Here is a 53,163-nt window from a genome sequence, read left to right as displayed (position 1 = left end):
ATCAGCCCCGTGGAGCCCCGTTCACCGGCTCAGCCTGCCCGCCCTCAGTCCAGCCTCTCGGGCCGTCTTCTTGGCGTGGCATCGATCAGGGCCCGAGCAAAGCAGCTGCAGGTTGTTCATGGCCATGGGGTCGCCCCCTTGCTCCAGCGGCACGATGTGGTCGACGTCGTGGTCATCCCGCACCAGGCCGCAGTTCGCACAGGTGAAGCAGTCTCGCACCTGCACTGCTGCTTTCCTGGCCATCCAGGCAGAGCCCCGCACCCGCTCCGATGCGCCGGCCTTCGTGTGCAGCACCCGGACAGGAGCAGCGTTCAGGGTGGCCAGCCGGGGCCCGATGGTCTTCAGGCGGCCCATGGCTGTCCTTCGTGTTCTGGCGTCATCGGACCTACGGGGCTTGGTCTGGCCCTGCTGACGCCTGCCGTTCGCTTCCAGCACCGAGCTTCCGGTGGAAAACCGCCTCGCCTTGCGGCGGCCGACGCTGGCTGTCGGCGCTTCTGGTCGGGGAATGGTTGCGATGGGCCGATTCGAACGGCCGACCAGCGGGGTATGAACCCGACGCTCTACCAGCTGAGCTACATCGCGGAAACGAAACGCCCTCCCAGCTTTACGATGGAGTTCTCACACAACCATCGCCAGGAGGGCGGAAATGACACCACAAGAACGGAAAGAGTTTGACGATCTGCGCCAAGCTGTCGTCAGCCTTATTTCGACAGTTGATGCGCTGAGCCGTGACTTGAAAGCCAAAGAGGAGAACCTGTCAGCAAAACAGAAGGCGCTGGACGCGAATATGGCGCAGCTAAATACCCTGACTTATCAGGCAAGCGCCTTCAGCATGGTGCTGATCGGTCTGCAAAACGCATTCAACAGCAGCAACCCTCAGAACCGCGCACTCTACGCGGCGACCCTAGCCCAAGCACGCCGCGACTTTCATGGGCGTCTGCTCTTCACAGCAGTCCCTGACGCAACGGTGGAAAAATTCGATGAAGCGCTGAAACGACTTGTTGACCCTGATTTGCACTCATTTCTGCAATAGCGGCCGCTTCTTCAGCGAGCCGGCAGGCGGCCTCTGCCGCCGCTTTTAGATGTTCGGCCCGTTGCGCGAGCGTCTGCAGGGGTGGGTTTTGCATGGGCACTCCTCGAAATGGGACACGCTACCAGGCTGATCTACATCGCGGAAATGGTTGCAGCGCTGGGATTCGAACCCAGGTAGGAGCGTGTATTGCCTGCGCGCGGCACACGTCCCTGTTGCTTGCATCAGGCTTTCGGCCTGCCTTGGCGCATCACCTTTAGGCCACTCGGGCACGCTGCGGAAACAGAAAAGCCCGCGAGGCGAACCTGGCGGGCGATGGTTACGGGAGCGGGACGAAGTCAGCCGTTCTTTTTTAGCAGCATGAGGTCGTAGCGTCGTTCGCCAGTCATGCTCTCTCGGTGGGGCTTCTGGATGGAGAATCCATCTCCACCCCCTTCGCGCACCCAGTCGCGAGCCACAGCATCGAACTGCTCTTCGGAAAGTGCCAACGTTTGTGGGTCAACGGAGAAAACTTCTCCGGGCTTTTTGCTATCAAGCAGTTGTTTAAAGTTTTGCATGCCTATGACTTTATCGATGCAGAAGCCACCTAGCAAATGCAATTAATTGCACTGTCAAACCCAGCGTCCCAATGAGGAAAAATAAGGGGTCTCAGGGGTCTGGCCGCTAGACTGATCCCCAAACTTCGAACAAAACCCGACTATGGCTGCAGCAAAGCAAGCGAGGGCGAAGCCTTCACCCAAACCAAAGAAGACACCGCAACAGCTTGCCCAATGGGCGGCCTACGAAGCACTCTGCGCTCAGCGAGAGGAAGAAGCAAAGGCTCGGAAAGAGGTGGCCGATGCCCAGGCAGCCAAAGCCAAAGTCGCCGACGACAAGCTCAAAGCTATCGAAAGCCTTCGACTGAACGCTTCAATGTTCCACGAGGCTGAGCAATTGCGGCAGCTTGCACAGGCAGTGTTCTCGCAGCTGGATCCAGGCGCCCCCGCCGAAGTGCTGGAGAAGGCAGTTCGGTGGCGGAGGGAAGTGCTTGGGCTAGCCGCAGGGATCGATCCGACCGCAGAAATACTTGCTAGCTTCGCCTCACCAAAACAACGGGATCTTTGAATGGAACTTCCTCGAATTGGCCCTGACCGCTACACGCTTCATATCCAACGCACAGGCGGCTCATTCGCTGCTTATGTTCTGAGAATTCATCAAGCCGAAAGCGACGATCTGCTCCCGCGCCTGGTTCCAAGATACACCCTTCACACACGCTTTCGGGATGAGCAGGAAGCCTACCGGGCCGGCACCGATATCGCGAGGAAACTCGCCACCGGAGAACTGAGCCCCGATTCGGAATCAATCTCTGAGAAGGTTGGCCACTACCGCATCAAGGCGTCAGCAGCCTTTCGCCTCGACCAGCACAAATGGGAGCCTCAGTTGCTTATCGAGAGCAGAAAGCCAGAGAACAAGGGCTCCGTGCAAGACGTGAGTGCAACGCCAAATGCGCTTCGCCTTAACCTGTTTCCTGAAGCGAGCACCGCCTCGAAATACGCCCTTGAGTACGGTCGTCGAATGGTTCAGAACGCAATCAGCGGCTTGAAGGTTTAACCAGGAACCTCACAACGACAAAACCCGCCGAGGCGGGTTCTTGAGGGCGAGCGAATCCATCGAGCTTTCCCGGTCCCTACTCTCCGCAGGGTGGTGCTTCGTCGGGCTCATGAGCCCCTGGACTGCCACCGATAGACGCCAATATTTCTGGCGTCTGCGCTGACGGTCGCAATGCTACCACATCCCGGCCTATTGCGACACGGGCACCTTCCCTGCGGCCTGCAGCTTCATCCTGTGCACCCCCTTCAGCGCTACGCGCGCGCCGCGCCGGGCGTGGTCCACCTGCTGCTCGATGTGGGCCGAGATCTCCCGGCCGTCCTCCCCGTGAGGGATCAGGCGCCGGCCGGTGCCGTGGCAAGCCTTGCATGGGGTCTTGCTCTGGTAGTTGGTGCCCGGCACAAGCTGCCACATGGTGCCCTGGCAGGCGGTGCAGTTCCGGTCGGCCCACCAGTCCAACACGTCCAGCAGCTTCTCGGCCGGCGGTGCAATGCCCTTAGCCACCACCCAGGGCAGCAGCCCGGCGTGAGGGTCCATCAAGGCGGGAAGACTCTTGAGGCGGCCCAGGATGCGGCGGCGCTCCACGGCCAAGTGCTGCTCGGCCAGGGCCCGGGCGCCGGGGATGTCCAGGCTCTCCACCGGGCGCCCGCCCTTGCGGCCCCTCTTGCCCATCATCACGCGGGGCATGCTCTCGGCCAGCTGCCGAATGTCGTCGGGTGTCATGCGCGGGGGCTTGGCGGTGCCGTCCCATTCGGTCATCAGCTGGTACACCAGCCGGCCCAGGGGCGCGGGCGCCTTGCCGGCGGCGATCAGCAGGTCCACGTCGCCGCGGCGCTCCAGGTTCACGGAAAGATCGCTGCTGCTGGCTGCGCTGGTCAGGCGTTCGTCAAAGGTGGGGATGTGGCTCGTGGTCATGAGGTCCTTGGGTCAAAGGGTTTGCCGGGCCCGGCGCTCGACTTCGGCCCGTTGGTCGCGGTGTGCCTGGCGGCGGTGGTCTCGGCGACGCTCACGCGCGGCACGGTGGCGGGCAAGCACAAAGGCCCCCGCGAGCAGCAGAAGGAGAAGGCAGAGGAAAGGCATCTCGGAAGGCTTTCAGGAAGGCTTCAGGGATGGGTCACGCGATGTCACGCTGTCGGAACGTGACGCAGCGTGACGGTGCGTGACCCTCGCAGGGGTGCAGATGGCGCACCCCTGCGACCGGTCAAGCCCCCTAGATTCGGGGGTCTTGTCAGGGAAAAACGGGGGAGTTTCACCAGCAAGGGCCCCGTTTTCAGGGGTCTTTGGAACCCCGTGGGTTTCGCCTGGGTTCGCGCTAGGTTGCCCAAGGGTTACCCGTGGGTTTTCCATAGGTTCGCCCTGGGTTTCCAGGGGTGCGGCATTTGCACCCCTGACGCCTTCAGGAAGCGCCTTCATCAGAGCGGCCAACAGCTCGTGGTTCGCCATCAGTTGGCACCTCCACCGAACAGGTCGCCGTCCTTCGGCTTCACGCTGGCGCGGGCGGCCTGCGGATTGGCGGCCTGGGCAGCAGGTGCTGGCTTCATGTTGCGCAGCCGCTCGACGTCCTGCTGGGCCGTGGTGGGCGGGTAGATGGACCGGCCGTCGTCCTCGTCGTCCTGCTTGTATTCCTCGCAGTACAGGTCCAGCAGGTCCGACAACGTCGCGGCCTGGCTCGCCTCGACTTCCAGATCCTCGTGCCCCTTGCTGTTCTGCGCCACGATGTTCTGGTACAGCATCTGTGCCATGTCGTTGGCCAGTGCAAGGGCTGAGCCCAGGCGGCGCAGGTCGCGCTCCAGCATCCTGACGCGCACCTGCAGGGCCTCGCGCGCCGCGGCCTCGTCGCCAGTCAGCTCGCGCACCATGCCCAGCTTCTGAGCGATGTACCGCACCTGGCTGGGGTGGATCTCGATGGCCGAGTGCTCGCCGTTGCCGGTGGACTGCCCGATCTCCAGCAGCCCGTTAGGTCTTCCAGTTTCGATCAGTAGGTCAGGCAGGTATTCGCCCGACCATGTGGCATGGGTTGAATTGACTGGTGGGACTGCGGTGGTTGTTCCGGTCATGGTGGTGGTCCTTGGTTGATCAGGTGCTGGCCTTTTTCAGGCCCTGGGATGGCAATCAGTACTTAGTACTTCAAAAAATGAAGTCTGGATGGGGTGTGCTGCTTTTATAGGCAACCCTCCTCAAACCGTTGCTGCATAAGGCTTTACAGACATTGGAGGGCCTTGAGCCGGCTTCATTTTTTGAAGTGGTTCGGCGGGCCACACTTCATTTTTTGAAGTGGTTTTTGGCTCGACCCCTTCAATTTCTGAAGTGGTTCCCTTCATTTTTTGAAGTAGGGTTTTTTTTCTTTCGAGGGCCAGCGCGGCGGCTTGCTCCTCGCCCTTTCGGATGGCCTCGCGGCCCAGCCCCAGGGTCGTGATCAGCTTCCATTCATTCGTGGCCTTGCAGGCGTCTATGTGCTTCGAGGGGTTCTCGTAGACGTCGTAGTCGGTGAAGCGGTAGAGGTTCACCTGGCGGTGCCCTTCCTTCGTGCTTCCACCACGTCGTGAGATGGCAAGGAGGCCTACAGAGCAAAGCTCGCGCAGGGCCTTGGCCAGGGTGGCCTCGCTCTTGATGCCGTACCTGCGCGCCACGGTGATGGGCAGGGACAGGTCGCCGTTATTCGTGCTGCCTTTTTGCAGCAGGAGGGCAAGATAGGCGTCGCGCCCCCCGCTGCTCAGGCATTGCCAAGCGTGCGATTCAAAGACCTCTCGGTAGAGCCGCATGTGCTGGCCCCGAGGGTCTTTCTTCGGTGGGTCGGCTCGTCTGCTCATGCAGCGCAGCCCCCCTGAATTGCGGGCCAGTAGCGGCCCATTCGCGCGTCGTTCATGTCCACCCCATGCACCACAAAGAAACCAGCGGCAGGCGGGTGGTGGAACCGCTTTTCGGGAGCTACCCTAGCCGTGGCATCAACTCATAGCCCCGAGGGGCTGCAGGCCTTCAGACGCAGGCCGGGCACTCCCCTGGCACTGCTTGGCGCACTGCTCCGGGCATGGCCGCACTAGGAGCCTCCGTGCGCATCTCCCGCACCGGCAGCACCAGGTGTTCAGGCTTCGGCTTTCCGGCCTCGTGCATGACCGCCAGGCTTGCGCGCACCCGCTGGGCGCAGCCGATCAACTCTGCGAGCTCGCGGTCGACGTCGGCCAGCTCGTTGGCCGTCACGCGGCCATCGGCCGGGGCCTGGGCGGACACAGCCACGAACTCGGCGAACTCACGCGCCGCGGCGGCCAGGTCCTCCATGGAAGTGCCGCCGGTCTGGTACAGCGCGGGCAGAGGGATCACCATTGCGCCGACGTTCCGGGCGAAGGTGTTCAGGATCTGCAGCGGGTCGGCCACGCCCTGCTCGATGGCGAACTGCGTCATCAGTTCGGCGTCTTCAAGGCCCAGCTTGTAGCCACCGCTGCCGGCGAGCTCGTGGCGCGCAGAGGCGGGGTTCTTGCCCACGCGCAGGGCCCAGGCTTCAATGCCGCCCTGCATGCGGCGGGCAAGGTTGCGAGCGGAATCGCGGAGGTTCATAGCAATGTGGCTCCAGGGTTGCTATACGTGTGGGAACGGATGGGGTCGGTCGGCAAACTGCAGGGCATGAACACCCCACACACCCCAGTCCCAGGCCTGCTGCACAGCTCGGCGCGTAGCAGCGTTTCAGCCCAGATCGACGTCGCCACGGGCATCCGCCGACACGTCGTGCAGACATCACTGATGGAAATTCGGTGGGTCGCTGGTGAGTACCGGGTGCGCTTCGGGGTGCGGGCGGTGCATCCAGATGCCGCACGCTTGGCGGCACACAGGGCGCGCCGCTTGGATTCCCAGCGCAGGCGGCTTTGATCAGACATGCGTTGGCTCATTCCCGCCGGCCTGCTCCACCATCGAAGTCGCACCAACGGTATCGATGCCCTCAAGTGCCTTCGGGCGCGCAAGCTCAAGGAACATCATTCGAGTCCTGGGAATGCCGGTTTTCTTCCAGTTCGTGACGCTTGGCGCAGCGATGCCGAACAGGCGCGCTACAGCGGACGGGCCGCCGAGCGCTTGAATGATTTGGGTGGCTGGAGCGTTCATATGAATCGCATCTTAGCCCAGGCTAAATATCAAAGCAAGCCCAGGCTAATAGCCAACTTGTTAGGCTAGGCTAAATGACTACCTTGCAGAACCGCTTGGCGGAAATGTTTCCCGAGCCCCATCCTCGGGGCTTCAAGACCGGAGTCGCCTCACTGTGCGGGGTGACGCCCGCGAGCGTGTCCAACTGGTTCGGCAACCCGGAAAAGGTGGCCACAATCAGCCGTGAAAATGCGGAAAAGCTGGTTTCGAACTATCGATTGGCCGTGTCGCCGGCATGGCTGGCCGAAGGAAAGGGGCCGAAGTACCCGGTGGAGGCGCCCCGCCCCGTTGGCCCCAATGACACTGGAGCGCCGACCGTAGTGCGGGCCCTTGAAGACGATTTTGTGGCTGTGCGCCGTGCGGACGTGCGCTTCTCCAATGGAGCCGGCGAAATCTTCTACGAGAACGACGACAAGCCGCCGCTGGTGTTCCGGATGGACTTCCTGCGGAAGCTCGGGATCAAGAGTGGCAAGGCTGTTGTGGTGGACAGCAAGGGCATCAGCAACGAACCCAAGATTCGAGACCGCTCTGTGGTGCTGGTGAATGCCGGTGACACCGAACACCTCGATGGGGACTTCTTCGCATTCCGCTATGACGGCGAGCTGCTGATCAAGCGGCTGGAGCGCGTGCCAGGTGTGGGCATTTTGGCCACTGCTGAAAACTCTTCCTTCCGCCCCAAGTCCAGGCTCTACACCGAGCTGAACGACTTCGAAGTGATCGGCCGCTGCGTGTGGGAAGGGGCAGAACTCTAGTACCCAAGCCCGGCCTGGTTCCCGGCGTTGAACCAAGCATCGTCGTAGGGCAAATCGCACGAAACACCAAAAGGGAGTGCGCGTCCAGGGAGCGCTTTTTTCAAGGACTCAATGTTCGCGCAACATTTGCTGTCGCCAGTCACGTAATGGCCAATGCCAAGCAGTTCACATTGGGCGAGCAATTTTGTGTCGTCCTTGATTGCTACCCTGTCATATCCGGCAGCATGTGCCTGACGAAACGGCATGAAAAGAGACGCGGCTGCTATGCCGTGATCGATGTTGAATGGCTGAACGATGAAGTTTTGCAGCCCAAGATCCGTAATGCGCTGTCGAACCTCGTATTCCGCGATTACGATGGTTGACAAATGCATCACCGTGCCGCGGACAAGCATTTCCTTGAAATAGCGCAGCGCCACTGGATGCTGCGCTCTATCGGGGTTGCTTAAGGAAATCAGGAAGCTCGTATCAAGCAGCGCGGCCTTCATTCGCCGCCCCGCATCTGTCGCACCCACGCGGCCGGGTCATCGACATCCCTCCAAGCCTCCCGGCCGTTGGTGGTCAATCGCTCAAACGCTGCTTCATCGAATCCCGGAGCGTACTCAACGAATTCGATCAGCGAAGCATCCCTCAGCTCGCCTGTGACGATGTTGTATTTGGCCCGAATTCTCACGTGGACGTTCCGGTAAACGAGATTCTCTTTTTCGGCGCGAATGAGTCCTCGATCAGTCTTCACTGTGAGGTTCTTCCCGTCTGGCAGTCTTATGTGAGCGTTGGAGCTGGACACTCCTCCTAGATCCATCAATTCGCCCTGGATGTACCGCTCAACATCGACCCACGGCTCAGGATCAATTTGCCTGAAGTCGGTCGTGCTGTCGATGGTGATATTGCCCAGGGCGCCGCAAGCGATCTTCACAGCGCGGGAGGCTATCGCCTTCGCGGCTGACTGCCACTTCAAAACGATGGTGCGACGCTTTGCGTCAATGAGCGAGAGGTCCGAAGACCTGCGCATGAGGTTCACGTCTGTGAACAGACTAGGCGCGATGACGGGTTCGAGCGAGAGCCCAAACGACCCATTCACAACCGCAACCGACAGAGCTTTCGGGTCGATCTCCTTGTCACTACCCTTCAGGAAAGCTTCGACATCGACGGTGAACTCTCTGAGCAGCGACAGCGGGACGCGATCAGGCGATATCGCATATCCCTGCGACTCGTCCTGAATGGCGATGGTGACCGGCTGCGCTTCCATTTGCCGATTGTCGCGCGCATAGGAAGACATCACATGCCGGACAACAACTATTTTTGCCCATCCATCACCCTGAGTCCTCAACAAAAACTTAGCCCAGGCTATTGACTTAATCTTAGCCCAGGCTAAATAATCACCCGTCGCGCCGCATTTCGCGGTGCTCTGACGGAGTGAACAATGTCAGCATCCACCGCCCAACCGGGCACCCCTTGCAAGGCCGGTCCGATGGCCTCCGAGGTGTTCGATCGCGCCTTCTTCGCCGGGCGTGAGCGCCGCAGCGATGCCTACAAAGCAGGCGTGTTGCAGACCCTGCGCAATCGCCTGGAAGGCGTCCCATTCTCCCCAGCCATCTACGCCGCCGGGAGTGCTGAGCGCGATGCGTTCTTCGCCGGGGCCGATGAAGGCCGCATGCTTGCTGCAGCTGCGAAGGAGTCCGCAGCATGAGCGGGATCAAAGAAGAGGCCTTGAGGCGTGCCCGTCTCGATGCGCGCCACGAGCTGGAGCCGCTGGACCTCCAGGAGCTGCAGGCCTACTGCCGCCGAAACGTCGTAAGCGCCGACCAGGTGCGCGAGGCAGAGCGCCAGGGCCGGGACCTACTGGCCAGCGGTGCCCGCTGCATGTGCCCTTCCTGCGAGGTTGACCTGCAGGCACTGGATCACAAAGAGCGTCTGCGCATCCACTACGCCGCCAGGCGCCACACGCAGTTGCAGGCCCAGGGCATCGATGACCACGCCGCGCGCGCGCGAACAATCCAAGCGGAGATCGACGCGGGCGCTGCCCTGCAGTCCGCCCCCATTCAGATCACACGAACGGGAGGAACCCAGTGAAGCAACTTGCCACCTTCTGCCGCCTGGCCGAAATGCGCCGCCGGGCGGGCGCGAGCCCCATTACCGCGATCACCTGGGCCGCCGGCCTGCTGTGGCGCGCCCGCCGGGAGGGTACTCAGTGAAAAAAGGGGCGATCTATCCCCGTTCGGGCGGAATGCACCCCTTGCGCGCCGGGCGTGGTGGGCAGACTGGGTGCATGCAACCCACGTGCTTCAGTTCTGGATCATCCCTCCCCGCCGGTCACCACGAAAGTTTCGTAGTGAAGTCAGGCCTTGGGCTTAGGTTGTGCCGTCTTCAACCCAAGAGACACGTCAGCCGCCTTGTCTGCAGCGATCTGGTGTTGAAGGCGCGTTTCCTGACGTCTAAGGGCGCTTGCCAAAGCCTTTGGCTCCTTGTCATCCAGCGACCTCTGCATGATTCTCGCTGTCGCTTCTTCCAGGCCTATGCCCTCAGCAGTCCCGAGAGCTTTTGCGAAGTCGTAAGCATTTGCGAGGCTTTCAGTTCGGCGGTCTACGGGAATCTGCTCGAACATTCGCACGACGTTGTTCGCGAGCATTTTCCTCACGGTGGCGGTGACGAATTGCTCCGCTTCCAGATTGAGCACTGCGTTGCGGAGGGTCGCCTCGAACTGCTCTTTCGTCACGTAGCCAACTGCGGCTTCGAAGCTACTTTCGAGGCGAGCAACGATCTCCGCATTCAGGCTACGCCCTGCTTCGGCCGCAGCCGCATCTATGCGCGCCTTCACCTCTTCAGGAAGGCGGATCTTCATCTGGGGATCGTCACGGCTCATAGGAAGGATGATAAACCACGGTGGTGCAAAAGCCCTACAACCCAATCAACCTATTGCAGAATGGACCACGGTGGTTTACATTGCAATCAATGGACCACGGTGGTTCAGAAAGGCGCCAAGTGACCGAGTCGAAACCTGAAGCGTGCCAATTCAAGGTACGCCTGCAGCAGCCGCTCAAGGACTGGCTTCAGCAACAAGCCAGCGTGGCAAAGCGCAGCCTCACGGCTGAAATCGAGTTGCGTCTGGAAGAAAGCCGCACGCGGCAAGAGAAAGGGCAACCCCAGTGAGCAACATCATTCCGTTCAAGTTTGGCAAGGCGCCGGTGCGCGTGATCGAAGGTGACAGCGGAACCTTTGAGGTGGTGGCAAAGGACGTGGCCGAGGGTCTGGGCTACACCTGGCAGGCGAACGTTATCGCACACGTTCCCGAAGAGTGGAAGGGGGTTAAACCAATTAACACCCCTGGTGGCGTGCAGCAAATGGCCACGCTCACAGAGTCCGGCTTGTACTTTTTCCTTGGCCGCTCCGACAAGCCCGACGCGCTGCCCATGCAGAAGTGGGTGAGCGGCGAAGTGCTGCCCAGCATCCGCAAGACCGGCAGCTACTCCATGCCGAAGGCCCAGCAGACCAAGCCCGCGCGCGCCTCGGAACGCTACCGTGAGGCGGCGGTCATCACCCGCGAGCAACTGAAGATCTGCAAGCTGCTGGGAGTGGATGACGGGATGGCGAAAGCCATCACAGCCAAGGAAGTGCGGAACGTCACCGGCCTGGACTTCACTCCTCTGCTGACAAACGTCACAGCCACCCACAACCCGCGTTTGACGGTCACGGAGTTGGTCGAGCGCATCGGCAGCGGCGCCAAGTCCGAGCAGGTGAATGCGGCACTGGAGCAGTTGGGCTTCCAGACGAAGAAGCACTGGACCAGTCGAGGCAAGCCGCGCAGCAAATGGGAGCTGACCGATGCAGGCAAGCAGTACGGAGCGCTCGCAACGTATCAGGCCGAAAAGAACGATCACTCGGGGTATCGGGTGGTCTGGCATGCAGACGTGCTGGAGTTGGTACAGCCCCTGGTGCTGACCGCCATCGCCGACCGCGCGGCAGCGAAGAAGCCGAAGCGTGCCACACCTCCCACAACATCGGCCCCAGCGCCTGAGCCCCAGGAAGCGCTGCTGTGAACGCAACTTTCCGCGAAATGCGACCGAATCGGGCGCTTTTCACCCCCGGCCTGGCTAGCCTGAGTCGCTAGGATCATCCACATGAAACAGGCACCGCCCCCACCAAAGCAAAAGCCGGCATAAAAGCCGGCCCTTGCCCGAGGTCCTGAAGCAGGTGAGAGCGCTTCAGGTCTCTTGAACCAGAACCCTTGCGAGGAACCAGAACCATGAGCAATGTTACTGCAGAGGCGCCCGTGCGCGCAATCAAGGCCCCAGCACGGGGAAAACCGGCAACTGCGCCGACACCCGCCCCAAGCGACTCGATGACCGAAGCGCACCACTTGGTGGCCCAGGTCGCCGATGTGATCAATGCAATGATCATCCCGGTGTCGTCGCACTGGCCTTGGGGCGATTTCCCCGGGCGCAACAACTTCCTGGAAGCCGACAACCTGCTCTCTGACCTCGCGCAGAACTGCGGCGACCCGGTAGCCATCGATGCGACCGGCGAAAAATCCGTCGCTCGGCAGCTGCTCTGTATCGATGAGCAGTTGGAAGAAGCACTGACGCAGCTACTTGCGGCCGAGAGCCACGATGTGGGCCAGCGCTACACGCTGCTGCTCCTGGCGTCTCGCGCTGGCGAGTTCATTGATGAACTGAGCGAAGCCTATGCAGGCCTGCCGGGGTCCCTTGCCGACCTTCGCGCCATGACCACCTATGAGGGCTTGGTGGCTCGGCGCGAACCGCCGCCACACATGCCTTCGCCACCGATCCGGCGCGTCGAGGGTTCAGGCGGGCCTATCACCAGAGACACCACTACCAACGAGGCGGGCGCCCTCGGGGTGAGAAGTGTCATCGCCTGTACCTACGACATCGAGGCCGTGGCTCATGCGGTAATTCTGGCCGGCGACGACTGCGACGCTCTGCACGACTCGCTGCAAATTGGCTCCATGCTGCGCTGCTACGGCGCCCGCTTGAAGGCGCTGAACAGCATCCTGATGGGGCACTTTGACGCCGATCAGATCACCTTGAAGGATGTGCATCAGGTCATGCGTTCGGGTGCTGACTACCTTCCTGAAGGAGCGCTTGCATGAACGCCGTCGCCACCCCTTCAAAGACCGCGCGCCGAGGCTTGACCGAGGCCATCAAGCCACAGAATCCCGACTGGGAAACGCTGCTCCAGTGCATGCTCAACGACATGAGCGAGGTAACCAGCGACGTGGCCGAGATCGCGGACAAGATCGGACCCGATGAACCCGCTATTGGCAGGCTGCTCGATTCCGCACTTGACGAACTCCATGCAGTGAAGCGCAGCTTGGATGTGCGGCCGCTCTACGCCGAAACCACCAATGCGGCCTATGAGGCCCTGTACAAGCCACTCGCGTACCTGCAGGGTGCGGCGGCAATGGCGAAGTTGCTGGAGGTGGACATTTTCTCGATGGTCATCGAGAGATCCACCGGCCTGCTGGACGATGTGCACAACAATTTCAGCGGCCAGGTGATCGGCGTCCTGCTGCCGACGCAGGCCGCGGCACCGGCCGCAGGATCAGCAGCAGCCGAGGTGGCTGAAGATCCCACCAATCGGAGCTGGCACGATGTGATCAATGACGTGATGGCAAGACAGCTCGCCGCAACCCATGTGCTCTCACAGTGGGTAGATCATGCCGATTGCCCAGCTGGCTACGGGCTGCTAACGCTCATGGAAGGCCTGGGCGCGACACTGGACGAGGAAGAGGAAGCGGGCAAGGCAGATTGGGACGACCTGCTCACCGGCATGTTTCCCCGTGTCTCGGATGCGCTGCTGATCGTGACCGACGTTGCCCGCGCGGTGAACCGGGAACTGGACGATTCCACGATGTTCGCGGTGATCTACCTGCTCGACTACTGCAAAGAGATGGTGGACGGCTTCATCGAGGCAGAGCGCGCCGCACGCACCATCCCGGCGGGGAGAATCGTCCATGTCTGACCGCATAGACATCGCCCCGGGCCTGGCCTTTGAGCTGGGCCACCAGCACGCCTACTACACCGGCACGCCAGCCGCCATCGTGGCCGCCGGACTGGCCCGCGCGCAGGACCTGCCCGAGGTGGGCAGCTGCACCATCAACGCCGACGGCTCGCGCGCCTTGCAGGGCAACAACCGCGGCAAGGGCGCCACGCCCGGCAAGCGCTCCATCGCCATCAGCCACCACGGGCGCTGCACCACGGCGCGCGTGCGGCTGAACCTGAGCCCCGACCAGGCCGTAGCTGTCGCCCTGGCTCGTGATGAGCTAATGGCCCTGCGCTTCCCCCGGCTGGGCGGCGGCTTCGTCTACCTGGCCCCGCCCGTCGGACTGGTGCCGCCCACTCACGGCCCGTACCACCAAACAGCAGGAGGACCACCGTAATGGCAGCCCGTTTTGTTCGCATCGCCAAGTTCTGCGAGGACACCGGCTACACGGTCAGCGCCGTGGAAACGAAGATCGCGCGCGGCGTGTGGATCGAGGGCCGGGAATGGATCCTCGCCCCCGACAACAACAGATTTATTGACATGGAGGGATTTAACCGATGGGTCGCAAAGCAACATCCGGAGGTGTTAGGGCCAGTGGCAACCGCATAGAGGTGCGGTTCGTGTGGCAGGGCAAGCTGGTTGCGCCCTCGCTGGACCTGCGCCCGAACGCGGCCAACCTCAAGCACGCCGCGCGCGTGCGCGCCCTGGTGGTGGACGAGATCAAGCGCGGGAGCTTTCGCTTCGCCGATCACTTCCCCGACTACCGCCACGCCCAGGCCCACCAGCCCGACAGCGACACCGAGGCGCGCGACTTCGCGGCCTGGGCCACGGTCTGGGAAAGGCTGTCAGCCCGCACGCTGGAGCACTCCACGCACCAGATCTACAAGCGGCACATGAAGGCCTATTGGCTGCCGGTGTTCGGCCACCTGCGGCCCGAGCGCATCACGCACGAGATGGTGCTGGAGCACCTGGCCGAACTGTCCACGCCGCGCCTCGACCTGAAGACGGGCAAGAAGCTGCGCGGGCTCGGCCGCAAGACGCAGAACAACATCCTGATCCCGCTGCGGGGGGTGTTCGAACTGATCTGCAGGCCCCCCAGCCGGGTGCAGGACCCTACCGAGGGCATTGCCAACCAGAAGACGCAGAAGGCCAAGCCTGACCCCTTTGCGCCCGACGAGGTGGACCTGATCCTGGGCGAGCTGGCCAAGCGCTATGGCGCTGAGGTGGCCGACTATTTCGAGTTCAGCTTCTTCGCTGGACTGCGGGCATCCGAACAGATCGCGCTGCGGTGGGACGACGTGGACCTGCGCCAGCGCACGGTGCTGGTGTGGCGCACCCGGGTGATGACCCAGGACAAGGAGCGCACCAAGACCAACGTGGAGCGCACGGTGGAGCTCAACACCCGGGCCGCCGCCGTGATCCAGCGCCAGCGCGCCAGGACCGCCATCCGGGGCGCCGAAGTGTTCGAGAACCCGAACACCGGGGAGGCGTACCAGGATGAGCAGTCGCAGGGCCGGGTGTGGCGCACCACGCTACGCGCCGTGGGCGTGCGCTACCGAGCCCCCAAGGAGTGCCGGGACACCAGCGTGACCCTCGCCCTCATGGCCGGGGCGAACCCCATGTGGGTGGCCATGCAGCACGGGCACAGCGTGCAGGTGATGATGCGCGACTATGCGAAGTGGATCCCGAGCGCCGACCGGGGCGCGAATCTGGCGGCCGTGAACGCCTCGATTGCAGGACCCGCCGAACCCGATATTGGTGTGCAATTGGTGTGACGCAGGGGAGCCCCGGGCGCAGCAAAGAAAAAAGCCCCGCAAATCAAGGACTTGCAGGGCTTTATCTTGGCGGAAACGGAGGGATTCGAACCCTCGATGAGGCTCTACACCCCATACTCCCTTAGCAGGGGAGCACCTTCGGCCACTCGGTCACGTTTCCAATCCAGCTATTATGCCCCATTTTTGGGGCACTTCAGCCGAGTTGGGGGCTGATGGGTCGATCAGGCGACGGGCTGGTCCAGCTCGAAGGCCTTGTGCAGCGCGCGCACGGCCAGCTCGACGTACTTTTCGTCGATCACGACCGAGGTCTTGATTTCCGAGGTGGAGATCATCTGGATGTTGATGCCCTCTTCGCTCAGCACGCGGAACATCTTGCTGGCCACGCCGACGTGGCTGCGCATGCCGATGCCGACGATGCTCACCTTGCAGATCTTGGCGTCGCCCACGACTTCCTGCGCGCCCAGCTCGGGCACGACCTTTTCCTTGAGCAGCTCGACGGTGCGCGCGTAGTCGCCGCGGTTCACGGTGAAGCTGAAGTCGGTCTTGCCGTCCTTGCTCAGGTTCTGGATGATCACGTCGACTTCGATGTTGGCATCGGCCACGGCACCCAGGATCTGGTAGGCGATGCCTGGCTTGTCGGGCACGCCCAGCACGGAGATCTTGGCCTCGTCGCGGTTGAATGCGATGCCGGATACAACGGCTTGTTCCATTTTTTCGTCTTCCTCAAAAGTGATCAGCGTGCCGGACTTGGCTTCTTCGTCGATGTCGATGTCCCAGGGCGTGAAGCTCGACAGCACGCGCATGGGCACCTTGTACTTGCCTGCGAACTCCACGGAGCGGATCTGCAGGACCTTGCTGCCCAGGCTGGCCATCTCCAGCATCTCTTCGAAGCTGACGGTGTGCAGGCGGCGCGCTTCGGGCACGACGCGGGGGTCGGTGGTGTACACGCCGTCCACGTCGGTGTAGATCAGGCATTCGGCGGCCTTCATCGCGGCGGCCACGGCCACGGCGGAGGTGTCCGAGCCCCCACGGCCGAGCGTGGTGATGTTGCCGTCGTCGTCGATGCCCTGGAAACCCGTGACGATGACCACCTTGCCATTGGCCAGGTCAGCGCGCACGCGCTGGTCGTCGATGGACTCGATGCGCGCCTTGGTGTAGCTGCTGTCGGTGCGGATGGGCACCTGCCAGCCGGCATAGCTCACCGAGCCCATGCCTTCGGCCTGCAGCGCGATCGCCAGCAGCGCAGACGAGGCCTGCTCGCCGGTGGCGGCCAGCATGTCCAGCTCGCGGTTGTACGCCTCGGTGGCGCGTGCGGGAGCAAGCTCCTTGGCCAGGGCGAGCAGGCGATTGGTTTCGCCACTCATGGCGCTGGGCACGACCACCAGTTGGTGGCCTGCGCGGGCCCACTTGGCCACGCGCTTGGCGACGTTGCGGATGCGCTCGGGGGAGCCCATCGACGTGCCGCCGTATTTGTGAACGATCAATGCCATTGGATTTCTGGGGTGACGAAACACTTGCCACGGCGCCGGTTGGACACTGTTTTGGCGCGCCGCTGTTTTTCGTGCAGATGGGAAAGCAGGGACCAGCCCGTGGTTTCCTGCCGAACCCAGCGCGGGTTTCATCAGGACGACACGGATCAGCCCCCAGGGACCAAAACCTGGGGATTGTACCAATCGAGCCCGGTGCCCGAGCGCACCACGAAGCCGGAGCCCACCTTGATGCGGATGCGGTGGCCGCGCGTGGTGCAGGCCTGCACCTGGCCGAGCAATTCGGCCAGTTGCGCAGCGCTGGGCGTGGTGTGGTGCGCACTGCGCAGCCAGTGGCGCAGCACATTGGCCTGGCGCGCCCGGCCCAGGGCCTGCAGCGCGGCCAGTTGCGGCGGCACACCCACCAGGGCCAGGTCGGCCTGGGCGACCTCGTCGAGCAGCGCACTGGCCTGCGCGGCGTTGTCGGCAGAGCGCGCAAACGTGTCGCGAAACGCGGGGAATGCGGCTTCGAGCACGGGCAGGATCTGCGCGCGGATGCGGTTGCGCGTGTAGTGCGGGTCGGCGTTGGTGGGGTCTTCCACCCACGCCTGCCCCTGGGCCTGCAGCCAGTCGCGCACGGCCAGCGCTGGCACGCGCAACAGCGGGCGGTGCCAGGGCAGGCCCGCACGCTCCCACCGGGCGGGCATGGACGCCAGGCCCGCCACGCCGGCCCCGCGCGACAGGGCCAGCAGCAGCGTCTCCACCTGGTCGTCGGCATGCTGGGCCAGGGCGACCGATGCGGTGCCGGCCATCGCGGGGATGGTCTGCAGCGCCGCCTCCAGCGCCGCATAGCGGCCCTGGCGCGCGGCATCCTCGGGGCTCTGGCCTGGCTGCGGCCGGGCATCGATGCGCTGCACGGCCAGGGGCACGGCAAGGCGCGCGCACAGCTCCACGCAATGCCGCTCGAAACCATCGGCGGCGGCCTGCAGGCCATGGTGCACGTGGATGGCCCGCACCTGCCCCGGCCAGCGCCGCGCGCAGGCCAGCAGCAGGGCCGTCGAATCGGCCCCGCCGCTCAACCCCACGGCCAGGGGCAGCGCGGGCGCAAAGGCCGCCATGGCGGCGTCGAAGGATTGGGTCACGCCCTGCCCCCGCACGCCAGGCCGGCAATCTGCAAGAAGCGAGGAAGCGGACAGGAGGGGCTACAGCACATGGGTGCCGATTATCGCGGCCACCCACACAGCGCGGCTGGCGCGCTTCAGTCGTGCGGCCCCGCCAGCCGCGGCGCCGCGTGGCCGCCGTCGTTGGACAGCCGGAAAGTGCCCACCACTTCCGACAGGCGCACCGACTGGTCCTTGAGGCTTTGCGCCGCGGCCGCGCTCTGCTCCACCAGGGCGGCGTTCTGCTGCGTCATCTGGTCCAGGTGCGAGACGGCCTGGCCCACCTCGTTGATGCTGGTGCTCTGCTCGTTGGTGGAGGCGGTGATCTCGGCCATGATGTCGGTCACGCGCTGCACCGAGTTGACGATGTCGGTCATGGTGGCGCCGGCATCGTGCACCAGCCGCGAGCCGTTCTCCACCTGCGCCACCGAGGCGCTGATGAGCTGCTTGATCTCCTTGGCCGCCTCGGCGCTGCGCTGCGCCAGGCTGCGCACCTCGCTGGCCACCACGGCAAAGCCCCGGCCCTGCTCGCCGGCGCGGGCCGCCTCCACAGCGGCATTCAGGGCCAGGATGTTGGTCTGGAAGGCAATGCCGTCGATGGTGCCGATGATGTCGCTGATCTTGCGCGACGCGGCGTTGATCTCGTCCATGGTGCTCACCACATTGCCCACCACCGAGCCACCATGCCGGGCCACGCTGGAGGCCTGGGCCACCAGCTGGTTGGCCTGGCGCGCAGCGTCGGCGTTGTGGCGCACGGTTTCGGTCAGCTGCTGCATCGATGCCGAGGTTTCCTCCAGGCTGGACGCGGTGAGCTCGGTGCGCCCGCTCAGGTCGTGGTTGCCGGTGGCGATCTCTTCGGCCGCCACGCGCACCGAATTGCTGGCATCGCGGATCTGCGCCAGCACGCCCGAGAGCTTGCCCGCAAAGCTATTGAAGCTGGCAGCGATCTGCGCCAGCTCGTCCTCGCCCTGCGCATCGATGCGGCGCGAAAGGTCGCCATCGCCCGCGCCGATCTCGTGCATGGCATCACGCACCAGGGTCAGCTGGCGCAAGCGCCGCGACAGGATGCCCGCCAGCACCACCAGGGCCACCAGCAGCACCACGATGCCCGCACCCAGGGACACCTGCAGCATGGTGCGGATGGCAGCCAGCCCCTCGCCCCGGTCCAGCGCAATCGCCAGCAGCCAGGGCGTGCCGGTCACGGGCGCCACGGTGAGCAGCATGGCCCGGCCCTGCAGGTCCACGGCGTTGAGGTCGGCGCGCTTGGCCATGTCGGCCAGGGCTGCCGCCGTGAGCGAGGGAGCCATGTCGGTCGCGGGCTTCAAGGCCAGCTTCACATCGGGGTGGGCAATGATGTTGCCATCGCCCCCCACCAGAAAGGCATAGCTGGCCGGCGTGGGCTTGATGGAGGCCACGTTGGCCACCACGGCCGACAGCGACACGTCGCCCGCCATCACCGCCTTCACGCCCGAGCCCTCACGCACCGCCTTGGCAAAGGTGACCACCAGGCCGGCGCCACCCGCATCGGCATACGGCGCCGTGAGGATGGCGGCCTGCGAATCCGCCGCCTGCTTGTACCAGGGGCGCGAGGTGGGGTCGTAGTCGGGCGGCAGGTTCTGCTTTTCCGAGAACACCGTGCGCTTGTCGGCGTAGCCGAAGTAGGTGGTCAGGAAGTTGCCTGCCTTGGCCAGCATGAGCAGCGGCTTGGCGGCGTCGGCATCGTCGAGCGCCGCGGCGGCCGACTCGACCACCGTGGCCTTGCTGCGGGCCCAGTCGCGCAGGGTTTCGATGTGGCTGTGGGCCAGGGCCTGCGACTGCGCCGTGAGCGAGGCGTAGGCCTGGGATCGGGCCGTGAGGTAGTTGGCCACCGTCAGGGCCAGCAGGCCCGCCACCAGGCAGGCAACAGAAACCAGAAGGATCTGGCCTTTGAGAGTCTTCAGGAACGACATGCTGCCCCCTTCGAATCCGCCCGCCACCCAGCGGGCTGCGACCAACCATGCTACATCCGGTTACGGTTGCCGCGCCAGAGGGTTGGCACGCCCAGGCTGCACCGGGCGCAAAAAACAACAACGGCCCGCGAGGGGCCGTTGGAGGGAGGCGTTGGCAGCCGGGCGCTCAGCGCGCATCCGCCTTGGTATCGCTGAAGCGGCCATAGCCCTGCAGGCGCTCGTAGCGGCGCTCCAGCAGGTCCTTGGTCTTGAGGTCTGCCACCTGGCGGAAGGCATCGCCCAGGGCGCGCTTCAAGAAGGCGGCCATCTGCTTGTGGTCGCGGTGACCGCCGCCCACGGGTTCGTTGACGATCTTGTCCACCAGGCCCAGGGCCTTGAGGCGGTGGGCGGTGATGCCCAGGGCATCGGCCGCTTCCTGGGCCTTCTCGCTGGTCTTCCAGAGGATGGAGGCGCAGCCCTCGGGGCTGATCACGGAGTAGATGGCGTACTGCAGCATCACCACCTGGTCGGCCACGCTGATCGCCAGCGCGCCGCCGGAGCCGCCTTCGCCGATGATGGTGGTGATGATGGGCACTTCGAGCTGCGCCATCTCGAAGATGTTGCGGCCGATGGCCTCGGACTGGCCGCGCTCCTCGGCGTCGATGCCGGGGTAGGCGCCGGGCGTGTCGACGAAGGTGAACACCGGCAGCTTGAACTTCTCGGCCGTCTTCATCAGGCGCAGGGCCTTGCGGTAGCCCTCGGGCTTGCTCATGCCGAAGTTGCGCATCGCGCGCTCCTTGGTGTCGCGCCCCTTCTGGTGGCCCAGCACCATGCAGGCGTGGCCGTTGAAGCGCGCCAGGCCGCCCACGATGGACAGGTCGTCCGCATAGTGGCGGTCACCGTGCAGCTCGACGAAGTCGGTGAAGATGTCGCGCACGTAGTCGAGCGTGTAGGGGCGCTCGGGGTGGCGGGCGATCTTGGTGATCTGCCAGGGCGACAGCTCGGCGTAGATGTCCTTGGTGAGCTGCTGGCTTTTCTTGCTCAGCTGGTCGATCTCTTCCGAGATATCGACGGCGCTCTCGGTCTGCACGTAGCGCAGTTCTTCGATTTTGGTTTCGAGTTCGGCAATCGGCTGCTCGAAATCCAGAAAGGTCTTTTTCGCCAACGTTGTTCTCCTTGGGTCGCGCCGGAAGGCGGCGTGCCATGAATGAGGCACGCACTGTAACCGACGCGTTACGAGTTTGGTATGACGCTTGTCCAATGCTCAGTAAGAGACGACTGGCTGGGGGTCCATGGACCGCCAAATATACCAAGTCGCCACGCTGGCCCACGGCTTCCAGGCCTCGGCGACTTCGCGGGCTTCGCTGCGGCTCACCGTTTCGCCCGAGAAGTAGTTGTGGCTGATGCCGCCGATCAAGCCCACGTCATCGAGGGGCAGCACATTCGGGCGCATCAGGTAGAAGATGAGGAACATCTCGGCCGTCCAGCGGCCGATGCCGCGGATGGCCACCAGCTCGGCGATGATGGCCTCGTCGTCCATCGAGGCCCAGTCCTTCACGTGCAGCTTGCCGCCGTCGAAGTGCAGGGCCAGGTCCACCAGGTAGTCCACCTTGCGCGCCGACAGGCCGGCCGCACGCATGTCGTCGACCTTGAGCTTGAGCACGCTGGCCGGCTTCATGCTGCGCGGCAGCTTGGCAAAGCGCTCCCACACGGTCTGGGCGGCCTTCACCGAGATCTGCTGGCCCACGATGGAGCGCGCCAGGGTGGTGAAGGCGTCGCCCTGGGTCTGCAGTGCGGCATCGCCGAACTGCGGGATCAGGCGCTTCATCACGCGGTCCTTCTTCATCAGGTGCTTGCAGGCCTCGGCCCAGTAGGCGGGCGTGGAGACGACAACGGACTGGGCAGGTGCCGCAGACGACGCTGCGGCAGCGGACACGACGGCCGCAGCAGCGGCGGCGACTTCAGGGGCCGACAGTTCTTCTTTAGCCATTTTTTTGCGTACCGCAGCCATGTTGGTTGTTCTTCTTGTCGTGTGCGTTCATTCGTTCTTCGTTCGGGGGCATGCGGTTCTTGATTGCTTTAACTGTCTATCCAACTAACCAACTGTCTATCTGTCTATCTGTCTATCTGTCAGTCGCTCACTGGGCGGCTTCCCAGGTGGTGCCGGCGGCCGAATCCTTGAGCACGATGCCCTGGGCCAGCAGCGCCTGGCGGATGCGGTCCGCTTCGGCAAAGTTTTTGGCGGCCTTGGCGGCGGCGCGGGCGGCGATCTGCTCGGCGATGGCGGCTTCGTCCAGCCCGGCACCGGCCTGCAGGAAGGCCTGCGGGTCACCCTGCAGCACGCCCAGGCAAGCACCCAGGGCCTTGAGCAAGCCTGCCAAGGCTGCCGAGCGGGTCTTGTTCACCTCGCCGGCCAGCTCGAACAACACAGCCATGGCTTCGGGCGTGCCGAAGTCCTCGTCCATCGCGGCCTTGAAGCGCGCGGCGTAGGGGTCGGTCCAGTCGATGGCGGCCACGGGGGCCGGTGCCACCAGGCTGAGCGCGGTGTACAGGCGCTTCAAGGCCTGGCGTGCGTCGTCCAGGTGGGCGTCGCTGTAGTTCAGGGCGCTGCGGTAGTGGGCACGCACGATGAAAAAGCGCACCGTCTCGGCGTCGTACTGGGCCAGCACTTCGCGGATGGTGAAGAAGTTGCCGAGCGACTTGCTCATCTTCTCGTTGTCCACGCGCACAAAGCCGTTGTGCACCCAGAACTTCGCCAGGGGCTTGCCGTTGGCGCCTTCGCTCTGGGCGATCTCGTTCTCGTGGTGCGGGAACTGCAGGTCCATGCCGCCGCCGTGGATGTCGAAGGTCTCGCCCAGCGTGGCACCGCACATGGCCGAGCACTCGATGTGCCAGCCGGGGCGGCCCGGGCCGAATGCGCTGTCCCACTTGGCCTCGGGCGGCTCCTCAGGCTTGGACGATTTCCACAATACGAAATCGAGCGGGTCTTCCTTGCCATCGAGCACGGCCACGCGCTCGCCGGCACGCAGTTCATCGACGGACTTGCCCGAGAGCTTGCCGTAGCCGTCGAACTTGCGCACGGAGTAGTTCACGTCGCCATTGCTGGCGCGGTAGGCGAGGCCCTTGCCTTCCAGGGTGCCGATCAGCGCGAGCATCTGCGGCACGTATTCGGTGGCGCGCGGCTCGATGGAGGGCGGCTCGATGCCCAGGGCCGCGATGTCGGTGTGCATGGCGGCGATCATCTCGTCCGTCAGGGCGCGGATGGTGATGCCGCGCTCCAGCGCCCGCTTGATGATCTTGTCGTCGATGTCGGTGATGTTGCGCACGTAGGTCACGCGCAGTCCGCTGGCCTTGAGCCAGCGCTGCACCACGTCGAACGCCATCATCATGCGGGCGTGGCCGATATGGCACAGGTCATAGATGGTCATGCCGCACACGTACATGCGCACATGGCCAGGTTCGAGCGGGGAAAAGTTCTCCAACTCACGCGAAAGCGTGTTGTAGATGCGCAAACTCATGGGATGTCAGTCAGGGGAAATCGGCAGGGGGTGTGGATGAAGCCCGTTCACCCGGCAGCAGCGGGAACAGGCCCCTCGGGGGGGCGCGTTCGCCAGCGAACGCCCATCGAAATCACCAGCGGCAACAGCGCACCGTCATGACCACCCCCTCAGCTACAATCCGCCGCAGTATAAGCCCCGCCAGGGTCCGACGCTGCCCATCACCTTCCATACCCCCTCATGAAGCAACCCGTCCGCCGCACCCTCCCCCGACTCCTGCGCCTGCTGGCCCTGACGGCATTGGTAGGCACCACCCTGGCGCACGCGGCCGACGACTATGCCGACATCACCCAGTTGCTCAAGGCAGGCAAGGCGGGCGAGGCCCTGACCAAGGCCGATCAGCGCCTGGCCACCAGCCCGCGCGACCCGCAGCTGCGCTTTCTGCGCGGCGTGGCCCAGTCCGACTCGGGCAAGCCCGCTGAGGCCATCGCCACCTTCACCAAGCTGACCGAAGAGTACCCCGAGCTGCCCGAGCCCTACAACAACCTGGCCGTGCTCTACGCCAACCAGAACCAGCTGGACAAGGCCCGCACCGCGCTGGAAATGGCCATCCGCACCAACCCCAGCTACGCCACCGCGCACGAGAACCTGGGCGACATCTACGCCAAGCTGGCCAGCCAGGCCTACAACAAGGCCCTGCAGCTCGACGCGACCAACGCCAACTCGGTCAAGCCCAAGCTGGCGCTGATCCGCGAACTGTTCTCGGCCGACCCCACGGGCAAGGCCCGCCCTGCCGCTGCAGCACCAGCCCCCACACCCGCACCCGCCGTGGTCGCCACGCAGCGCCCGGCTCCGGCGCCTGCGCCAGCCGCTGCGCCCACCACACCGGCGCCTGCTCCCGCAGCCCCTGCGCCCACACCCGCCCCTGCCCCGGTAGCCGCAGCGCCAGCACCCGCTGCAGCGGCGCCCACCCCGGCAGCCGCCGCTGCTGCGCCGGCATCCACCCAGGAAGTCACCGCCGCCGTGCAGGCCTGGGCCGCCGCCTGGGCCGCCAAGGACATGAAGGCCTACCTGGGCGCCTACGACAAGGACTTCGACCCGCCAGGCCGCCAGACCCGCGCCGCCTGGGAGAAAGAGCGCGAATCGCGCATCGTGGGCAAGTCCAGGATCACCGTGCAGGTCTCCGACATCACCGTGAGCGTGAGCGGCAACAAGGCAACGGCACGCTTTCGCCAGGCCTACAGCGCCGACGCGCTCAACGTGACCAGCCGCAAGACGCTGGACCTGGTGCAAAACGGCGGCCGCTGGGCCATCGTGCGGGAATCCACCGGCGGCTGATGGTGGTGCACGACATGGCAACGGCGCCCACCCTGTGGGCTGGCGAGCATTTTCGAACCAGCCGCTGACCGACTGACGGACATGATGGTGGATTTGTCCCGCTGGGGCTGCCGTACGGCGGCCGTTGTGCTGTTGCTGGCTGCCGCTGCGCAGGCCATGCCCGCCTTCGCCCAGAATCCGCAAGGCCGCATGCGCGGCGCCGGTGCCGCCAAGCCGGGCAAGGCCGCCGAGAACCTGCGCGACGGCCAGGCCGAAACCCGCCTGCTCGAGGTCTACAGGCTCACCGGCGAGGGCCGTGGCCGCGAGGCCCTGGCCCATGCCGAGAGCCTGGCACGCGACTACCCCAACTTCCAGCTGGCCCAACTGGCGCTCGGTGACCTGCTCAACGCCCGTGTGCGCCCCGTGCGCAAGCTCGGCGACGTGCCCGAGGCCGATGCCGCGCGCGCGCCCGAGGCCGGCGGCATGCTCGACGAGCTGCGCACCGAATCGCTGCAGCGCGTGCAGGCACACAAGAACCGTCCGGGCGCCGACCGCATTCCAACCCAGTTCCTGGAGCTGTCATCGCGCTCGCGCCATGCCATTGCCATCGACGCATCGCGCTCGCGCCTGTACCTGTTCGAGAACACGGCGAAGGGCCTGCAACTGGTGGCCGACTACTACGCCTCGGTCGGCAAGCTCGGTATCGAAAAACTCGTCGAAGGCGACCAGCGCACACCCCTGGGCGTGTACTTCATCACCAGCCGGCTCGACCCTGCCACGCTCAAGGACTTCTACGGCGCCGGGGCCCTGCCCATCAACTACCCCAACCCGCTGGACCAGAGCCGCGGCAAGACCGGCAGCGGCATCTGGCTGCACGGCACGCCGCCCGATCAGTTCGCGCGCGCGCCGCTGGCCACCGATGGCTGCGTGGTGCTGGCCAACCCCGATCTGGAGCGCATCCTGCGCCAGGTGGAGCCCCGCTCTACCCCCGTGGTGATTGCCCGCCAGCTGCAGTGGGTGGCCGCGCACAGCGTGCAGGCCGAGCGCAATGCCTTCGAGGCCGTGCTCAACGCCTGGCGCACCGCCAAGTCGCAGGGCGACATGGCGCGGCTGACCAGCTTTTATGCCAGCGACTTCCAGGGCCACCGCCAAAAGCCGCTGGCCGAGTGGACCCGCGTGCTGCAGGCCGAAACGCGCGCCCTCAAGGGCCGAGAAATACAGCTGAAAGACAAGTCTTACCTGCGCTGGACAGACGCCACCGACACCATGGTGGTAACGTTCGGCGAAGTCGCCGAAGGCGCACGCACCGGCCCCGTCAAGCGCCAGTACTGGAAGCGCAAGGGCCAGCAATGGCAAATATTCTTTGAAGGAGTGATTGGATGATTTCCAAGAGAAACGCGGCCCTGTCGCTGGCCGGCATCGCACTGACAGCCCTCATCGGCATCGCCCCCGCCCAGGCGCAGGACGCCCCCAAGGTCAAGCTCGCCACCTCCATGGGCGACATCGTGCTGCAGCTCGACCCTGCCAAGGCGCCCAAGTCGGTGGAGAACTTCCTGGCCTACGTCAACGCCAAGCACTACGACGGCACCATCTTCCACCGCGTGATCGGCACCTTCATGATCCAGGGCGGCGGCTTCACCACCGACATGAAGCAAAAGCCCACGAACCCGCCAATCCCGCTGGAGGCCCGAAACGGCCTCAAGAACGACATCTACACGGTGGCCATGGCGCGCACGTCCAACCCCAACTCGGCCACCGCGCAGTTCTTCATCAACGTGAAGAACAACGACTTCCTCAACGCCGCCAACAGCCCCGATGGCAACGGCTACGCCGTGTTCGGCAAGGTCATCAGCGGCACCGAAGTGGTCGACAAGATCAAGGCCGTGCCTACCGCTGGTGCGGATGTGCCCACCACGCCCGTCGTCATCACCTCCGCCACGGTCGTGAAGTAACCCCTCCCTGCCCCTTTCAGAAAGAAGCATTGCCATGAGCAACCCCCAAGTCGAACTGCACATCACCGGCTACGGTGTCATCACCCTCGAACTCGACGCCGAGAAGGCGCCCAAGTCGGCCGAGAACTTCCTGGCCTACGTGAACAAGGGCCACTACAACAACACCATCTTCCACCGCGTGATCCCCGGCTTCATGGTGCAAGGCGGCGGCTTCGAACCCGGCATGGCGCAAAAGCCCAGCGATGCCCCGATCCAGAACGAAGCCAACAACGGCCTGAAGAACGCCAACTACACCGTGGCCATGGCCCGCACGAGCGACCCGCACTCGGCCACCGCCCAGTTCTTCATCAACGTGGCCGACAACGGCTTTCTGAACCACACCGCCCCCTCGGCCCAGGGCTGGGGCTACGCCGTGTTCGGCAAGGTGGTCGGCGGTGCCGACGTGGTGGACAAGATCAAGGCCGTGAAGACGGGCCGCAAGGGCTTCCATGATGACGTGCCAAAAGACGACGTGATCATCGAAAAAGCGGTAGCCCTGTAAGCCAGCGCTTTTGCCGTCACCCCCGTGACCACGACCGTGCCCCGGTTCGAGGAGCTGATCGCTCCCTCGCACTGGCGCACGGTCGATTTCATTTCGGACCTGCACCTGCAGGCCAGCGAGCCCGCCACGGTCGAGGCCTTCCAGCACTACCTGCAGACCACCCCGGCCGATGCCCTGTTCATCCTGGGCGACCTGTTCGAGGTCTGGGTGGGCGACGATGCCATGGACGAGCCCGGCAGCTTCGAGGCCGAGGGCTGCGCCGCCCTGCTCGCCGCATCGCAGCGCATGCCGCTGTACTTCATGCACGGCAACCGCGACTTCCTGGCCGGCCCCGCCTTTCTGCAGCGCACGGGCATGGCCGGCCTGGCCGACCCCACCGTGCTGGTCTTCGGCGAGCAGCGCATTGTGCTGAGCCACGGCGACCTGCTGTGCCTCGCCGACGTGGACTACCAGCGCTTTCGCGTGCAGGCGCGCAGCAGTGCCTGGCAGCAGGCCTTTCTGGCCCAGCCCCTGGCCACGCGCCGCGCCCAGGCGCGCGGCATCCGCCAGGAGAGCGAGGCCAAGAAGCAATCGGGCACCATCTATGCCGATCTGGATGGCGCTGCCACCATCGCCTGGCTGCAGGCCGCGGGCGCCAGCACCCTGGTCCACGGCCACACCCACCGCCCTGCGCAGCACACGCTTGCGCCAGGGCTCACCCGCGTGGTGCTCAGCGACTGGGACGCCGCTGCATTGCCCCCGCGGCTGGAAACACTGCGTTTGTCGAACGCGGGCTTGGAACGCCTCACCCTCGGCCCCAGGTAAGAGGGGTCTTGATTCCAAGTGCATGCTTTTGTTGGCATGCTCTGACACCATGCCCCCCATCCTGAACCGGCTCTGGCGCCGCGTGCGCACCACCGTGGCCCCCGTGCCCGACATCTCGGCCATGCTGTGGCTCGAAACACTGCAGCGCTACCCCTTCCTGGCCGCGCTGTCGCTGCACGACCAGTCCAAGCTGCGCGCATTGAGCGCCCTCTTTCTGCACCACAAGCGCTTTCACGGCGCGCATGGCATGGAGGTGACCGACGCCATGGCCATCGATATCGCGGCCCAGGCCTGCCTGCCCCTGCTGCACTGGGGCGACCCGGCCAAGGCCCTCGCGTGGTACGACGATTTCGTCGGCATCGTGCTGCACCCCGGCGAGGCCGTGGCCAAACGGCAGACCGTGGACGAGGCCGGCGTGGTGCACGAACACGAGCAGGTGCTGCTGGGCGAGGCCATGGACCGCGGCCCCATCATGCTCAGCTGGGAGCACGCCTCCAACGGCCGCGAAAACACCGAGCGCGGCACCAACGTGGTGGTGCACGAGTTCGTGCACAAGCTCGATATGCGCGGCAGCGGCGAGCCCAACGGCTGCCCGCCCCTGCCCGCAGGCTTCATGGGCGCCCGCACCGGCCGCGCCGCCTACGAAGCCTGGTGGAACGCCTGGGAGCCTGCGTACAAGGACTTCCGCGAAGCCGTCATCAAGGCCGAGCGCTTCGGTGCCGAGATGCCCTGGCTCGATGCCTACGGCGCCACCTCGCCCTCGGAATTCTTTGCCGTGGCCTGCGAGGCGTACTTCGTCAACCGCGCGCGCTTCGCGCAGGAGTTCCCGGGCCTGGTGCCGGTGCTGGATGCATTTTTCAAAAGGCCCGTGGTGGCGCACTGATTCGCATCACGCCTGCCACACCCCGAACCCGGCCGAGCGCAGATCGATACCGACCTCGATCTCCCGGTCCACCGCGTCCTGGTAGCGCATGGGGTTGAAGCCCTCGTACAGATCGGGCAGCAGCCGCAGCCCGTACTGCTGCACGAAGCGGTTGGCCTGGATCCCCGCCTTGTGCTTGTCGAAGCGCACGTCCGGGTCCAGCCCGGTCATGCCCACGTACACGCAGGGCTTGCCCTCGATGTAGTTCGGGTTGCACCTGCGGAACTTGCGTTCGCTCAGCACCGCCAGGGACAGTTCCACGACGTAGACGTTGTGATGGGGTTTGGGCATGGCGTGGGGGCGCCCGGGCCGACCAACCTGGGCAGGGTACCCACTGTAAAACCAAATCGGCGCATTTGCAGCGACCGGGCCTGCAGGCAAACATGGGCACACTGGCGGTCGTTGGCCAAGAGGCTGGGACAAGGCCTCTTAAAAAGTCGTTAATCCCCTCGAACGATGATCGAGGCGAGCGCGGGAGCCCCCCGGGCTCCGTCCGCCGCAACGCAACCAGGAAAAAATCCGTGCACCTCCTCCTCGTCGAAGACGACGACATGCTCGCCGAAGCCGTGTGCGATGCCGCGCACCAGAACGCCTGGCGCATCGACCGGGTGAGCGACGCGGCCGGGGCCCGGCTGGCGCTGGTGGACCATGCCTACGGGGCGGTGCTGCTGGACCTGGGGCTGCCGCGCGAGTCGGGCCTCACCGTGCTCAAGGCCATGCGCGCCCGCTACGACGTGACGCCGGTGCTGATCCTCACCGCGCGCGGGCAGCTGAGCGAGCGCATCCTGGGGCTCGATGCAGGGGCGGACGACTACATGATCAAGCCCTTCCAGGTCGATGAGCTGTGGGCCAGGGTGCGCGCGGTGGTGCGGCGTACGCAGGGGCGGGTGGTGCCGGTCTTCAAGTACCGGGACATCGAGCTCGACCGCAGCAAGCGGCTGGTGCTGCGCGGCGGCGAGCGCGTGGCGCTGAGCAGCCACGAGTACCGCACGCTGCTGGCCCTGCTGGAGCGGCCGGGCCATGTGGTCACGCGCGACCACCTCGAAGACGTGGTGTACGGCCACGCCAGCACCGTCGAGAGCAACACCATCGCCGTTTTCATCCACCAGCTGCGGCGCAAGCTGGGGGACGACCTGATCACCACCGTGCATGGCCACGGCTACCTGTTCGGCGAGGCGGGAGCGTGATGGCGTCCGTGAAGACCGCGAGGTCACTGCGCAGCCGCATGCTGCTGGCCGGGGGCGCCACCATCGTGCTGTGCTGCGGGGTGGCGCTGGCGGTGCTGGCCAGCTACTTTGCGCTGAGCCAGAGCAGCATCGAGGACAAGCGCCTGCGCGGCATTGCGCACAAGCTCCTGCAGACCATACCGGTTCACAAAAATCTGCGTGGGGTCGAGCAAGACGAACGGGTGCGGGCCGACGCCCTGGCGCAGCAGGAGAACCTGGCGTTCCAGGTATGGGTGTTCCAAAACCTCCGCGCGGTGGGCACCCCGGGCTCACCCCGCACGCCCCTGCGGCCCGACTTTGTCGATGGCTTTGCCAGCACCATGGTCGAGGGGCAGCGCTGGCGCGTGTACTCCGTATCGGACAGCACGGGCCGCATCACCGTGCAGGTAGGCAACCTGCACAGCCAGATCGACGCGGAACTGCGCAAGAAAGCGTTGATCGCAATGGCCATCGCCACCGCGCTGCTGGTGTTGATAGGCTCGTTCATGTGGTTCGCCGTGCGCCGGGCCCTGCTGCCCGTGGCCGCGATGGAGGCAGCGCTGCACCAGCGCCAGAAATTCGACCTCACGCCCCTGCCCAGCGGTGCGCTGCCGGCCGAGCTGCAGCCGCTGGTGGGCGCCTTCAACCATGTGCTGCACCAGTTGGACGAGGCGGTGGAGGGTGAGCGCCGCTTCATCGGCGACGCTGCGCACGAACTGCGCACGCCTTTGGCCGCGCTGCTGGCCCAGGCCCAGGTGGCCGTGCGCGCCACCACCCTGGCCGAAAAGGATGCCGCGCTGGCCAAGCTGCTGGCCGTGGCCGAGCGCAGCACGCGCCTGTCGGAGCAGTTGCTGGACCTGGCGCGCCTGAACGCAGGCGCGCGTGCCACGCACCAGGCCCTGGCCGACCTGAGCGAGCTGGCCGCGTATGTGAGCCGCGAATTCGACATGCAGGCGCACCAGCAGCAGCGCCACCTGCTGCTGGACCTGCAGCCCTGCACCATTGCCTGCGACATCGACGAGATCGGCATCCTGCTGCGCAACCTGGTGGACAACGCCCTGCGCCACACGGCGCCCGGCGGGCGCGTGCGCATCGCCTGCGGGCCGGTGGCGGTGGACCAGACTGGCGTCCCCCAGGCATTCCTAGAGGTGGCGGACGACGGCCCCGGCGTGCCCGATTCGGAGCGCGAGGCGATCTTCCAGCGCTTTCACCGCGTGGCAGGCAGTGCCGTCAAGGGCAGCGGCATCGGCCTGTCGCTGGTGGCCGGCATCGCGCAACTGCACGGTGCCACCATCAGCACCTGCGCGGGGCTGGAGGGCCGGGGCTTTTGCGTGCGCGTGCTGTTCCCTGCGGTGCAGGGCAATGGTGAAGCGGCGGGCTGAACACCCCGCGAAATCATTCGGCGGCCAGCACCTCCCGCATGACCTCGGCCTGCCAGTCGAAATAGGGGTTGAAGGTGAGCCGTGCGTGCACCTTGGCGCTCTCGCGGTAGCCCCAGTCCGAGTACCACACCGGCTCGCCCGCCATGCAGCGGGCCTGGTCGGCGGCGTCCTGCCCGTTCCAGCACAGGCGCTGGGTGCCCTCGCTGCCGTAGAGCGGGTTGGCGGGCGAGAACAGCACGCCCATGTGCGAGAACTGGCTGATGCGCTGCTGCGGCAGCCTGTCGGTGCGCACCAGCACACGCGCGGGCTGCCCGGCGCCTTCGCGCTGTGGCGTGGCACCGCCACGCGCCGCTGGCAGCTCGCCATACCAGATGAGGCGGCTGGCGGGATGGGTGAAGCGGGTCTCGAAGGTGCCGAGCACATGCTCCACGTCCACCACCGAGTCGTGCTGCGCCAGCACCAGCAGGGCCGGCCTGGCATAGGGCTGGCGCGCGATCTTCTCGCGCACGGCGGCGGCGCTGCGGTAGTACTGCGCAAAGCCATTGGTGGGCACGTTGAGGTAGCGCAGGGTCGTCTGCTGGGGCTGGGCGGAGTCGGGCTGGCGCAGCCAGGTGCGCACGCGCGCCACCCAGGGCACGATCCAGTCCAGCGGCACGCCCGACTTGAGGGCCGGCGAAAAAAGCACCAGGCCCGCGACCTCGGGGTGGTCCAGCGCGTACTCCAGCGCCAGGTTGGCGCCGGTGGAAAAGCCGCCCAGGTAGACCTCGGGCACCTCCTGCGCCAGCAGGGCTGCCTGCTGCGCCACCAGGCGGCGCCAGTCGTCCAGGTCCACGCCGATCAGGTCGGCCGGGCGCGTGCCATGGCCGGGCAGCAGCGCGGTGCGCACCAGAAAGCCCTGGCCCGCCAGCGCCTGCCCGATGTCGGCAAACGACCAAGGCGAATCGCCCAGGCCGTGGAACAGCACCACGCCCTTGCGCGCGGCCTGCGCCGGCCGCCATTCCATGGGCGCGTTGCGCGCCAGCTCGCTGTCGCGCTCGTCGCTCTGGAAGGCGCGGTGCTGCGCCATCCAGTCCTGCGTTTCGCTGCGGTACTGGGCAAAGCTGCCCTGGCCCAGCGGCACCATGGGCCCGCGCGGCGCAGCGCACCCCGCGCACGCCACGGCGGCCACCAGCGTCAGGGCGCGGGGCCACCGCCGGGTGGCTTGGCTCGATTGCAGATGCCGCACCATCAGAACCGGTACAGGTAGCCCAGGCGCAGGCCGGTGGTGCTGGAGCGGTCCACCAGCGGGCTGTCGGTGATGCCGCTGCCCAGGCGCGTGGTGCTGATGTCCAGGAACATGCTCTGCTGCGGCGCCATCGCATAGCCCACGCGCAGGCCCAGCTCCAGGTTGACGCTGGCATCGCCCTGGTAGGCGCGGCGCTGGGGCAGTGCTTCGGAGGATTTCACGCCGTAATAGTAGTCCACATACTTGCTGTCGGCCCAGTGCGCTGCCAGGCGCGGGGTGAAGTCGAAGGCCCCCTGCTGGAAGCGGCGGTCCACCTGCAGCTTGATCCTTTGCCCCTTGCTGTGGCCCGAGGCATCGCCAAGCCACTCGCCCGAGACATTGGCCACGCCGGTGCGCCATATGGCGGCGCCGCCCACCCAGAAACTGGCCTTGCGCTCGTCCATGCCGGTGAGGTAGGGCGAATCCTCGGCCTCGTACCCTTCACCCGCATAGCGCGCACGCAGCCTGAGCGAGACCGGCCCGGCCGACGGCAGCTTGACGTCCAGCGAGGGGCCGAGCACGCTGACCCAGCGGTTCTCGAAGTAGATGAGTGGCAGCCCCTGCGCCTTGTCGTCGAAGTCGCGGTAGGGCGCCCGGTCCACCGCCACGCCCAGGCCAAGACCCCATTGCGAAGCAGCGCCGGTGCCCGATGTGCCACCGGATGTGCTGCCGTCCTGCGCCCATGCTGCCGGCAAAGCCAGCACACCCAGGGCGGCTGCGGCCACGGCAGCGCGCAGGCGCTTCACCGGAGCACTCGGAGTGGGCCCGGGGGCGCCCGGTGCAGGCCGGGCTCGCCAGCGCAGGCCGGTGGTTGCAGGGACCGGGATGAAAGGGAACGGGAGCATGGTCGGGATCCTCAGGGTTGAAACAACGAAGCAGACAAAGTGAAATTCAGGGCGCGTGTTCGCCGCCACCGCCATCGCTGCGGGTGGCCGCAGCATCGGAGCCGGGATCGAGGTCGAAACGCTCACCGCCACCCGCAGCGGCCGGGTCCGGTGGCGCATCGCCCTGCAGCGGCGCGTCACCGTGCACCAGCGCGCGGCGGTGCTGCAGGTAGGCATCGCGCACAAAGAGGTACTTGTCCAGCGCAATGCGGTCGATCACCTGCGTGGCGGGCAGCAGCTCGGCCCGCGCCTGGGTGGCCTGCGCCAAGGTCAGGCCGTTGCGCACCGCCGTGCTGGCGGCCAGGGTTTGCGGCGCCAGCAGCAGCTCGGCCGGCAGGCCCGCCGTATCGCGCACGGTGGACGGGCCCAGCAGCGGCCAGACGATGTAGGCGCCCGCGCCCAGGCCCCAGCGGCCCAGCGTCTGGCCCGTGTCCGCGCCATGGCGCACCAGGCCCATGGGCGTGGCCACATCGAACAGCCCGAGCACACCCACGGTGGTGTTCACGGCCACCCGCGCCAGGTCCGACGCCGCAGCCCCCGCCCGCCCCTGCAGCACCAGGTTGGCCGCCGAGCCGATGTCCTGCGGGTTGCTGAAGAAATGGCCCAGACTGGTCTGCACGCCCTGCGGCAGCACGCGGGCATAGCCGCGCGCCAGAGGGGTCAGCACCGCGCCATCCACCGCCTCGTTGAAGCGAAAGACACCGCGGTTCCAGGGCTCCAGAGGATCGGGCTGGGCGGCGGTGGCGCAGCCTGCCAGCACGGGCAGCAGGGCGACCAGCCCGGCCGCAGCGGCCCGCGCCGCCACCGGCATGGCCCTGCGCTGCCGGGGCATCAACCAGCCACCTGCTGGCAGCCCTTGCTGCGCCGCTGCTCGCGCAGGCTCACCATGCGCAGCTCGGAATCGATCTGCACGGAGTTGGCGTTGAAATAGCGCGCCGCCACCGCCACCGGCAGCACCAGTTGCCAAGAGGCGCTCTTGGCCTCGCCGGCCACCCGGTTGCTCTCTTGCGCCATGGCTAGCTCGTTGTCCAGCTCATGGCAGCCCAGCTGCGCAAAGCGCTCCTTGGGCATGGCACTTTGCGGGATGCTGGTGCACGCGGACAGCAGCAGCGACAGGGACAGGAGGACAAGACCCGAAGCGAACCGGACATGGGGCATGGTGGTGACTCTTTCAACAACAGGTGCGGCGAGGGTTTCGCCGCCGCTGAACCGCATGGTGCCGACCCAGCTTTAAGGACTTCTTAGCGCGATTAAGAATTCTTTAAGACGCTGCAGAAAACCGGGTTCATCGCCGCAACGGACGGCCGGTGGTCCATTGGGCGAAGTTTTGACAATTTGTCCATTTTTGGATAAATTATCCAAATGCCAAAACGCACGCCCTCCCCTGCCCCCCACCGCACCCCCGAACAAAAGGCCCTGCTCTCCCAGATCGAGCAGGTGGCCCAGGGCCTGGCCGCCACCTTTGCGCCCTTCTGCGAAGTGGTGGTGCATGACCTGCTGGACCCGGGCCAGTCCATCCTGGCGATCCACAACAACCTCTCGGGCCGCTCGGTGGGCGAGCCGACGACCGAGCTGGGTCTGGCGCGCATCGCCGACCCCGACTACCCGCAGGTGATCGCCAACTACGCCAACCAGTTCGCTGACGGGCGGCAGGCCAAGAGCACGTCGGTGGGCATCAAGGACTCGTCGGGCGAGTACATCGCCGCTCTGTGCCTGAACGTGGACCTCACGCTGTTTCGCAGCCTGCAGAGCGTGGTGGGCCAGTTCACCGCCATCGACGGAGACACGGGGCTCACAGAGTCGCTGGACCCGGCCGGCGCCGACGCCATCCGCCTGCGCATCGACCAGTTCGCGGCGCGCCTGTCGACCGCGCCGCGCGCGCTCAAGGCGGCCGAGCGGCGCGCGCTGCTGCGCGAGCTCAAGGAGTCGGGCAGCCTGGAGGTGCGCCGCGCGATGGAGGTGGTGGCGCAGCACCTGGGCGTGTCGCGCGCAACCGTCTACGGCGATGCACGCTGAGCTGCCAGCATGAGCACATCCACCACCGCTCCAGACACCCGAGCGCAGGCGCAATTGCTGCTGCTCGACACCCACCAGGTCAGCGCCCTGCTGCAGCCGCAGGACGTGCTGCGCGCCGTGCACGAAGCCTTCACCCTGCACAGCCAGCGCGCGGGCCGCGTGTTCCCCGTGGTGCGCGAGGCACTGCCCACGGGTGGCGTGTTCGGCATCAAGTCGGGCGATGTGCCCGACCAAGGGCTGCTGGGCTTCAAGGCCGCCGGCTTCTGGCCCGCCAACCGGGCACGGGGCGGCGAGCCGCACCAGGCCACCGTCATGCTGGTCGACCCGGCCACAGGCCGGCCGCTGTGCCTGCTGGACGGCAATGCCATCACCACCGAGCGCACGGGCGCGGCGGGCGCGCTGGGGCTGCAGCACCTGGCGCGCGCGGACAGCGAACAGCTGTGCCTCTTTGGCACCGGCGTGCAGGCGCGCGTGCAGCTGCGCTTTGCGCTGCAGGTGCTGCCCGCGCTGCGGCGGGTGCGCTATGTGGCGCACGATGGGCAGCGCAACGAGGGTTTCGAGGCGGGTTTTGCCGAGCACTGCGACATCGCCCTCGCCACCGATGCCAATGCCGCCGTGGCCGCGAGCGGCGTAGTGGTCACCGCCACGCCCGGAGGTGGCGCGCTGTTCGACGCAGCGGCCGTGCAGCCGGGCACCCACATCAACGCCGTGGGCACCGACACCCAAGGCAAGCGCGAGCTGCCCGAGGGCCTGCTGCAGCGCGCCCGCCTGTTCGTGGACGACGCCACGCAAGCCCGCCAGATTGGCGAGGCGCAATGGGCACCGCCAGGCCTGCCCTGCGGCGAACTCGGCGATGTGCTCACCGGCCAGGTGCAGGTGGCGCGCGGCGCGCAGGACATCACCGTGTTCGACATGACGGGCCTGGCCCTGCAGGACCTCACCGTCGCCCGCATGCTGCACACACAGGCCCTGGCGCAGGGCCTGGGCACCACCGTTGCCTGGCCGTGGTGACGCCCGCCGCACTTCACCCTCATCCACCCATCCATCCACCACCACCCACCCTTGCCATGACCACTCTCCCCCACCTTCCTACCTATGACGACGTCGTGGCCGCTGCCGGCCGCATCGCGGGCATTGCGCACCGCACGCCCGTGCTCACCTCGCGCATCCTCGACGAAGAGCTGGGCGCCCAGGTGTTCTTCAAGTGCGAGAACCTGCAGCGCATGGGCGCCTTCAAGTTCCGCGGCGCCTACAACGCGCTCGCCCAGTTCGACGCCACGCAGCGCAAGGCCGGGGTGATCGCGTTCTCGTCGGGCAACCACGCCCAGGGCATCGCCCTGGCCGCGCGCGAGCTGGGCATGCCGGCCACCATCGTCATGCCGCAGGACGCCCCCGCCGCCAAGGTGGCGGCCACGCAGGGCTATGGCGCCAACGTGGTGTTCTACGACCGCTACACGCAAGACCGCGAGCAGATCACCCGCGACCTGGCCGAGCGCGATGGCCTGACCATGATCCCACCCTACGACCACGCCGACGTGCTCGCCGGCCAGGGCACGGCGGCCAAGGAGCTGTTCGAAGAAGTGGGCGAGCTCGATGCCTTCTTCGTCTGCCTGGGCGGCGGCGGTTTGCTCTCGGGCTCGGCCCTGTCCACGCGCGCGCTGTCGCCCAAATGCAAGCTCTACGGCGTGGAGCCCGAGGCCGGCAACGACGGGCAGCAGTCGTTTCGCAGCGGCTCCATCGTGCACATCGACACGCCCCAGACCATTGCCGATGGCGCGCAGACGCAGCACCTGGGAAACATCACCTTCCCCATCATCCGCCGCGACGTGGACGACATCCTCACCGTGAGCGATGCGCAGCTGGTGGACGCCATGCGCTTCTTCGCCACGCGCATGAAGCTGGTGGTGGAGCCCACGGGCTGCCTGGGCTTTGCGGCGGCGCGTGCACGCGCCGCCGAGCTCAAGGGCAAGAAGGTGGGCGTGCTGATCAGCGGCGGCAACGTGGACATGGAGCGTTTCTGCAGCCTGCTCGCCGGCTGATGCCACGAGAGAAAAGGAGCCCCCGCCATGCAAGAAGCAACAGCCAACCAACCCAGGACACCCCTGGCGCAGGTCGACACCCCCGCCGCGCTGATCGAGCTGCCGCGCATGCAGCGCAACATCGCGCGCATGCAACAGCGCATGAACGCGCTGGGCGTGCGCTTTCGCCCGCACGCCAAGACCGCCAAGTGCCCGGCCGTGACCGATGCGCAGATCGCCGCCGGCGCGCAGGGCATCACCGTCTCCACCCTCAAGGAGGCGGCGCAGTTCTTCGCCCACGGCATCACCGACATCCTGTACGCCGTGGGCACCGTGCCGCACAAGCTGCCCCAGGTGCTGGCACTGCGCCGCCAGGGCTGCGACCTGAAGATCATCACCGACAACCTGGCAGCAGCCCAGGCCATCGTGGACTTCGGCCGCGAGCATGGCGAGGTGTTCGAGGTGCTGATCGAGGTGGACACCGACGGCCACCGCTCGGGCATCCGCCCCGACGAGGGGGTGTTGATCGAGGTGGGCCGCGCCCTGCACGCGGGCGGCATGCGCCTGGCCGGCGTCATGACGCACGCGGGCGGCAGCTACGACCTGAATACCCCCGAAGCCCTCACGGCCCTGGCCGAGCAGGAGCGCGCTGGCTGCGTGCACGCGGCCGAGCGCCTGCGCGCAGCCGGCCTGCCCTGCGCCGTGGTGAGCGTGGGCTCCACGCCCACGGCCCTGTCGGCCAAGGACCTCGCGGGTGTGACCGAGGTGCGCGCAGGCGTGTACGTGTTCTTCGACCTGGTGATGCACAACGTGGGCGTGTGCAGCACCGACGACATCGCCCTGAGCGTGCTGACCACCGTGATCGGCCACCAGGTGGACAAGGGCTGGGCCATCGTCGACGCCGGCTGGATGGCCATGAGCCGCGACCGGGGTACGCAAAAGCAGTCGCGCGACTATGGCTATGGGCAGGTGTGCGATGTGGACGGGACGGTGCTCGACGGCTATGTGCTCAGTGGTGCGAACCAGGAGCACGGGATTTTGTCGCTTGCCGGTGGTTCCACGTCACCGGACGTGGGCGATATTGCGCGGCGGTTTCCGGTGGGCAGGCAGTTGCGGATCTTGCCGAACCATGCGTGTGCCACGGGGGCGCAGTATGGGGAGTATCGGGCGGTGGAGGGTGGGGTGGTGGTCGGGGAGTGGGGGCGGTTTGGGGGGTGGTGATGTTGGCCTCTCATGGCACTGTTTGTCATGGCTGCTGCTTGCCTTGGTTGAGGGCGGAGGCCGGGATGTGCGCCCGGCGGCGCAGTAACTTTCTCTTGGCCGCCAAGAGAAAGTCACCAAAGAGAAGGCGGCCCCCAGTCTGCGTCCCCCATCGCCCTGTCGGGCGATGGGGGCAACCTGCGATGCTCGGACCTGGGGTGGTGCCGATGAACTCGCTGCGTTCTTCGAACTCCGCTCAGACAGCATCGGCAAGCTAGAGCACGAAGTGCGTGTGTCCTTCGGCACACGCACCCACCCCAGCTCCTGCGCTTCTCGGCGCAGCCAGCAGGGGTGGGGAGCGGGGTCAGGGACGGCTGCTGCTGTCGCAGCTGCGCCTGGGGTCGGGGACGCGCGCGATGCGCGCTGCCGACGCAGCTGGCGCGGTCGCCCTGGCGAGCCGAGCGCAGCGGAGGACCACAGGCCGAGCGAAGCAATGGCCCGTATGGAGCCAGCTCCCACCCCCTTCTGACCGTGCCGAGAAGCACAGGGCCTGGGGTGAGCGCGTGCCGAAGGACACGCGCATCGTTGTCTGGCTTGCCGCAGCTGTTTGAGCGGAGTTCGAAGAACGCAGCGAGTTCTGCGGCACACCCCAGGACCGAGCATCGCAGGCTGCCCCCAGCGCCCGACAGGGCGATGGGGGACACGGGCAGCGGGGTCGCCTTTTCTTGGCCTACCTTCTTTTGGCGACGCAAAAGAAGGTAGGTGCGCCGCCGGGCGCACATCCCGGCTCCCGCCCACAATCCAGGCACACAGTAGCTACAGGCGACCAGCCGACGCCTGCATTGGGGGTTTCAGGCAGGGCTGCGGCGCGTTAGCACCGCAACGTCACCGAAGCACCCAAACAACTGAAACAGCACTCAGGGCGACAACGCCTGCTCCACCGCCACCTTGGCCTCTTCCAGGCTGCTGAAGAACCGCGTGGGCTGCGGCTGGGCCTTGGGCAGATGGGCCGGCGCCGGCCACAAGCGCTCATCCGTCCAGCCCGCCGTCCACCCGCCAATGTCCTTGCGCTTGACGGAGCAGACGGCTTGCCCGCTCACCGTCGCTGTCCAGGTAGTAGGCGGATCGTGGTCCCAGGTGACGTTTGCCATGGTGCCTCCAGCGGTTGGTGCACCATTGTAGAAAGCTCCTGCCGTATGGGCAATGGCGCTCGCGGCTGCGCCGCACCAGTCACCGCGCTGCCGCAGCCCCCAACGCAAACTTGGCAGCCCGCACCACGGCAGCCGCATCCACCCCAAAAAATTCCCGCAACGCCGCCCGCGTATCACTGCGCCCAAACCCATCGGTCCCCAGGGTCAGGTACTTGCGCCCTTCGGGCACAAAGGCGCGCACGGTCTCGGGCACGGCACGCACATAGTCGGTCGCAGCGATCACCGGTCCGCTGGTGGCGGCCAGTTGCGCTGCAAGCCAGGGGGTACCCGGCATCTCTTCTCCCGCGATGGAGCGCTGCTCACACGCCACGCCATCGCGCGCCAGTTCGCTCCAGCTGGTCACGCTGACCACGGTGGCGGCAATGCCCTCGGCGGCCAGTTGCTGTGCGGCCTTCACCACCTCGGTGAGGATGGCGCCGGAGCCCATCAGCGTCACCTGGCGGGCATGGGCCGCCGAGCCGCTGTCGGCGCCGAAGCGCTGGAACACATAGCAGCCGCGCAGCACGCCCTCGGCCGCATCGGCAGGCAGATCGGGCTGGGCGTAGTTTTCGTTCATCAACGTGACGTAGTAGAAAACGTCGCGCTGCTCCGTCACCATCTCGCGCATGCCGGCGTCGACGATCACGGCCATCTCGCCCGCGTAGGCCGGGTCGTAGGCCTTGCAGTTGGGTATCGTCGCGGCCACCAGGTGGCTGCTGCCGTCCTGGTGCTGCAGGCCCTCGCCGCCCAGCGTGGTGCGGCCCGAGGTGGCGCCCAGCAAAAAGCCGCGCGCGCGCTGGTCGGCCGCGGCCCAGATGGCGTCGCCCACGCGCTGAAAGCCGAACATCGAGTAGTAGATGTAGAACGGCAGCATCGCCAGGCCGTGCACGCTGTAGCTGGTGGCCGCCGCTGTCCAGCTGGCGATGGCGCCGGCCTCGCTGATGCCTTCTTCGAGGATCTGGCCATCGAGCGCCTCGCGGTAGCTCAGCACCGAGCCGATGTCCTCGGGCGCATAGCGCTGGCCCACGCTGCTGTAGATGCCGACCTGCTTGAACAGATTGGCCATGCCGAAGGTGCGCGCCTCGTCGGCCACGATGGGCACGATGCGCGGGCCCAGCGTGGCGTCCTTGAGCAAACTGCCCAGCATGCGCACGAAGGCCATGGTGGTGCTCATCTCCTTGCCATCGGCCTGCAGCGCGAACTGGGCATAGCTGGCAATCGCCGGCACGGGCAGCGCGTCGCACGCTGTCTCGCGGCGCGGCAGGTAGCCGCCCAGATCCTGGCGGTGGCTGCGCAGGTAGCGCATCTCGGGGCTGTCCTCGGCGGGCTTGAAGAAGGCCAGGCTGGTGGCCTGCGCGTCGCTGAGCGGCAGGTTGAAACGGTTGCGGAACTCGATGAGGTCGGTCTCGTCCAGCTTCTTCTGGCTGTGCGTGGTCATCTTGCCCTGGCCGGCCGTGCCCATGCCGTAGCCCTTCTTGGTGTGCGCCAGGATCACCGTGGGCTGGCCCTGGTGGCGCGCGGCGGCGGCATACGCGGCGTGGATCTTCACCAGGTCGTGCCCGCCGCGCTTGAGGCGGTCGATCTGCTCGTCCGTCATGCCCTGGGCCAGGGCCGCGAGCTCGGGGTTCTGGCCGAAGAAATTGTCGCGGTTGAAGCGGCCGTCCTTGGCGGCAAAGGTCTGCATCTGGCCGTCCACCGTGCCTTCGAGCGTACGCACCAGCGCACCCGTCAGGTCGCGGGCGAACAGGCCGTCCCAGTCGCTGCCCCACACGAGCTTGACCACGTTCCAGCCCGCTCCAGCGAACAGGCGCTCCAGCTCGTCGATGATGCGGCCGTTGCCGCGCACCGGGCCGTCCAGGCGCTGCAGATTGCAGTTGACCACCCACACCAGGTTGTCGAGCCCCTCGCGCGCGGCCAGGGTCAGCGCGCTCATGCTCTCGGGCTCGTCCATCTCGCCATCGCCGAACACGCCCCAGACCTTGCGCGCCGAGCAGTCGAGCAAATTGCGGTGCGTGAGGTAGCGCATGAAGCGCGCGTGGTAAATGCTGCTGATGGGCCCGATGCCCATCGACCCGGTGGGGAACTGCCAGAAGTCCGGCATCAGCCAGGGGTGCGGGTAGCTCGACAGGCCCTGCGCGCCGGCGGCCGGCGCCGTGAGCTCCTGGCGGTAGTGCATCAGGTCCTGCTCGGACAGGCGGCCTTCCATGAAGGCGCGCGCGTACACGCCGGGCGCGCTGTGCGGCTGAAAGAACACCAGGTCGCCCCGGTGCTGCCCCTCGCCCACACCTTCGCGGGCGCGAAAGAAGTGGTTGAACCCGCTCTCGAACAGATCCGCCGCGCTGGCGTAGCTGGCGATGTGGCCGCCCAGCTCGCCATAGGCCTGGTTGGCGCGCACCACCATGGCCAGCGCGTTCCAGCGCACGATGGAGGCCACGCGCTCCTCGATGGCCAGGTCGCCGGGGAACACGGGTTGGTCTTGCACCGCCACGGTGTTCACATACGGCGTGTTCAGGTCGGGCTGCCAGCCCACGCGCTGGGCCCGCGCCAGGCGCACCATCTCCTGCAGCATGAAGCGCGCGCGCTCGGGCCCCTCGGTCGCTACCAGGGCCAGGAAGGCATCGCGCCACTCGGCGGTCTCCTCGGGGTCGGTATCGGTGGCCAGGGGCTGCATCAGGTGGTGGTGGGCGGTGGGGGCGTTCATGCATGCACTGTAAGCACAAGCGCCCCGAATGGGATGCCGTTTTGGCCCGCCCAAGCCTCGCGTGCAGCATTTCATGCGGCAAACGACCTACACTGCAGCACATGAAGCTGGACACCCTGGATTTGCGCATTCTGGCCGAGCTGCAGGCCGATGGTTCCCTGTCCAACGTGGAGTTGGCGCGGCGCGTGCACCTGTCGCCCTCGCCCTGCCTGGCGCGCGTGAAGGCGCTGGAGGCCGCGGGCGTCATCAGCCGCTATGTGGCCCTGGCCAGCGCGGCGGCGCTGGGCCTGGGGCTCAACGTGTTCATCAGCATCAGCCTGAAGACGCAGAGCAAGGAGGCGCTGGGCGATTTCGAGCAGCGCATTGCCGAGCACGACGAGGTGATGGAGTGCTACCTCATGAGCGGCGACAGCGACTACCTGATCCGCGTGGCCGTGCCCGACATCGGGGCGCTGGAGCGCTTCATCCTGGAGCGGCTGGCGCCCATCCCCGGTGTGGAAAAGATCCGCTCGAGCTTTGCGCTCAAGCAGGTGCGCTACAAGACGGCGCTGCCGTTGCCCAGGGGATAGGTGTCCTTTTCACTCCGCCCGTGCCGTGCTCGGCGGGTGCCCGATGATCCGCTTGTACGCCCGGCTGAACGAGGCCTCGGACTCGTAGCCCAGGCGGTTGGCCGCCACAGCCACGCGCATGCCGTCGCGCGCGATCCAGCGGCGCGCCTGCGACATCTTGACCTTGGCCACATAGCGCGCCGGGCTCTCGCCCATGGTGCGCGTGAACGACTCGGCAAAGCTCGAGCGCGAGGCGCCCATCAGGTCGGCCAGCAGCGGCACGCTCCAGTCGCGCTCGGGGTCGGCGTGGATGGCGGCGATCACCTTGCCGATGCGCGGGCAGCGCACGGCGGCGATCCAGCCCGTGGGGTTGTTGCAGCTGCACTCCACCCAGGCGCGGATGATGCTGGCGGCCAGTGCATCGGCCAGCCGCGCCAGGATGGCGCAGGCGCCCATGCGGTCCTGCGCCACCTCGCGCTCCATGGCGTCGAGCAGCACCGGCACCGTGGTGTCGCGCCGCGCCAGGTCGCCGGCCATCATCACCTCGGGCATCATCGCCATCAGCGGGTGCAGCGGGTCGAGGTTGAAGCGCAGCGCGCCGCAGAACATCACGTCGGGCGCGGGCGGCGGTGGCGGCGCGATGGCGGCCTGCGCAGGCTGGCGCGCTTCGCGCCCGTCCACCAGGTAGATGTTCTCTGACACTGCCTTGCGCGCCAGCGAATCGATGTCCACCGGCGGCACGTCGGGCGAACTGGCCAGCACGTGGAAACTGCCGTGCGGCAGCAGCACCGCGTCGCCCGGGTTCAGGCGCTGCCAGTCGGTCGTGGGCGTGCGCAGCCAGGCCCCGCCATGGCCCACGAAGTGAAAGCGCGCCGAGCGCTGCGCCGGGAAGGCAATGGCCCACGGCGGGTGCAGCACGCAGCGGCCATACTCCACGCCATCCAGGCGCAGGCCGAGCAGGATTTGGGTCAGCAGGTCCGGCGGTTCGGCAAATGGCTCTTGAGCCACCTGGTCGAAGGGTCTGGATAAAAAGTCAAGCATTTCGGCTTTTATGGCATGGAAACGCCGCCATCTTATCCCTACGATGGCTTTCCATCCACCCGAAGGCCTTTCCCGTGTCCTCCTCTCCCTCCTGCTCCGCCTGCCTTGATGCGCCCACCGGTGCCGTCGTTGCCGAGGCCACGCCCGCCCCCCTTTCCACCCCCGAGCCCACCGAGGCACACTGGGCCGCCGTGGCCTCCATGGCCCTGGGTGTCTTCGGCCTGGTCACGGCCGAGTTCCTGCCCGCCAGCCTGCTCACCGCCATGGCCAGCGACCTGCGCGTGAGCGATGGCGCCGCCGGCCAGGCCGTCACCGTCACCGCACTGGTGGCGGCCGTGGCCGCGCCATCGCTGCCGCTGCTCACGCGCCGCATCGACCGGCGGCTGGTGATGATCACCTTCACGCTGCTGCTGGTGCTGTCCAACGTGATGTCGGCCCTGGCCGGCAGCATGGCCACGCTGCTGGCGGCGCGGGTGCTGCTGGGCGTGGCGCTGGGCGGCTTCTGGTCCATGTCGGCGGCGCTGGCCATGCGGCTGGTGCCGGCATCGCTGTTTGCGCGGGCCATGTCGTTCATCCTCACCGGGGTGTCGGTGGCCACCGTCTGCGCAGCGCCCATCGGCGCCTGGATGGGCGACCTGTGGGGCTGGCGCAGCGCCTTCATCGCGGCCGGCGGCATCAGCCTGATCACGCTGGCCGTGCAGTTGGTGGCCTTGCCCGCCCTGCCCCCGCGCGACAACCCCAACCTCCAGGTGCTGGGCGAGCTGCTGCGCCGCCCACCGGTGCGCGTGGCGCTGCTGGCGGTGCTGCTGGTGATCTCGGGCCACTTCGCAGGCTTTACCTACATCCGCCCGCTGATGGAGCAGATCACGCACATGTCGGTGGCCACCATCACGGCGGTGCTGCTGGGCTATGGCGTGGGCGGCTTCTTCGGCAACTTCGTGGGCGGCTGGATCGCCGGGCGCAGCGAGCGCCAGGCCATCGTCGCCGGCGGTGCCGTCATCGCCGTGCTGGCCGCCACCTTGCTGGTGGCCGGGCAGTCGGCCGCCATCACCGCCGTGGCCGTCACGCTGTGGGGCTTTGCCTTCGGCGCCTTCCCGGTGGGCTTTCAGACCTGGATCGTGCGCGCCGCGCCCGACCAGGCCGAGGGCGCGGGCGGGCTGCTGGTGGCAGCCTTCCAGATCGCCATCGCCAGCGGCGCCATCTTCGGCGGGCTGATGGTGGACCATGTGGGTGCCCTGGGAGGGCCGGCGTTTGCGCTGGGGGCACTGACGCTGGGTACCTTGTTGACCCTGCGACACGGCCCCCGGCCTGCGGTCGCCGCCTGATCCAGGGAGCAAGCACCATGGCAACCGAGAGCAACCGCCGCATCACGCTCGCCGCACGCCCGCAAGGACTGCCTGAGCCCCAGCACTTCGGGCTGCAGACGCAACCCGTGCCCGAGCCTGCTGACGGCCAAGTGCTTTTGAAGACGCTGTACCTGTCCATCGACCCGTACATGCGCAACCTGATGGACCCCATCGGCCCCGGCTACGCGCCGCCCGTGGAGATCGGCGCGCCCATGGTCGGCGGCACCGTGAGCCGGGTCGTCACCTCACGCAACGCCCAGTTCCGCGAGGGCGATCTGGTGCTGGCCAATGCCGGCTGGCAGGACTACGCCCTGTCCGACGGCAGCGACCTGCTGGCGCTGGGCGATGCGGCGCAGCCCTCGCAGTCGCTCGGCGGCCTGGGCATGCCGGGCTTCACGGCCTACGTGGGCCTGCTCGACATCGGCAAGCCCCAGCCCGGCGAGACGGTGGTGGTGGCCGCAGCCACCGGCGCCGTGGGCGCCATCGTCGGCCAGATCGCCAAACTCAAGGGTGCGCGCGTGGTGGGCATTGCCAGCGGTGCCGACAAGTGCCGCCATGCGGTGCAGGAACTGGGCTTCGACGCCTGCCTGGACCGGCGCGAGCCGGGCTTGGCCGAGCGGCTTGCAGCGGCCTGCCCGCAGGGCATCGACGTCTACTTCGAGAACGTGGGTGGCGAGGTGTTCGACGCCGTGCTGCCGCTCTTGAACCTGCACGCGCGCGTGCCGGTGTGCGGCTTCATTGCCCACTACAACGATGAAAGCAACACACCCAGCGGCCCCGACCGCCTGCCCCGCCTGACCGCCACGCTGCTGCAAAAGCGCGTGCGCATGCAGGGCTTCATCATCCTGGACCACTACGGCGAACGTTTCGACAGCTTCCGCCGCGAGATGGCGGCCTGGATCGCCCAGGGCCAGGTGCGACTGCGCGAGGACATCGTGGACGGGCTGGAGAACGCGCCCGAGGCGCTGCGCCGGGTGCTGCAAGGGCACAATTTCGGAAAGACCGTGGTCCGCGTGGCGGAGTAGTTCAACAGCAGGCGACCACTCACTGCACCTTGGCGGCTGCGGCCGGTTTGGCCGTGGCGGCCTGCGGCTTGGCCTGCGCGCCCTTGCCCGCAGCCTTGGGCACCACACCCGTCGCCACGCGCTTGCGAAACTCCGCCAGGCGCACCTTCAGGCGCTTTTCGTTCTCGGGCCCCATGCGCACCAGCATCTTCTGCCCGCTCGACAGCGCCTGCAGCTGCGGGTCGACGAACTCGTAGCGCACCCAGGGCCGGGTGGAGGGCACCTCGCCCTTCACCTCGGTCAGCTCCACCAGCAGCGGGCCGGTGGGCTCAGGCGTCTTGAGCAGGTGGTCGAGCACGGCCACCAGGCGGTCGTTGAAGTACTTGCCCGGGTAGCCCAGTTCCTCGTATGCCTGCTGGAACAGCGGGTACAGCCGCGCATAGGCCGCTACGGCCGGGTCGACGGGGATCGCCTCGGCAAAGGCCACGAAGGCGCTGTAGCGCCCGGCATTGCCATCCGCAATGGCCAGTTGGCCGTGGGTACCGGGGACACCCTCCACGCTGAAGCGGCGCGGCGCCAGCTGCACCGGCCACATGCGCGAGGGCGCCTGGGCGCGCGGCAGGTTGTCCACCGTGGCCACCACGCGGCGCACAAAGCCGTCAAGCTGCAAGAACGAGCCCACCGAGGGCTGGCCCAGCAGTTCGGTCAGCGCCTGGGCCACTGCGGCATCGGACTCGGCCAGTTCAGGCAGCTGCGCCGCGTCGGCCGGGGCCAGCGGGTCAATGAGGTTCTGCGGGCCCGTGGGCTCCGATGCAGCAGCCACGGGTGCCGATGCAGCGGCCTCGGGCGGCGCCGCGGCGGCAGGCGGCTCGGCCACCGCACTGTTCTTAGCCTGCCATTGCCACCATGCGTAGCCCGCCCCCACCAGGGCCACCACCAGCACGCCCGCCACCCAGCCTGCCGCCCCGCCCGTGCTGCGCGGCGGGGTCGGGTGATGGTCGCTGCGCAGTTCGGAAAAATCGCGGTCGTGGTCGAGCACTGGATCGGGCATGCAGGGGTCCTTGTGTCATGGGCCGGGGTGCGGCCAACGCAGCGGCCCGGATGATCATGGCCTGACCATTGGAAACCCTTTAGGTTCCAGCAAGACGTAACGCCCTGTTTTCGTCATGGGCACGCTGCATGCAAGCAACAGCGTGCCCAGACGCGGGAGAGTCCTACAACGACTGCAACCAGTCCACCGTAGCCGCCAGCTCGGCCGGCCGGATCTCGTGCATGCCGGGGAACTCGCGGTAGTTCAGGGTGACAGGCAGCTGCGCGAAATGCTCGCGGATGGCATGGGCCTGCGCCAGCGGAATCACGTTGTCCTGCGTGCCGTGGCTCACCCACAGCTGCTTGCCCTGCAGCGCAGCGGCCGGCGCGGCGGCTGGCAGCACCTGGGGCAGCAGCCGGCTGTGCCACACCATGGCAGCCTGCAGCAGCGCGGGCTGGGTGAGCAGCAGCGACAACGACATGATGCCGCCCTGGCTGAACCCGCCCACCACCACGCGGCTGGCCGGCACACCCAGCTGCGATGCAGCGGCTTCGACCGCCTGCGCCACCAGCGCGCGGCTTTGCAGCTCCTGCGGCTCGTTGATGGTGCGGTCGCCATTGGGCGCCACCGAAAACTCGAACCAGGCGTTGGCCCCCGGCCCCATGCGAAACGGCGCGCGCAGGCTCAGCACATGGAAGCGCCCGGGCACGTGCGGCGCCAGGCCGAACAGGTCCTGCTCGTTGCTGCCCACGCCGTGCATCAGCACCAGCAGCCAGGGCTCGGTGGTGGCAGCGGCAGGGGGACGGTGCAGGTAGGTCAGCGGCAGGTTGGGTGTGGTCATGGACAAGGATCGTTGGGGTGGAGGGGCCGGCGCCGCATCTGGCGGCACCGAATGTGCCATTGTCAGGTCAGTGGGCAGCGGCAGCAGGTGCCGCTGTTGGCTGGAGCGCGAAGGCATCCATCGACAACATGCTGTACATCACCTCTCGGCTCAGGTACTGCGCCTGCAGGTCATCGCCGGCCGCGCCCAGCGCAAAGAAGAGGGGCAGAAAGTGGTCTTCCGTAGGGTGCGCGCGCGTGGCGTGCGGCGCTAGGCTGCGGTAGTCGAGCAGCGCCTGCATGTCGCCACGGGCCAGCGCATCCTCGATCCAGCGGCTGAACTCGAGCACATAGGGCGCGGGCTCGCGCACGCCGCCAAAGAACTCGGACAGGTTGTGCGTCATGCTGCCCGAGCCCACCACCAGCACGCCCTGGCTGCGCAGCCCGCGCAGCGCCGCACCCAGCGCAAACACCTCGGCAGGGCCCGCGCCCGCCGGCAGCGCCACCTGCACCACGGGCAGGTCAGCATCGGGGAACAAATGCATCAGCGGCACCCAGGCGCCATGGTCGAACGGGCGTGCGGCATCGCCCTGCGCGGCCACGTCGGCGGCCTGCAGCAAGCCCAGCACCTCCTGCGCCAGCGCAGGCGAGCCCGGCGCCGGGTACTGCAACTGGTACAGCGCCTGCGGGAAACCGCCAAAGTCATGCCAGGTGGCCGGCTGCGGCCCCGTCATCACCTGCGGGCTGCGCGCCATCCAGTGCGGCGACATGATCACCACGCCGCGCAGCCCCGGAAACTGCGCCCGCAGCCCTTGGCCCCACTGCGTGAGCGCAGGGCCGGTGGTGCCGGCATCGATGGCGAACAGCGGAGCGCCGTGCGATACGAACAGGGCCGGTACGGTGGCGATGGCAGAAGAAGGGGAAGGGGCTTGGGTGGTGGCGGACATGGTCGGCGTACTTTCTCTAGGGTCTGAGAAGTACTTTAGGACTTACCAAGGCCGCGACCAAGCCCCGGCGATCAAACGGATTGTTGCGATTTTGGGGTGAATCGGAGGCTTTGAGGGAGGCCTCAAAGCCGGTGGCAGCTCCACGACTCTGGCGGGCTGCTCCACTTGGCTCACCCTTTATGCCGTCAAGTGGTCCTTTGGCCCACCGTTCAAACGTCGGGCTTCACTCTCAAACCAGTTCATAAACTCCGATATGGACTGAAGCACATCGGGAAGACGAGCCCGCAGTTCCTCTTCTTTGGCCAGCGACCAATTGAGGACCTTCACCTCACCAGCCGGCGTGCACAGAATGAACGACTTGCCGTTGTCGTCAAACTGTTCTCCCCAGTTCGTCAGGAAGTCAAACCGACCGTATTTTTCCGACGCTTGGCGACACTCCTCCAACGTTCGAACATCGGTGAGTTCCACATCTCCGTGAAAGCCATAAAGCAGCCCATCCAGATGATTCCAGAGGCTGATGGCGGACATGCCTTCAAACTCGGCCAGCCAGAGCAACGCGAGACGTTCCCTGAGCAGCCGGAAATTCACGTAGGAAGGGTATAGCGCGCATTGTTTCGCGAAGAAATCGCCAATCGGCATACCTTGGCACCACACACGCATGCGGCCCCAAACTGCGGATGGCGGCGCCAAATCCGGCTCGGACATTGCCTCAATCGCAAAGGTCTTCTCAGTACCGAAAAGCATTTACTACCATCCTGGTCAGTCCTTGACGCGCCCCCGCAACGCCTTCGTCTCACTCCGCTGGCTCTTGCCCTCCAGCCGCCGCTGCTTGGACCCATACGTCGGCTTGGTCGCACGCCGCACGCGCGGCGGCGCGGCCACGGTGTTGACCAAGGCATTCAGCCGCTCGATGGCATCGCTGCGGTTCTGCTCCTGGCTGCGGTACTGCTGGGCCTTGATGACGACCACGCCATCCTGCGTGATGCGCGAATCGCGCAGGGCCAGCAGGCGCTCCTTCACGCCTTCGGACAACGAAGACGCGGCGATGTCGAAGCGCAGGTGCACAGCGCTTGAGACCTTGTTGACGTTCTGCCCGCCCGCCCCCTGGGCGCGCATGGCGGTGATCTCGACCTCGCGCTCGTCGACCTGCAGCACGGCGACCTGGCCGTTGACGCGCGGGGCCTCCTGCGGCGGACGCGGTGGGCGTGGCGCTGCCTCGGGCAATGCTGCAGCTGCGGCAAGGGTCGGCGGCTTGGAGTCGAGCGGGGTGTCGGCCATGTCAGCCCCTTGCGCCCGCCGCACCCTCAGCCAGCGCCGACAGCAGCACCTGCAAGAAGGCCTCGGGCCGCTCGAACTGCACCCAGTGCCCGGCGTCGGCCACCAGGGCCATGCCACGAAAGTCCGGCACGGCGGCGGCATACGCAGCCTCCAGCTCGGCCATGAAGCCCTGGTACAGCGCATCGGCTTCGCCGTAGATCACGTGCACCGGGCAGGTCACCTGCGGCAGCGAGCGGGCCAGGATGTCGGTGCGCGCCAGGCGGCGGCGCGTCATGCGGTCGCGCACCACATTGCCCACGTGCACTTCGAGCGCCAGGCCTTCGACCAGGGTGGCATCGCGCAGCATCAGCACGGCGAGGTTGTAGCGGTGCATGTCGAGCTGCTCGGCGGGCGGCAGGTGGCGCCAGCCTTTCAGACGCACGGGCCGCTCGGCCACCACGCCCATGGCAGGGGCGCCCACCACCACCAACTGGCGCGCCAGTTCAGGGTGGGCCGCCAGCGTGAGCCCGGCGGTGAGCCCGCCGAACGAAAAGCCCACCAGGTCCACCGGCCTGGGGCCGAACAGCGCGCGCAGGCCGTCGGCCATGGGCTCGACCAGTGCATCGGCATCGCCGCCCGTGGGCGGGGTGGCCGAGTCGCCAAAGCCCGGCAGGTCGGGTATCCAGATCTGGCGGCCGGCGGCCACCAGGGGCTCGATGTTGCGCACCCAGTGCGTCCAGCTGCCGCTGCCGCCGTGCAGCAGCACCAGCGGGGGCTGGCTCTCAGAAGCCTCGCCCCAGCTGTGCCAGACGGTGTCGCCGTTGCCGCAGGGCGTGGTATGGCGCTGCGCCAGTGCCCGCAGTCGGTCGATCTCGGGGGAAGGCAGGCGGGCGACCTCGCGCGCAGGGGCTGCGGGATTTTGGTCCTCGTCGTCCCCAGCGGCCATCACATGCCCGCCAGGCCGTCGATGGCCAGCGCATAGCCGCGCACGCCAAAGCCGCACATCACGGCCTTGGCCGCTGCGGCGATGTAGGAGTGGTGGCGGAAGGCCTCGCGCGCGTGCACATTGCTGATGTGCAGCTCGATCAGCGTGATGGCCGTGCCCTTGGTGGCATCGTGCAGTGCCACGCTGGTGTGCGTGTAGGCGCCGGCATTGAGCACCACGCCGGCCAGTTCGCCAGCCGTGTGCAGGCGGCCGGCCTCGTGGATCCAGTCCACCAGCGCGCCTTCATGGTTGCTCTGGTGAAAGCGCAGCGCAAAACCATGGCGCTCGCAGGCCTCAACGCACATCTGTTCGACATCGGCCAGGGTGTGCGCGCCGTACACGGCGGGTTCGCGCGTGCCCAGCAGGTTCAGGTTGGGGCCATTCAGGACAAAAACGGTTTTCTTGTTCGCAGACATGCAGCAGCTCTCCGGGCGTTGGGACGGGCCTGCCGATCATTCGCCAGGCAGGCCGTGGTGGGGCCGCCAAAGGCGCGGCTCCTGCCAACGCGGGATTATGCGGTGCCCGCCACCGTCTCACCGGCCCCGGCGCCATCCCTGCGAGGGGCGGCACCCGGCTTGGCGGCCCAGTGGGCGCGCCAAGCGCAGCAGGTCAGCGGTCCCAACGGCCGCGGCCGTGTCCATGGCCGTGGTGGCGATGGCCGTGGCCGTGACCACCGCGGTAGTAGTACACGGGCGGGGGTGGCGCGTAGTACACCGGTGGGGGCGGCGCGTAGTACACCGGCGCGGGGGCCGAGTACACCGGGCGCGGCGCGTAGTAGACAGGGGCCGGGGCCGAGTACACCGGGTAGCCGTTGCCCACGCCCACCACCACACCTGGCGAACTCAGGCCTATCGACCAGTTGACATCGCTGCGGGCCTGGGCGGAGCCGGCGGCTGCAAAGAGCGCCAGGGCCACACCAGCGGCGGCGGCCATGGACTGGATAGAACGGGTTTTCGTCATGTAAATCTCCTGGTAGTGGAGGCGGCCCCCTTGGTTGGGATTCGCCTCACTGGTACTCAACGCACCAGATGTCCGAAAGGATGGCACGAAACTCCATCTTTATTGTTTCTTTACGTACAGGTGAGTGCGCACTCCTGCGCAATAGTTCACGCCAAAACGCTTTAGTGTCGGAGCCGGCAGACGGTTGCAAGTTCCCACGGACCGATTTCGGGGACTTGCGGCGTTACAAATCGGGGGCTGGAAGCCCTGGTTGCAGCATGAAGGGGCCCCCTAGCGCCCCCGACCGCGCTGCACTGCAGCAGACGGCCCGGCCTCCCCCTAAAATGGGCCAATGACCACGTCCACCCCCGCCAACACCCCTGCCGCAGCCCCCGAAGCGGCCCTTGAGACCGCCAAGACGAGCAACTTCCTGCGCCAGATCATCGAACACGACCTGGACAAGGGCACCTACGCCAGCCGCCAATGGGGTGGTACACCGGGCGACGCCGCCCACCACGCCAAGGGCCA

At 66.6% G+C, this 53,163-nt stretch carries 63 protein-coding genes and 3 tRNA genes (1 of these 66 only partly in view); 30 read left to right on the top strand and 36 right to left on the bottom strand.

Annotation, left to right across the window (positions count from 1 at the left end):
• Window positions 1-21: 21 nt before the first annotated feature.
• Both U5N23_RS11395 and U5N23_RS11390 read right to left on the bottom strand, forming a co-directional pair.
• On the bottom strand, window positions 22-354 hold the full coding sequence (locus U5N23_RS11395; protein WP_322592922.1) for an HNH endonuclease: 333 nt from the start codon (window positions 352-354) through the stop codon (window positions 22-24).
• A 152-nt stretch (window positions 355-506) separates the two neighbouring features.
• Window positions 507-582, bottom strand: a tRNA-Met gene (locus U5N23_RS11390).
• Between the two features lie 64 nt (window positions 583-646).
• Between U5N23_RS11390 and U5N23_RS11385 the strand changes: the two genes are divergently transcribed.
• Window positions 647-1,033 carry a hypothetical protein gene (locus tag U5N23_RS11385; protein WP_322592921.1) on the top strand — a complete coding sequence of 129 codons (387 nt, stop codon included), beginning with the start codon at window positions 647-649 and terminating at the stop codon, window positions 1,031-1,033.
• Window positions 1,034-1,178: 145 nt separating this feature from the next.
• Here U5N23_RS11385 and U5N23_RS11380 read toward each other — a convergent pair.
• Window positions 1,179-1,309, bottom strand: a tRNA-OTHER gene (locus U5N23_RS11380).
• Window positions 1,310-1,368: 59 nt separating this feature from the next.
• Window positions 1,369-1,587, bottom strand: a complete 219-nt coding sequence (locus tag U5N23_RS11375; protein WP_322592920.1) for a hypothetical protein — start codon at window positions 1,585-1,587, stop codon at window positions 1,369-1,371.
• Between the two features lie 142 nt (window positions 1,588-1,729).
• Between U5N23_RS11375 and U5N23_RS11370 the strand changes: the two genes are divergently transcribed.
• Together U5N23_RS11370 and U5N23_RS11365 are read left to right on the top strand one after the other, a co-directional pair.
• The gene (locus U5N23_RS11370; RefSeq protein ID WP_322592919.1) at window positions 1,730-2,134 is read left to right on the top strand and encodes a hypothetical protein; all 405 of its coding nucleotides are present in this window, start codon (window positions 1,730-1,732) and stop codon (window positions 2,132-2,134) included.
• A complete protein-coding gene (locus U5N23_RS11365; protein WP_322592918.1) occupies window positions 2,135-2,620 on the top strand; it encodes a hypothetical protein in 486 nt (161 codons plus the stop codon).
• A gap of 189 nt (window positions 2,621-2,809) precedes the next feature.
• Here the strand turns inward: U5N23_RS11365 and U5N23_RS11360 are convergent, their stop codons facing one another.
• The 6 genes from U5N23_RS11360 to U5N23_RS11340 form a co-directional block, all read right to left on the bottom strand.
• A complete protein-coding gene (locus U5N23_RS11360) occupies window positions 2,810-3,532 on the bottom strand; it encodes a hypothetical protein (RefSeq protein ID WP_322592917.1) in 723 nt (240 codons plus the stop codon).
• Window positions 3,533-3,623: 91 nt separating this feature from the next.
• Window positions 3,624-3,713 carry a CRISPR-associated protein Cas5 gene (gene cas5, locus U5N23_RS33125; RefSeq protein ID WP_416208605.1) on the bottom strand — a complete coding sequence of 30 codons (90 nt, stop codon included), beginning with the start codon at window positions 3,711-3,713 and terminating at the stop codon, window positions 3,624-3,626.
• Between the two features lie 346 nt (window positions 3,714-4,059).
• Entirely contained in the window at window positions 4,060-4,674 is a 615-nt protein-coding gene (locus U5N23_RS11355) for a hypothetical protein (protein WP_322592916.1), read from the bottom strand.
• Between the two features lie 120 nt (window positions 4,675-4,794).
• On the bottom strand, window positions 4,795-5,379 hold the full coding sequence (locus U5N23_RS11350; protein ID WP_322592915.1) for a hypothetical protein: 585 nt from the start codon (window positions 5,377-5,379) through the stop codon (window positions 4,795-4,797).
• 214 nt (window positions 5,380-5,593) lie between these two features.
• On the bottom strand, window positions 5,594-6,169 hold the full coding sequence (locus tag U5N23_RS11345) for a phage regulatory CII family protein (RefSeq protein WP_322592914.1): 576 nt from the start codon (window positions 6,167-6,169) through the stop codon (window positions 5,594-5,596).
• 309 nt (window positions 6,170-6,478) lie between these two features.
• The gene (locus U5N23_RS11340) at window positions 6,479-6,709 is read right to left on the bottom strand and encodes a hypothetical protein (protein WP_322592913.1); all 231 of its coding nucleotides are present in this window, start codon (window positions 6,707-6,709) and stop codon (window positions 6,479-6,481) included.
• Between the two features lie 74 nt (window positions 6,710-6,783).
• Between U5N23_RS11340 and U5N23_RS11335 the strand changes: the two genes are divergently transcribed.
• Window positions 6,784-7,500 (top strand): S24 family peptidase, encoded by a 717-nt coding sequence (locus U5N23_RS11335; RefSeq protein ID WP_322592912.1) that lies wholly within the window; start codon window positions 6,784-6,786, stop codon window positions 7,498-7,500.
• Here the strand turns inward: U5N23_RS11335 and U5N23_RS11330 are convergent.
• Entirely contained in the window at window positions 7,497-7,985 is a 489-nt protein-coding gene (locus U5N23_RS11330; protein WP_322592911.1) for a hypothetical protein, read from the bottom strand. The two genes, U5N23_RS11335 and U5N23_RS11330, sit on opposite strands and share 4 nt — an antisense overlap.
• The gene (locus U5N23_RS11325) at window positions 7,982-8,746 is read right to left on the bottom strand and encodes a hypothetical protein (protein ID WP_322592910.1); all 765 of its coding nucleotides are present in this window, start codon (window positions 8,744-8,746) and stop codon (window positions 7,982-7,984) included. The genes U5N23_RS11330 and U5N23_RS11325 overlap by 4 nt, the downstream gene beginning before the upstream one ends.
• 174 nt (window positions 8,747-8,920) lie before the next feature.
• Here U5N23_RS11325 and U5N23_RS11320 point away from each other — a divergent pair, with 174 nt between their 5' ends.
• From U5N23_RS11320 to U5N23_RS11310, 3 genes are read left to right on the top strand one after another with little or no spacing between them, the layout of a single operon-like run.
• Window positions 8,921-9,187, top strand: a complete 267-nt coding sequence (locus U5N23_RS11320) for a hypothetical protein (RefSeq protein ID WP_322592909.1) — start codon at window positions 8,921-8,923, stop codon at window positions 9,185-9,187.
• Window positions 9,184-9,570 (top strand): hypothetical protein, encoded by a 387-nt coding sequence (locus tag U5N23_RS11315; protein ID WP_322592908.1) that lies wholly within the window; start codon window positions 9,184-9,186, stop codon window positions 9,568-9,570. The genes U5N23_RS11320 and U5N23_RS11315 overlap by 4 nt, the downstream gene beginning before the upstream one ends.
• Window positions 9,567-9,692 carry a hypothetical protein gene (locus U5N23_RS11310; protein WP_322592907.1) on the top strand — a complete coding sequence of 42 codons (126 nt, stop codon included), beginning with the start codon at window positions 9,567-9,569 and terminating at the stop codon, window positions 9,690-9,692. The genes U5N23_RS11315 and U5N23_RS11310 overlap by 4 nt, the downstream gene beginning before the upstream one ends.
• Window positions 9,693-9,835: 143 nt before the next feature.
• Here U5N23_RS11310 and U5N23_RS11305 read toward each other — a convergent pair whose 3' ends face one another.
• Complete coding sequence (locus U5N23_RS11305; protein WP_322592906.1) at window positions 9,836-10,360, bottom strand: Arc family DNA-binding protein; 525 nt, start codon at window positions 10,358-10,360, stop codon at window positions 9,836-9,838.
• 119 nt (window positions 10,361-10,479) lie between these two features.
• On the opposite strand from U5N23_RS11305, the gene U5N23_RS11300 reads away from it, so the two are divergent.
• The 7 genes from U5N23_RS11300 to U5N23_RS11270 all read left to right on the top strand — a co-directional run bounded on the left by U5N23_RS11300 (window position 10,480) and on the right by U5N23_RS11270 (window position 15,272).
• Window positions 10,480-10,647 (top strand): hypothetical protein, encoded by a 168-nt coding sequence (locus U5N23_RS11300; protein WP_322592905.1) that lies wholly within the window; start codon window positions 10,480-10,482, stop codon window positions 10,645-10,647.
• The gene (locus tag U5N23_RS11295; protein ID WP_322592904.1) at window positions 10,644-11,534 is read left to right on the top strand and encodes a Bro-N domain-containing protein; all 891 of its coding nucleotides are present in this window, start codon (window positions 10,644-10,646) and stop codon (window positions 11,532-11,534) included. Before U5N23_RS11300 ends, U5N23_RS11295 begins: the two co-directional genes overlap by 4 nt.
• 302 nt (window positions 11,535-11,836) lie before the next feature.
• The gene (locus U5N23_RS11290; protein ID WP_322592903.1) at window positions 11,837-12,604 is read left to right on the top strand and encodes a hypothetical protein; all 768 of its coding nucleotides are present in this window, start codon (window positions 11,837-11,839) and stop codon (window positions 12,602-12,604) included.
• Window positions 12,601-13,476, top strand: coding sequence for a hypothetical protein (locus U5N23_RS11285; RefSeq protein ID WP_322592902.1), 876 nt, complete (start codon window positions 12,601-12,603; stop codon window positions 13,474-13,476). The genes U5N23_RS11290 and U5N23_RS11285 overlap by 4 nt, the downstream gene beginning before the upstream one ends.
• Window positions 13,469-13,894: a hypothetical protein gene (locus U5N23_RS11280; RefSeq protein WP_322592901.1), complete on the top strand. Its 426-nt coding sequence runs from the start codon at window positions 13,469-13,471 to the stop codon at window positions 13,892-13,894. The genes U5N23_RS11285 and U5N23_RS11280 overlap by 8 nt, the downstream gene beginning before the upstream one ends.
• Window positions 13,894-14,106 carry a hypothetical protein gene (locus U5N23_RS11275; protein ID WP_057199538.1) on the top strand — a complete coding sequence of 71 codons (213 nt, stop codon included), beginning with the start codon at window positions 13,894-13,896 and terminating at the stop codon, window positions 14,104-14,106. The genes U5N23_RS11280 and U5N23_RS11275 overlap by 1 nt, the downstream gene beginning before the upstream one ends.
• Before the next feature lie 11 nt (window positions 14,107-14,117).
• Complete coding sequence (locus U5N23_RS11270; RefSeq protein WP_322592900.1) at window positions 14,118-15,272, top strand: tyrosine-type recombinase/integrase; 1,155 nt, start codon at window positions 14,118-14,120, stop codon at window positions 15,270-15,272.
• Between the two features lie 67 nt (window positions 15,273-15,339).
• Here the strand turns inward: U5N23_RS11270 and U5N23_RS11265 are convergent.
• From U5N23_RS11265 to cysS, 7 genes are all read right to left on the bottom strand, one after another.
• Window positions 15,340-15,432: transfer RNA gene (locus U5N23_RS11265), tRNA-Ser, on the bottom strand.
• 61 nt (window positions 15,433-15,493) lie between these two features.
• The gene (locus U5N23_RS11260; protein WP_322592899.1) at window positions 15,494-16,762 is read right to left on the bottom strand and encodes an aspartate kinase; all 1,269 of its coding nucleotides are present in this window, start codon (window positions 16,760-16,762) and stop codon (window positions 15,494-15,496) included.
• Window positions 16,763-16,908: 146 nt separating this feature from the next.
• Complete coding sequence (gene tilS, locus U5N23_RS11255) at window positions 16,909-17,880, bottom strand: tRNA lysidine(34) synthetase TilS (protein WP_322592898.1); 972 nt, start codon at window positions 17,878-17,880, stop codon at window positions 16,909-16,911.
• 116 nt (window positions 17,881-17,996) lie between these two features.
• Window positions 17,997-19,847, bottom strand: a complete 1,851-nt coding sequence (locus U5N23_RS11250) for a methyl-accepting chemotaxis protein (RefSeq protein WP_322592897.1) — start codon at window positions 19,845-19,847, stop codon at window positions 17,997-17,999.
• Window positions 19,848-20,013: 166 nt separating this feature from the next.
• Entirely contained in the window at window positions 20,014-20,991 is a 978-nt protein-coding gene (locus U5N23_RS11245; RefSeq protein WP_322592896.1) for an acetyl-CoA carboxylase carboxyltransferase subunit alpha, read from the bottom strand.
• A 99-nt stretch (window positions 20,992-21,090) separates the two neighbouring features.
• Window positions 21,091-21,816 (bottom strand): DNA-3-methyladenine glycosylase 2 family protein, encoded by a 726-nt coding sequence (locus tag U5N23_RS11240; RefSeq protein ID WP_322592895.1) that lies wholly within the window; start codon window positions 21,814-21,816, stop codon window positions 21,091-21,093.
• Between the two features lie 148 nt (window positions 21,817-21,964).
• On the bottom strand, window positions 21,965-23,344 hold the full coding sequence (cysS, locus tag U5N23_RS11235) for a cysteine--tRNA ligase (RefSeq protein ID WP_322592894.1): 1,380 nt from the start codon (window positions 23,342-23,344) through the stop codon (window positions 21,965-21,967).
• A 219-nt stretch (window positions 23,345-23,563) separates the two neighbouring features.
• Between cysS and U5N23_RS11230 the strand changes: the two genes are divergently transcribed.
• The 6 genes from U5N23_RS11230 (at window position 23,564) to U5N23_RS11205 (ending at window position 28,820) form a co-directional block, all read left to right on the top strand.
• Window positions 23,564-24,661, top strand: coding sequence for a tetratricopeptide repeat protein (locus tag U5N23_RS11230; RefSeq protein WP_322592893.1), 1,098 nt, complete (start codon window positions 23,564-23,566; stop codon window positions 24,659-24,661).
• 81 nt (window positions 24,662-24,742) lie between these two features.
• Window positions 24,743-26,023: a L,D-transpeptidase gene (locus U5N23_RS11225; protein ID WP_322592892.1), complete on the top strand. Its 1,281-nt coding sequence runs from the start codon at window positions 24,743-24,745 to the stop codon at window positions 26,021-26,023.
• Window positions 26,020-26,592: a peptidylprolyl isomerase gene (locus U5N23_RS11220; protein WP_322592891.1), complete on the top strand. Its 573-nt coding sequence runs from the start codon at window positions 26,020-26,022 to the stop codon at window positions 26,590-26,592. The genes U5N23_RS11225 and U5N23_RS11220 overlap by 4 nt, the downstream gene beginning before the upstream one ends.
• Window positions 26,593-26,626: 34 nt before the next feature.
• Window positions 26,627-27,133, top strand: a complete 507-nt coding sequence (locus U5N23_RS11215) for a peptidylprolyl isomerase (protein WP_057199527.1) — start codon at window positions 26,627-26,629, stop codon at window positions 27,131-27,133.
• A 24-nt stretch (window positions 27,134-27,157) separates the two neighbouring features.
• On the top strand, window positions 27,158-27,937 hold the full coding sequence (locus tag U5N23_RS11210) for a UDP-2,3-diacylglucosamine diphosphatase (RefSeq protein ID WP_322592890.1): 780 nt from the start codon (window positions 27,158-27,160) through the stop codon (window positions 27,935-27,937).
• 49 nt (window positions 27,938-27,986) lie between these two features.
• A complete protein-coding gene (locus tag U5N23_RS11205) occupies window positions 27,987-28,820 on the top strand; it encodes a M90 family metallopeptidase (protein WP_322592889.1) in 834 nt (277 codons plus the stop codon).
• A 6-nt stretch (window positions 28,821-28,826) separates the two neighbouring features.
• On the opposite strand, the gene U5N23_RS11200 is transcribed toward U5N23_RS11205, so the two are convergent.
• Window positions 28,827-29,150 carry a hypothetical protein gene (locus tag U5N23_RS11200; protein WP_322592888.1) on the bottom strand — a complete coding sequence of 108 codons (324 nt, stop codon included), beginning with the start codon at window positions 29,148-29,150 and terminating at the stop codon, window positions 28,827-28,829.
• 230 nt (window positions 29,151-29,380) lie between these two features.
• Here U5N23_RS11200 and U5N23_RS11195 point away from each other — a divergent pair, with 230 nt between their 5' ends.
• Both U5N23_RS11195 and U5N23_RS11190 read left to right on the top strand, forming a co-directional pair.
• A complete protein-coding gene (locus tag U5N23_RS11195) occupies window positions 29,381-30,046 on the top strand; it encodes a response regulator transcription factor (protein ID WP_322592887.1) in 666 nt (221 codons plus the stop codon).
• A complete protein-coding gene (locus U5N23_RS11190; RefSeq protein WP_322592886.1) occupies window positions 30,046-31,446 on the top strand; it encodes a sensor histidine kinase in 1,401 nt (466 codons plus the stop codon). The genes U5N23_RS11195 and U5N23_RS11190 overlap by 1 nt, the downstream gene beginning before the upstream one ends.
• Window positions 31,447-31,459: 13 nt before the next feature.
• On the opposite strand, the gene U5N23_RS11185 is transcribed toward U5N23_RS11190, so the two are convergent.
• The 4 genes from U5N23_RS11185 to U5N23_RS11170 are packed head-to-tail and all read right to left on the bottom strand — an operon-like array spanning window position 31,460 to window position 34,752.
• Window positions 31,460-32,674 carry an alpha/beta hydrolase gene (locus U5N23_RS11185; protein WP_322592885.1) on the bottom strand — a complete coding sequence of 405 codons (1,215 nt, stop codon included), beginning with the start codon at window positions 32,672-32,674 and terminating at the stop codon, window positions 31,460-31,462.
• On the bottom strand, window positions 32,674-33,555 hold the full coding sequence (locus U5N23_RS11180) for a MipA/OmpV family protein (RefSeq protein ID WP_322592884.1): 882 nt from the start codon (window positions 33,553-33,555) through the stop codon (window positions 32,674-32,676). The genes U5N23_RS11185 and U5N23_RS11180 overlap by 1 nt, the downstream gene beginning before the upstream one ends.
• A gap of 46 nt (window positions 33,556-33,601) precedes the next feature.
• The gene (locus tag U5N23_RS11175) at window positions 33,602-34,426 is read right to left on the bottom strand and encodes a VacJ family lipoprotein (protein ID WP_322592883.1); all 825 of its coding nucleotides are present in this window, start codon (window positions 34,424-34,426) and stop codon (window positions 33,602-33,604) included.
• Entirely contained in the window at window positions 34,426-34,752 is a 327-nt protein-coding gene (locus U5N23_RS11170) for a hypothetical protein (protein ID WP_322592882.1), read from the bottom strand. Before U5N23_RS11170 ends, U5N23_RS11175 begins: the two co-directional genes overlap by 1 nt.
• Before the next feature lie 204 nt (window positions 34,753-34,956).
• Between U5N23_RS11170 and U5N23_RS11165 the strand changes: the two genes are divergently transcribed.
• Genes U5N23_RS11165 through U5N23_RS11150 form a run of 4 tightly spaced genes read left to right on the top strand, consistent with a single transcriptional unit; the run spans window position 34,957 to window position 38,849 of the window.
• Window positions 34,957-35,610, top strand: coding sequence for a helix-turn-helix transcriptional regulator (locus U5N23_RS11165; RefSeq protein ID WP_322592881.1), 654 nt, complete (start codon window positions 34,957-34,959; stop codon window positions 35,608-35,610).
• Between the two features lie 9 nt (window positions 35,611-35,619).
• Window positions 35,620-36,621 (top strand): ornithine cyclodeaminase family protein, encoded by a 1,002-nt coding sequence (locus tag U5N23_RS11160; RefSeq protein ID WP_322592880.1) that lies wholly within the window; start codon window positions 35,620-35,622, stop codon window positions 36,619-36,621.
• 56 nt (window positions 36,622-36,677) lie between these two features.
• Window positions 36,678-37,649, top strand: coding sequence for a threo-3-hydroxy-L-aspartate ammonia-lyase (locus tag U5N23_RS11155; RefSeq protein ID WP_322592879.1), 972 nt, complete (start codon window positions 36,678-36,680; stop codon window positions 37,647-37,649).
• Between the two features lie 27 nt (window positions 37,650-37,676).
• On the top strand, window positions 37,677-38,849 hold the full coding sequence (locus U5N23_RS11150; protein ID WP_322592878.1) for a DSD1 family PLP-dependent enzyme: 1,173 nt from the start codon (window positions 37,677-37,679) through the stop codon (window positions 38,847-38,849).
• Window positions 38,850-39,745: 896 nt separating this feature from the next.
• On the opposite strand, the gene U5N23_RS11145 is transcribed toward U5N23_RS11150, so the two are convergent.
• Together U5N23_RS11145 and mdeB are read right to left on the bottom strand one after the other, a co-directional pair.
• A complete protein-coding gene (locus tag U5N23_RS11145; protein ID WP_322592877.1) occupies window positions 39,746-39,979 on the bottom strand; it encodes a hypothetical protein in 234 nt (77 codons plus the stop codon).
• Window positions 39,980-40,058: 79 nt separating this feature from the next.
• Complete coding sequence (gene mdeB / locus U5N23_RS11140; protein WP_322592876.1) at window positions 40,059-42,719, bottom strand: alpha-ketoglutarate dehydrogenase; 2,661 nt, start codon at window positions 42,717-42,719, stop codon at window positions 40,059-40,061.
• A 101-nt stretch (window positions 42,720-42,820) separates the two neighbouring features.
• Between mdeB and U5N23_RS11135 the strand changes: the two genes are divergently transcribed.
• Window positions 42,821-43,288 carry an Lrp/AsnC family transcriptional regulator gene (locus U5N23_RS11135; protein WP_322592875.1) on the top strand — a complete coding sequence of 156 codons (468 nt, stop codon included), beginning with the start codon at window positions 42,821-42,823 and terminating at the stop codon, window positions 43,286-43,288.
• 9 nt (window positions 43,289-43,297) lie between these two features.
• On the opposite strand, the gene U5N23_RS11130 is transcribed toward U5N23_RS11135, so the two are convergent.
• On the bottom strand, window positions 43,298-44,308 hold the full coding sequence (locus U5N23_RS11130) for an AraC family transcriptional regulator (RefSeq protein WP_322592874.1): 1,011 nt from the start codon (window positions 44,306-44,308) through the stop codon (window positions 43,298-43,300).
• Between the two features lie 74 nt (window positions 44,309-44,382).
• On the opposite strand from U5N23_RS11130, the gene U5N23_RS11125 reads away from it, so the two are divergent.
• Window positions 44,383-45,633: an MFS transporter gene (locus tag U5N23_RS11125; protein ID WP_322592873.1), complete on the top strand. Its 1,251-nt coding sequence runs from the start codon at window positions 44,383-44,385 to the stop codon at window positions 45,631-45,633.
• A 17-nt stretch (window positions 45,634-45,650) separates the two neighbouring features.
• Window positions 45,651-46,679: an NADP-dependent oxidoreductase gene (locus U5N23_RS11120; RefSeq protein ID WP_322592872.1), complete on the top strand. Its 1,029-nt coding sequence runs from the start codon at window positions 45,651-45,653 to the stop codon at window positions 46,677-46,679.
• Between the two features lie 19 nt (window positions 46,680-46,698).
• Here U5N23_RS11120 and U5N23_RS11115 read toward each other — a convergent pair whose 3' ends face one another.
• The 8 genes from U5N23_RS11115 to U5N23_RS11080 all read right to left on the bottom strand — a co-directional run bounded on the left by U5N23_RS11115 (window position 46,699) and on the right by U5N23_RS11080 (window position 52,656).
• The gene (locus U5N23_RS11115; RefSeq protein ID WP_322592871.1) at window positions 46,699-47,709 is read right to left on the bottom strand and encodes a DUF3014 domain-containing protein; all 1,011 of its coding nucleotides are present in this window, start codon (window positions 47,707-47,709) and stop codon (window positions 46,699-46,701) included.
• A 163-nt stretch (window positions 47,710-47,872) separates the two neighbouring features.
• On the bottom strand, window positions 47,873-48,529 hold the full coding sequence (locus tag U5N23_RS11110; protein ID WP_322592870.1) for an alpha/beta hydrolase: 657 nt from the start codon (window positions 48,527-48,529) through the stop codon (window positions 47,873-47,875).
• 67 nt (window positions 48,530-48,596) lie between these two features.
• Window positions 48,597-49,454: a class III extradiol ring-cleavage dioxygenase gene (locus U5N23_RS11105; RefSeq protein ID WP_322592869.1), complete on the bottom strand. Its 858-nt coding sequence runs from the start codon at window positions 49,452-49,454 to the stop codon at window positions 48,597-48,599.
• Window positions 49,455-49,631: 177 nt separating this feature from the next.
• A complete protein-coding gene (locus tag U5N23_RS11100; protein ID WP_322592868.1) occupies window positions 49,632-50,198 on the bottom strand; it encodes a hypothetical protein in 567 nt (188 codons plus the stop codon).
• Window positions 50,199-50,213: 15 nt separating this feature from the next.
• Window positions 50,214-50,678 (bottom strand): alternative ribosome rescue aminoacyl-tRNA hydrolase ArfB, encoded by a 465-nt coding sequence (gene arfB, locus U5N23_RS11095; protein WP_416208604.1) that lies wholly within the window; start codon window positions 50,676-50,678, stop codon window positions 50,214-50,216.
• Window positions 50,679-50,733: 55 nt separating this feature from the next.
• The gene (locus U5N23_RS11090; protein ID WP_322592867.1) at window positions 50,734-51,657 is read right to left on the bottom strand and encodes an alpha/beta hydrolase; all 924 of its coding nucleotides are present in this window, start codon (window positions 51,655-51,657) and stop codon (window positions 50,734-50,736) included.
• Entirely contained in the window at window positions 51,657-52,112 is a 456-nt protein-coding gene (gene aroQ / locus U5N23_RS11085; protein ID WP_322592866.1) for a type II 3-dehydroquinate dehydratase, read from the bottom strand. The genes U5N23_RS11090 and aroQ overlap by 1 nt, the downstream gene beginning before the upstream one ends.
• A 193-nt stretch (window positions 52,113-52,305) precedes the next feature.
• Window positions 52,306-52,656 (bottom strand): hypothetical protein, encoded by a 351-nt coding sequence (locus U5N23_RS11080; protein WP_322592865.1) that lies wholly within the window; start codon window positions 52,654-52,656, stop codon window positions 52,306-52,308.
• A 331-nt stretch (window positions 52,657-52,987) separates the two neighbouring features.
• Here U5N23_RS11080 and U5N23_RS11075 point away from each other — a divergent pair, with 331 nt between their 5' ends.
• Window positions 52,988-53,163, top strand: partial view of a glutamine--tRNA ligase/YqeY domain fusion protein gene (locus U5N23_RS11075; RefSeq protein WP_322592864.1) — the 5' portion only. The gene runs 1,648 nt beyond the window's last position; the window shows 176 of its 1,824 coding nt (coding positions 1-176); the start codon lies at window positions 52,988-52,990; its stop codon lies beyond the right edge, outside the window.

Source organism: Acidovorax sp. (assembly GCF_034519795.1).
Classification (GTDB): Bacteria; Pseudomonadota; Gammaproteobacteria; order Burkholderiales; family Burkholderiaceae_C; genus Acidovorax.
Note: the sequence above shows the minus strand (reverse complement) of the source record. Positions and strands in the feature narration are given on the sequence as shown.

Bases quoted from the DNA above. Each gene is read 5' to 3' on its own strand.
- U5N23_RS11395 (WP_322592922.1), bottom strand. From the start codon at position 354: ATGGGCCGCCTGAAGACCATCGGGCCCCGGCTGGCCACCCTGAACGCT.
- U5N23_RS11385 (WP_322592921.1), top strand. From the start codon at position 647: ATGACACCACAAGAACGGAAAGAGTTTGACGATCTGCGCCAAGCTGTC.
- U5N23_RS11375 (WP_322592920.1), bottom strand. From the start codon at position 1,587: ATGCAAAACTTTAAACAACTGCTTGATAGCAAAAAGCCCGGAGAAGTT.
- U5N23_RS11370 (WP_322592919.1), top strand. From the start codon at position 1,730: ATGGCTGCAGCAAAGCAAGCGAGGGCGAAGCCTTCACCCAAACCAAAG.
- U5N23_RS11365 (WP_322592918.1), top strand. From the start codon at position 2,135: ATGGAACTTCCTCGAATTGGCCCTGACCGCTACACGCTTCATATCCAA.
- U5N23_RS11360 (WP_322592917.1), bottom strand. From the start codon at position 3,532: ATGACCACGAGCCACATCCCCACCTTTGACGAACGCCTGACCAGCGCA.
- U5N23_RS11355 (WP_322592916.1), bottom strand. From the start codon at position 4,674: ATGACCGGAACAACCACCGCAGTCCCACCAGTCAATTCAACCCATGCC.
- U5N23_RS11350 (WP_322592915.1), bottom strand. From the start codon at position 5,379: ATGCGGCTCTACCGAGAGGTCTTTGAATCGCACGCTTGGCAATGCCTG.
- U5N23_RS11345 (WP_322592914.1), bottom strand. From the start codon at position 6,169: ATGAACCTCCGCGATTCCGCTCGCAACCTTGCCCGCCGCATGCAGGGC.
- U5N23_RS11340 (WP_322592913.1), bottom strand. From the start codon at position 6,709: ATGAACGCTCCAGCCACCCAAATCATTCAAGCGCTCGGCGGCCCGTCC.
- U5N23_RS11335 (WP_322592912.1), top strand. From the start codon at position 6,784: ATGACTACCTTGCAGAACCGCTTGGCGGAAATGTTTCCCGAGCCCCAT.
- U5N23_RS11330 (WP_322592911.1), bottom strand. From the start codon at position 7,985: ATGAAGGCCGCGCTGCTTGATACGAGCTTCCTGATTTCCTTAAGCAAC.
- U5N23_RS11325 (WP_322592910.1), bottom strand. From the start codon at position 8,746: ATGGAAGCGCAGCCGGTCACCATCGCCATTCAGGACGAGTCGCAGGGA.
- U5N23_RS11320 (WP_322592909.1), top strand. From the start codon at position 8,921: ATGTCAGCATCCACCGCCCAACCGGGCACCCCTTGCAAGGCCGGTCCG.
- U5N23_RS11315 (WP_322592908.1), top strand. From the start codon at position 9,184: ATGAGCGGGATCAAAGAAGAGGCCTTGAGGCGTGCCCGTCTCGATGCG.
- U5N23_RS11305 (WP_322592906.1), bottom strand. From the start codon at position 10,360: ATGAGCCGTGACGATCCCCAGATGAAGATCCGCCTTCCTGAAGAGGTG.
- U5N23_RS11290 (WP_322592903.1), top strand. From the start codon at position 11,837: ATGACCGAAGCGCACCACTTGGTGGCCCAGGTCGCCGATGTGATCAAT.
- U5N23_RS11285 (WP_322592902.1), top strand. From the start codon at position 12,601: ATGAACGCCGTCGCCACCCCTTCAAAGACCGCGCGCCGAGGCTTGACC.
- U5N23_RS11280 (WP_322592901.1), top strand. From the start codon at position 13,469: ATGTCTGACCGCATAGACATCGCCCCGGGCCTGGCCTTTGAGCTGGGC.
- U5N23_RS11275 (WP_057199538.1), top strand. From the start codon at position 13,894: ATGGCAGCCCGTTTTGTTCGCATCGCCAAGTTCTGCGAGGACACCGGC.
- U5N23_RS11260 (WP_322592899.1), bottom strand. From the start codon at position 16,762: ATGGCATTGATCGTTCACAAATACGGCGGCACGTCGATGGGCTCCCCC.
- U5N23_RS11250 (WP_322592897.1), bottom strand. From the start codon at position 19,847: ATGTCGTTCCTGAAGACTCTCAAAGGCCAGATCCTTCTGGTTTCTGTT.
- U5N23_RS11240 (WP_322592895.1), bottom strand. From the start codon at position 21,816: ATGGCTAAAGAAGAACTGTCGGCCCCTGAAGTCGCCGCCGCTGCTGCG.
- cysS (WP_322592894.1), bottom strand. From the start codon at position 23,344: ATGAGTTTGCGCATCTACAACACGCTTTCGCGTGAGTTGGAGAACTTT.
- U5N23_RS11230 (WP_322592893.1), top strand. From the start codon at position 23,564: ATGAAGCAACCCGTCCGCCGCACCCTCCCCCGACTCCTGCGCCTGCTG.
- U5N23_RS11225 (WP_322592892.1), top strand. From the start codon at position 24,743: ATGATGGTGGATTTGTCCCGCTGGGGCTGCCGTACGGCGGCCGTTGTG.
- U5N23_RS11220 (WP_322592891.1), top strand. From the start codon at position 26,020: ATGATTTCCAAGAGAAACGCGGCCCTGTCGCTGGCCGGCATCGCACTG.
- U5N23_RS11215 (WP_057199527.1), top strand. From the start codon at position 26,627: ATGAGCAACCCCCAAGTCGAACTGCACATCACCGGCTACGGTGTCATC.
- U5N23_RS11205 (WP_322592889.1), top strand. From the start codon at position 27,987: ATGCCCCCCATCCTGAACCGGCTCTGGCGCCGCGTGCGCACCACCGTG.
- U5N23_RS11200 (WP_322592888.1), bottom strand. From the start codon at position 29,150: ATGCCCAAACCCCATCACAACGTCTACGTCGTGGAACTGTCCCTGGCG.
- U5N23_RS11190 (WP_322592886.1), top strand. From the start codon at position 30,046: ATGGCGTCCGTGAAGACCGCGAGGTCACTGCGCAGCCGCATGCTGCTG.
- U5N23_RS11185 (WP_322592885.1), bottom strand. From the start codon at position 32,674: ATGGTGCGGCATCTGCAATCGAGCCAAGCCACCCGGCGGTGGCCCCGC.
- U5N23_RS11180 (WP_322592884.1), bottom strand. From the start codon at position 33,555: ATGCTCCCGTTCCCTTTCATCCCGGTCCCTGCAACCACCGGCCTGCGC.
- U5N23_RS11175 (WP_322592883.1), bottom strand. From the start codon at position 34,426: ATGCCCCGGCAGCGCAGGGCCATGCCGGTGGCGGCGCGGGCCGCTGCG.
- U5N23_RS11170 (WP_322592882.1), bottom strand. From the start codon at position 34,752: ATGCCCCATGTCCGGTTCGCTTCGGGTCTTGTCCTCCTGTCCCTGTCG.
- U5N23_RS11165 (WP_322592881.1), top strand. From the start codon at position 34,957: ATGCCAAAACGCACGCCCTCCCCTGCCCCCCACCGCACCCCCGAACAA.
- U5N23_RS11160 (WP_322592880.1), top strand. From the start codon at position 35,620: ATGAGCACATCCACCACCGCTCCAGACACCCGAGCGCAGGCGCAATTG.
- U5N23_RS11155 (WP_322592879.1), top strand. From the start codon at position 36,678: ATGACCACTCTCCCCCACCTTCCTACCTATGACGACGTCGTGGCCGCT.
- U5N23_RS11150 (WP_322592878.1), top strand. From the start codon at position 37,677: ATGCAAGAAGCAACAGCCAACCAACCCAGGACACCCCTGGCGCAGGTC.
- U5N23_RS11145 (WP_322592877.1), bottom strand. From the start codon at position 39,979: ATGGCAAACGTCACCTGGGACCACGATCCGCCTACTACCTGGACAGCG.
- mdeB (WP_322592876.1), bottom strand. From the start codon at position 42,719: ATGAACGCCCCCACCGCCCACCACCACCTGATGCAGCCCCTGGCCACC.
- U5N23_RS11135 (WP_322592875.1), top strand. From the start codon at position 42,821: ATGAAGCTGGACACCCTGGATTTGCGCATTCTGGCCGAGCTGCAGGCC.
- U5N23_RS11130 (WP_322592874.1), bottom strand. From the start codon at position 44,308: ATGCTTGACTTTTTATCCAGACCCTTCGACCAGGTGGCTCAAGAGCCA.
- U5N23_RS11120 (WP_322592872.1), top strand. From the start codon at position 45,651: ATGGCAACCGAGAGCAACCGCCGCATCACGCTCGCCGCACGCCCGCAA.
- U5N23_RS11115 (WP_322592871.1), bottom strand. From the start codon at position 47,709: ATGCCCGATCCAGTGCTCGACCACGACCGCGATTTTTCCGAACTGCGC.
- U5N23_RS11110 (WP_322592870.1), bottom strand. From the start codon at position 48,529: ATGACCACACCCAACCTGCCGCTGACCTACCTGCACCGTCCCCCTGCC.
- U5N23_RS11105 (WP_322592869.1), bottom strand. From the start codon at position 49,454: ATGTCCGCCACCACCCAAGCCCCTTCCCCTTCTTCTGCCATCGCCACC.
- U5N23_RS11100 (WP_322592868.1), bottom strand. From the start codon at position 50,198: ATGCTTTTCGGTACTGAGAAGACCTTTGCGATTGAGGCAATGTCCGAG.
- U5N23_RS11090 (WP_322592867.1), bottom strand. From the start codon at position 51,657: ATGGCCGCTGGGGACGACGAGGACCAAAATCCCGCAGCCCCTGCGCGC.
- aroQ (WP_322592866.1), bottom strand. From the start codon at position 52,112: ATGTCTGCGAACAAGAAAACCGTTTTTGTCCTGAATGGCCCCAACCTG.
- U5N23_RS11080 (WP_322592865.1), bottom strand. From the start codon at position 52,656: ATGACGAAAACCCGTTCTATCCAGTCCATGGCCGCCGCCGCTGGTGTG.